This window comes from Lacinutrix sp. MedPE-SW (assembly GCF_001874145.1).
Classification (GTDB): Bacteria; Bacteroidota; Bacteroidia; order Flavobacteriales; family Flavobacteriaceae; genus Lacinutrix.
In genome coordinates this window covers 1-57,671 of record NZ_MPCX01000011.1, presented here as the reverse complement: position 1 = coordinate 57,671, position 57,671 = coordinate 1, and the positions used below count along the sequence as shown (strand labels likewise).

Annotated in this window: 53 protein-coding genes (1 of these 53 running past the window's edge); 29 read left to right on the top strand and 24 right to left on the bottom strand. The window is 30.0% G+C overall.

Going from position 1 to position 57,671, the window contains the following annotated elements; genetic code table 11:
* The 4 genes from BM549_RS10960 to BM549_RS10945 form a co-directional block, all read left to right on the top strand.
* Window positions 1-605: the 3' portion of a DUF3078 domain-containing protein gene (locus tag BM549_RS10960; RefSeq protein ID WP_290470313.1), read on the top strand. It extends 349 nt beyond the left edge of the window; the window shows 605 of its 954 coding nt (coding positions 350-954); its start codon lies off the left edge, out of view; its stop codon occupies window positions 603-605.
* Window positions 606-1,005: 400 nt separating this feature from the next.
* The gene (gene prfA / locus BM549_RS10955; RefSeq protein WP_013868918.1) at window positions 1,006-2,082 is read left to right on the top strand and encodes a peptide chain release factor 1; all 1,077 of its coding nucleotides are present in this window, start codon (window positions 1,006-1,008) and stop codon (window positions 2,080-2,082) included.
* A 45-nt stretch (window positions 2,083-2,127) separates the two neighbouring features.
* Window positions 2,128-2,943 (top strand): orotidine-5'-phosphate decarboxylase, encoded by an 816-nt coding sequence (gene pyrF / locus BM549_RS10950; protein WP_290470312.1) that lies wholly within the window; start codon window positions 2,128-2,130, stop codon window positions 2,941-2,943.
* Window positions 2,944-2,970: 27 nt separating this feature from the next.
* On the top strand, window positions 2,971-3,762 hold the full coding sequence (locus BM549_RS10945; RefSeq protein ID WP_290470311.1) for an ABC transporter substrate-binding protein: 792 nt from the start codon (window positions 2,971-2,973) through the stop codon (window positions 3,760-3,762).
* On the opposite strand, the gene BM549_RS10940 is transcribed toward BM549_RS10945, so the two are convergent.
* The 3 genes from BM549_RS10940 to purU form a co-directional block, all read right to left on the bottom strand.
* Window positions 3,745-3,942, bottom strand: coding sequence for a Lacal_2735 family protein (locus BM549_RS10940; protein WP_290470310.1), 198 nt, complete (start codon window positions 3,940-3,942; stop codon window positions 3,745-3,747). The genes BM549_RS10945 and BM549_RS10940 overlap by 18 nt on opposite strands.
* A gap of 250 nt (window positions 3,943-4,192) precedes the next feature.
* The gene (locus tag BM549_RS10935) at window positions 4,193-4,897 is read right to left on the bottom strand and encodes a DUF4197 domain-containing protein (protein ID WP_290470309.1); all 705 of its coding nucleotides are present in this window, start codon (window positions 4,895-4,897) and stop codon (window positions 4,193-4,195) included.
* 116 nt (window positions 4,898-5,013) lie between these two features.
* Window positions 5,014-5,862 carry a formyltetrahydrofolate deformylase gene (gene purU / locus BM549_RS10930; RefSeq protein ID WP_290470308.1) on the bottom strand — a complete coding sequence of 283 codons (849 nt, stop codon included), beginning with the start codon at window positions 5,860-5,862 and terminating at the stop codon, window positions 5,014-5,016.
* A 147-nt stretch (window positions 5,863-6,009) separates the two neighbouring features.
* Between purU and BM549_RS10925 the strand changes: the two genes are divergently transcribed.
* Complete coding sequence (locus BM549_RS10925) at window positions 6,010-9,423, top strand: methylmalonyl-CoA mutase family protein (protein ID WP_290470307.1); 3,414 nt, start codon at window positions 6,010-6,012, stop codon at window positions 9,421-9,423.
* Window positions 9,424-9,580: 157 nt separating this feature from the next.
* Here the strand turns inward: BM549_RS10925 and BM549_RS10920 are convergent, their stop codons facing one another.
* On the bottom strand, window positions 9,581-9,976 hold the full coding sequence (locus tag BM549_RS10920; protein ID WP_290470306.1) for a hypothetical protein: 396 nt from the start codon (window positions 9,974-9,976) through the stop codon (window positions 9,581-9,583).
* A 118-nt stretch (window positions 9,977-10,094) separates the two neighbouring features.
* Here BM549_RS10920 and BM549_RS10915 point away from each other — a divergent pair, with 118 nt between their 5' ends.
* The 4 genes from BM549_RS10915 to BM549_RS10900 all read left to right on the top strand — a co-directional run bounded on the left by BM549_RS10915 (window position 10,095) and on the right by BM549_RS10900 (window position 12,351).
* Window positions 10,095-10,535: an Lrp/AsnC family transcriptional regulator gene (locus BM549_RS10915; protein ID WP_013868910.1), complete on the top strand. Its 441-nt coding sequence runs from the start codon at window positions 10,095-10,097 to the stop codon at window positions 10,533-10,535.
* A gap of 234 nt (window positions 10,536-10,769) precedes the next feature.
* Window positions 10,770-11,309 carry a sigma-70 family RNA polymerase sigma factor gene (locus BM549_RS10910; RefSeq protein ID WP_290470305.1) on the top strand — a complete coding sequence of 180 codons (540 nt, stop codon included), beginning with the start codon at window positions 10,770-10,772 and terminating at the stop codon, window positions 11,307-11,309.
* A 65-nt stretch (window positions 11,310-11,374) separates the two neighbouring features.
* Complete coding sequence (locus BM549_RS10905) at window positions 11,375-11,878, top strand: antitoxin Xre-like helix-turn-helix domain-containing protein (RefSeq protein ID WP_290470304.1); 504 nt, start codon at window positions 11,375-11,377, stop codon at window positions 11,876-11,878.
* Window positions 11,879-11,880: 2 nt separating this feature from the next.
* Complete coding sequence (locus tag BM549_RS10900) at window positions 11,881-12,351, top strand: RES domain-containing protein (RefSeq protein WP_290470303.1); 471 nt, start codon at window positions 11,881-11,883, stop codon at window positions 12,349-12,351.
* Here BM549_RS10900 and BM549_RS10895 read toward each other — a convergent pair.
* The gene (locus tag BM549_RS10895) at window positions 12,348-13,112 is read right to left on the bottom strand and encodes a DJ-1/PfpI family protein (RefSeq protein ID WP_290470364.1); all 765 of its coding nucleotides are present in this window, start codon (window positions 13,110-13,112) and stop codon (window positions 12,348-12,350) included. The genes BM549_RS10900 and BM549_RS10895 overlap by 4 nt on opposite strands.
* 61 nt (window positions 13,113-13,173) lie before the next feature.
* Between BM549_RS10895 and BM549_RS10890 the strand changes: the two genes are divergently transcribed.
* The gene (locus BM549_RS10890) at window positions 13,174-15,108 is read left to right on the top strand and encodes a CocE/NonD family hydrolase (protein ID WP_290470302.1); all 1,935 of its coding nucleotides are present in this window, start codon (window positions 13,174-13,176) and stop codon (window positions 15,106-15,108) included.
* Here BM549_RS10890 and BM549_RS10885 read toward each other — a convergent pair.
* Both BM549_RS10885 and BM549_RS10880 read right to left on the bottom strand, forming a co-directional pair.
* Window positions 15,105-15,479, bottom strand: a complete 375-nt coding sequence (locus BM549_RS10885) for a VOC family protein (RefSeq protein WP_290470301.1) — start codon at window positions 15,477-15,479, stop codon at window positions 15,105-15,107. The two genes, BM549_RS10890 and BM549_RS10885, sit on opposite strands and share 4 nt — an antisense overlap.
* On the bottom strand, window positions 15,448-16,686 hold the full coding sequence (locus BM549_RS10880; protein ID WP_290470300.1) for an MFS transporter: 1,239 nt from the start codon (window positions 16,684-16,686) through the stop codon (window positions 15,448-15,450). Before BM549_RS10880 ends, BM549_RS10885 begins: the two co-directional genes overlap by 32 nt.
* 271 nt (window positions 16,687-16,957) lie before the next feature.
* Here BM549_RS10880 and BM549_RS10875 point away from each other — a divergent pair, with 271 nt between their 5' ends.
* Window positions 16,958-17,560, top strand: a complete 603-nt coding sequence (locus tag BM549_RS10875; RefSeq protein WP_290470299.1) for a DUF1684 domain-containing protein — start codon at window positions 16,958-16,960, stop codon at window positions 17,558-17,560.
* Here the strand turns inward: BM549_RS10875 and crcB are convergent.
* Entirely contained in the window at window positions 17,557-17,928 is a 372-nt protein-coding gene (gene crcB, locus BM549_RS10870; protein WP_290470298.1) for a fluoride efflux transporter CrcB, read from the bottom strand. The genes BM549_RS10875 and crcB overlap by 4 nt on opposite strands.
* Window positions 17,929-18,148: 220 nt before the next feature.
* Between crcB and BM549_RS10865 the strand changes: the two genes are divergently transcribed.
* Window positions 18,149-20,227, top strand: coding sequence for a hypothetical protein (locus BM549_RS10865; protein WP_290470297.1), 2,079 nt, complete (start codon window positions 18,149-18,151; stop codon window positions 20,225-20,227).
* A 69-nt stretch (window positions 20,228-20,296) separates the two neighbouring features.
* On the opposite strand, the gene BM549_RS10860 is transcribed toward BM549_RS10865, so the two are convergent.
* Entirely contained in the window at window positions 20,297-21,319 is a 1,023-nt protein-coding gene (locus BM549_RS10860; RefSeq protein WP_290470296.1) for an SRPBCC family protein, read from the bottom strand.
* 344 nt (window positions 21,320-21,663) lie between these two features.
* Here BM549_RS10860 and BM549_RS10850 point away from each other — a divergent pair, with 344 nt between their 5' ends.
* On the top strand, window positions 21,664-22,050 hold the full coding sequence (locus BM549_RS10850; RefSeq protein WP_290470294.1) for a nucleoside triphosphate pyrophosphohydrolase family protein: 387 nt from the start codon (window positions 21,664-21,666) through the stop codon (window positions 22,048-22,050).
* Window positions 22,051-22,092: 42 nt separating this feature from the next.
* On the opposite strand, the gene BM549_RS10845 is transcribed toward BM549_RS10850, so the two are convergent.
* A complete protein-coding gene (locus BM549_RS10845) occupies window positions 22,093-23,157 on the bottom strand; it encodes a branched-chain amino acid aminotransferase (RefSeq protein WP_290470293.1) in 1,065 nt (354 codons plus the stop codon).
* Window positions 23,158-23,263: 106 nt separating this feature from the next.
* Here BM549_RS10845 and BM549_RS10840 point away from each other — a divergent pair, with 106 nt between their 5' ends.
* From BM549_RS10840 to BM549_RS10830, 3 genes are all read left to right on the top strand, one after another.
* Entirely contained in the window at window positions 23,264-23,785 is a 522-nt protein-coding gene (locus BM549_RS10840; protein ID WP_290470292.1) for a DUF4920 domain-containing protein, read from the top strand.
* Window position 23,786: 1 nt separating this feature from the next.
* Entirely contained in the window at window positions 23,787-24,458 is a 672-nt protein-coding gene (mnmD, locus tag BM549_RS10835) for a tRNA (5-methylaminomethyl-2-thiouridine)(34)-methyltransferase MnmD (RefSeq protein WP_290470291.1), read from the top strand.
* Window positions 24,459-24,536: 78 nt separating this feature from the next.
* Window positions 24,537-25,439 (top strand): TIGR01777 family oxidoreductase, encoded by a 903-nt coding sequence (locus BM549_RS10830; RefSeq protein WP_290470290.1) that lies wholly within the window; start codon window positions 24,537-24,539, stop codon window positions 25,437-25,439.
* Between the two features lie 77 nt (window positions 25,440-25,516).
* Here BM549_RS10830 and BM549_RS10825 read toward each other — a convergent pair whose 3' ends face one another.
* The 4 genes from BM549_RS10825 to BM549_RS10810 all read right to left on the bottom strand — a co-directional run bounded on the left by BM549_RS10825 (window position 25,517) and on the right by BM549_RS10810 (window position 27,531).
* Entirely contained in the window at window positions 25,517-25,744 is a 228-nt protein-coding gene (locus BM549_RS10825; protein ID WP_290470289.1) for a hypothetical protein, read from the bottom strand.
* Between the two features lie 22 nt (window positions 25,745-25,766).
* Window positions 25,767-26,123 (bottom strand): RDD family protein, encoded by a 357-nt coding sequence (locus BM549_RS10820; protein WP_290470288.1) that lies wholly within the window; start codon window positions 26,121-26,123, stop codon window positions 25,767-25,769.
* Between the two features lie 26 nt (window positions 26,124-26,149).
* A complete protein-coding gene (locus tag BM549_RS10815) occupies window positions 26,150-26,785 on the bottom strand; it encodes a hypothetical protein (protein ID WP_290470287.1) in 636 nt (211 codons plus the stop codon).
* Window positions 26,786-26,895: 110 nt separating this feature from the next.
* Window positions 26,896-27,531 (bottom strand): YceI family protein, encoded by a 636-nt coding sequence (locus tag BM549_RS10810; RefSeq protein WP_290470286.1) that lies wholly within the window; start codon window positions 27,529-27,531, stop codon window positions 26,896-26,898.
* A 157-nt stretch (window positions 27,532-27,688) separates the two neighbouring features.
* Here BM549_RS10810 and BM549_RS10805 point away from each other — a divergent pair, with 157 nt between their 5' ends.
* From BM549_RS10805 to BM549_RS10775, 7 genes are all read left to right on the top strand, one after another.
* Window positions 27,689-28,228, top strand: a complete 540-nt coding sequence (locus BM549_RS10805; protein WP_290470285.1) for a nucleotide exchange factor GrpE — start codon at window positions 27,689-27,691, stop codon at window positions 28,226-28,228.
* Between the two features lie 52 nt (window positions 28,229-28,280).
* Complete coding sequence (dnaJ, locus tag BM549_RS10800) at window positions 28,281-29,399, top strand: molecular chaperone DnaJ (protein ID WP_290470284.1); 1,119 nt, start codon at window positions 28,281-28,283, stop codon at window positions 29,397-29,399.
* Between the two features lie 378 nt (window positions 29,400-29,777).
* The gene (locus BM549_RS10795; protein WP_290470283.1) at window positions 29,778-30,704 is read left to right on the top strand and encodes an ABC transporter ATP-binding protein; all 927 of its coding nucleotides are present in this window, start codon (window positions 29,778-29,780) and stop codon (window positions 30,702-30,704) included.
* A 5-nt stretch (window positions 30,705-30,709) separates the two neighbouring features.
* On the top strand, window positions 30,710-32,023 hold the full coding sequence (locus BM549_RS10790) for an ABC transporter permease (RefSeq protein ID WP_290470282.1): 1,314 nt from the start codon (window positions 30,710-30,712) through the stop codon (window positions 32,021-32,023).
* Between the two features lies 1 nt (window position 32,024).
* A complete protein-coding gene (locus BM549_RS10785; protein WP_290470281.1) occupies window positions 32,025-32,990 on the top strand; it encodes a mechanosensitive ion channel domain-containing protein in 966 nt (321 codons plus the stop codon).
* A 3-nt stretch (window positions 32,991-32,993) separates the two neighbouring features.
* Window positions 32,994-33,881, top strand: coding sequence for a DUF6268 family outer membrane beta-barrel protein (locus tag BM549_RS10780; RefSeq protein WP_290470280.1), 888 nt, complete (start codon window positions 32,994-32,996; stop codon window positions 33,879-33,881).
* On the top strand, window positions 33,881-35,044 hold the full coding sequence (locus tag BM549_RS10775) for a sigma-54 dependent transcriptional regulator (RefSeq protein ID WP_290470279.1): 1,164 nt from the start codon (window positions 33,881-33,883) through the stop codon (window positions 35,042-35,044). Before BM549_RS10780 ends, BM549_RS10775 begins: the two co-directional genes overlap by 1 nt.
* 2 nt (window positions 35,045-35,046) lie before the next feature.
* Here the strand turns inward: BM549_RS10775 and BM549_RS10770 are convergent, their stop codons facing one another.
* Window positions 35,047-36,189, bottom strand: coding sequence for a hypothetical protein (locus tag BM549_RS10770; protein WP_290470278.1), 1,143 nt, complete (start codon window positions 36,187-36,189; stop codon window positions 35,047-35,049).
* A gap of 184 nt (window positions 36,190-36,373) precedes the next feature.
* Between BM549_RS10770 and BM549_RS10765 the strand changes: the two genes are divergently transcribed.
* The 3 genes from BM549_RS10765 to BM549_RS10755 are packed head-to-tail and all read left to right on the top strand — an operon-like array spanning window position 36,374 to window position 39,079.
* The gene (locus tag BM549_RS10765) at window positions 36,374-37,252 is read left to right on the top strand and encodes a PPK2 family polyphosphate kinase (protein ID WP_290470277.1); all 879 of its coding nucleotides are present in this window, start codon (window positions 36,374-36,376) and stop codon (window positions 37,250-37,252) included.
* Window positions 37,253-37,269: 17 nt separating this feature from the next.
* Window positions 37,270-38,667: a M20/M25/M40 family metallo-hydrolase gene (locus BM549_RS10760; protein WP_290470276.1), complete on the top strand. Its 1,398-nt coding sequence runs from the start codon at window positions 37,270-37,272 to the stop codon at window positions 38,665-38,667.
* Between the two features lie 34 nt (window positions 38,668-38,701).
* Window positions 38,702-39,079 carry a VOC family protein gene (locus tag BM549_RS10755; RefSeq protein ID WP_290470275.1) on the top strand — a complete coding sequence of 126 codons (378 nt, stop codon included), beginning with the start codon at window positions 38,702-38,704 and terminating at the stop codon, window positions 39,077-39,079.
* Window positions 39,080-39,086: 7 nt separating this feature from the next.
* Here BM549_RS10755 and BM549_RS10750 read toward each other — a convergent pair whose 3' ends face one another.
* The 3 genes from BM549_RS10750 to lysA form a co-directional block, all read right to left on the bottom strand.
* Entirely contained in the window at window positions 39,087-39,494 is a 408-nt protein-coding gene (locus BM549_RS10750; protein ID WP_290470274.1) for a response regulator, read from the bottom strand.
* On the bottom strand, window positions 39,487-40,977 hold the full coding sequence (locus BM549_RS10745) for a PAS domain S-box protein (protein WP_290470273.1): 1,491 nt from the start codon (window positions 40,975-40,977) through the stop codon (window positions 39,487-39,489). Before BM549_RS10745 ends, BM549_RS10750 begins: the two co-directional genes overlap by 8 nt.
* Window positions 40,978-41,189: 212 nt before the next feature.
* Window positions 41,190-42,416 carry a diaminopimelate decarboxylase gene (lysA, locus tag BM549_RS10740; RefSeq protein ID WP_290470272.1) on the bottom strand — a complete coding sequence of 409 codons (1,227 nt, stop codon included), beginning with the start codon at window positions 42,414-42,416 and terminating at the stop codon, window positions 41,190-41,192.
* Window positions 42,417-42,528: 112 nt separating this feature from the next.
* On the opposite strand from lysA, the gene BM549_RS10735 reads away from it, so the two are divergent.
* Both BM549_RS10735 and sucC read left to right on the top strand, forming a co-directional pair.
* Entirely contained in the window at window positions 42,529-43,185 is a 657-nt protein-coding gene (locus BM549_RS10735; protein ID WP_290470271.1) for a hypothetical protein, read from the top strand.
* 192 nt (window positions 43,186-43,377) lie between these two features.
* Window positions 43,378-44,571 (top strand): ADP-forming succinate--CoA ligase subunit beta, encoded by a 1,194-nt coding sequence (gene sucC / locus BM549_RS10730; protein ID WP_290470270.1) that lies wholly within the window; start codon window positions 43,378-43,380, stop codon window positions 44,569-44,571.
* A 31-nt stretch (window positions 44,572-44,602) separates the two neighbouring features.
* Here the strand turns inward: sucC and BM549_RS10725 are convergent, their stop codons facing one another.
* Window positions 44,603-44,926, bottom strand: coding sequence for a DUF1456 family protein (locus BM549_RS10725; protein WP_290470269.1), 324 nt, complete (start codon window positions 44,924-44,926; stop codon window positions 44,603-44,605).
* A 431-nt stretch (window positions 44,927-45,357) separates the two neighbouring features.
* Here BM549_RS10725 and BM549_RS10720 point away from each other — a divergent pair, with 431 nt between their 5' ends.
* On the top strand, window positions 45,358-45,759 hold the full coding sequence (locus BM549_RS10720) for a TerB family tellurite resistance protein (RefSeq protein WP_290470268.1): 402 nt from the start codon (window positions 45,358-45,360) through the stop codon (window positions 45,757-45,759).
* Window positions 45,760-45,766: 7 nt separating this feature from the next.
* Here BM549_RS10720 and BM549_RS10715 read toward each other — a convergent pair whose 3' ends face one another.
* The 5 genes from BM549_RS10715 to BM549_RS10695 form a co-directional block, all read right to left on the bottom strand.
* A complete protein-coding gene (locus BM549_RS10715; RefSeq protein WP_290470267.1) occupies window positions 45,767-46,201 on the bottom strand; it encodes an SRPBCC domain-containing protein in 435 nt (144 codons plus the stop codon).
* 2 nt (window positions 46,202-46,203) lie between these two features.
* Entirely contained in the window at window positions 46,204-48,207 is a 2,004-nt protein-coding gene (uvrB, locus tag BM549_RS10710; RefSeq protein ID WP_290470266.1) for an excinuclease ABC subunit UvrB, read from the bottom strand.
* A 99-nt stretch (window positions 48,208-48,306) separates the two neighbouring features.
* The gene (locus BM549_RS10705) at window positions 48,307-50,646 is read right to left on the bottom strand and encodes a T9SS type B sorting domain-containing protein (protein ID WP_290470265.1); all 2,340 of its coding nucleotides are present in this window, start codon (window positions 50,644-50,646) and stop codon (window positions 48,307-48,309) included.
* 73 nt (window positions 50,647-50,719) lie between these two features.
* Window positions 50,720-55,540: a T9SS type B sorting domain-containing protein gene (locus BM549_RS10700; RefSeq protein WP_290470264.1), complete on the bottom strand. Its 4,821-nt coding sequence runs from the start codon at window positions 55,538-55,540 to the stop codon at window positions 50,720-50,722.
* A 120-nt stretch (window positions 55,541-55,660) separates the two neighbouring features.
* The gene (locus BM549_RS10695) at window positions 55,661-57,499 is read right to left on the bottom strand and encodes a gliding motility-associated C-terminal domain-containing protein (RefSeq protein WP_290470263.1); all 1,839 of its coding nucleotides are present in this window, start codon (window positions 57,497-57,499) and stop codon (window positions 55,661-55,663) included.
* Window positions 57,500-57,671: the final 172 nt, after the last annotated feature.

The window sequence follows — 57,671 nt, the reverse complement described above, 5'->3', positions numbered from 1 at the left end:
CACTTACAAATTGGTATTATTCAGGTAAATTTAATTTTAAAACACAATTTTCAAACGGTTACAATTACCCAGATAGAGCTAATCCTATTTCACGTTTTATGGCACCTGGTTATATGTTTTTAGGAGTTGGAATTGAGTACGGAAAAAATATAGAAAAATTAGCATTTTACTTTTCGCCGTTAACATATAAAGGAACTTATGTTTTAGACCAAACTTTAGCAGATGCAGGCTCTTTTGGAGTAGAACCTGCTATATATGACGAACTTGGTAATAGAATTAAAAAAGGAGAAAATGTAAGAACAGAAATGGGTGTGTTAGTTACAAACAACTATGAAACAGAACTATTCGACAATATTCATTTAAGAAATCAATTAAGTTTGTATACAGATTATTTTAATAGCTTTGGTAATGTAGATGTAGACTGGGAATTGGTATTCGATTTTAAAGTAAACGATTATGTAAAAGCGACTTTAGGATCTCATTTAAAATATGATGACGATATTAAAACTCTTGTAGAAACAGATGTTGAAGATGAGTTTGAAGAAAAAGGAGCAAAAGTGCAATGGAAACAAGCGCTTGGTGTTGGTGTAATAATGGCATTTTAAATAAAGCCCTTAATAAGCAATAAAAAACCACAAGTAATAAAACAGTCTATTAAATACAAAACAGTAAGTAGTTTAAAATTAGAGACACCAACCATTTTATAAAACCCAATTTTTTTTCTCATACTTTTATCATTAATCATCAACCAAAAAATAATAATTAAAAACAACTTAGTTAATAAAGCACTTATTATTTCAGGAGTATAAATAGTAAGTATTATGGTAACTAGAAAAGACCACATAGCAAGTGGTTTATAATAAAATAATATAGCGCGAAATTGGTTTAGCATATATTAAACAACGCAAAATATTATATAATATTTTTCAAAAAACGGAATCTGTACATTATCAGCCACTAATTGATAAATTATCGTATTTTTGTTTTTACAATTTAAAGAGATAGATGCTAGAGAAATTACAAATAGTAAAACAGCGTTTTGATGAGGTGAGTGATTTAATCATTCAACCAGATATTATAACAGATCAAAAACGCTATGTAGAATTAAATAGAGAATATAAAGATTTACGCTTGTTAATGGATAAGCGTGAGTTATATTTAGAATTTACAAATAATTTAGCTGAGGCTGAAGAGATAATTGCAGATGGTAGTGATCCAGAAATGGTAGAAATGGCTAAAATGCAATACGATGAAGCTAAAACAGCAATTCCAGAACTTGAAGAAGAAATAAAAGTATTATTAATACCAAAAGATCCTCAAGATGCTAAAAATGCAGTAGTAGAATTAAGAGCTGGTACAGGTGGAGATGAAGCTAGTATTTTTGCAGGAGATCTTTATAGAATGTATACAAAATACTGTGAGAGCAAAGGATGGAGAGTAGATACTGTAGATTATAGTGAAGGTACAAATGGTGGTTTTAAAGAAATTCAATTTGAAGTATCTGGAGACGATGTTTATGGAACTTTAAAATTTGAAGCAGGTGTTCACCGTGTACAACGTGTTCCACAAACCGAAACGCAAGGTCGTGTTCATACAAGTGCAGCAACTGTAATGGTATTTCCTGAAGCCGAAGAGTTTGATGTAGAAATAGACCCTAAAGATGTTCGTATAGATTACTTCTGTTCATCAGGACCAGGAGGACAATCTGTAAATACAACCTATTCTGCAGTACGTTTAACACACGAACCAACAGGATTAGTTGCACAATGTCAAGATCAAAAATCGCAACATAAAAATAAAGAAAAAGCATTTAAAGTATTACGTTCTCGTTTATACGATTTAGAGCTTGCCAAAAAAATGGAGGAAGATGCTGCATTACGTGGTACCATGGTAACATCTGGAGACCGAAGTGCAAAAATTAGAACCTACAACTATCCGCAAGGTCGTGTAACAGATCATAGAATAGGTTTAACACTTTACGATTTATCTAATATTGTAAATGGAGACATTCAAAAAATTATAGACGAATTAATGCTTGCCGAAAACACCGAAAAATTAAAGGCAAACAGCGATATAATGTAAAATTTAAGCCTCTTTTTTAGAGGCTTTTTTTATTATTAATTTACCATGACTACAAAACAACTTGTAACTCAAATAAATAAAAAGAACTCATTCCTTTGTATTGGGTTAGATGTAGACTTAAATAAAATACCACAACACTTATTAAATTTAGAAGACCCAATTTTTGAGTTTAATAAAGCTATAATAGACGCTACACACCATTTATGTGTTGCCTATAAACCTAATACAGCATTTTATGAAGCTTATGGATTAAAAGGCTGGAAATCTTTAGAGAAAACTATAAACTATCTAAATAAAAATTTTCCAGAAATTTTTACAATAGCAGATGCAAAACGTGGAGACATAGGAAACACAAGTACTATGTATGCTAAAGCATTTTTCGAAGATTTAGCTTTCGATAGTGTTACAGTGGCTCCATATATGGGAAAAGATTCTGTAGAACCTTTTCTTGCTTTTAAAAATAAGCATACCATTATGTTAGCTTTAACGTCTAATCAAGGCGCATTCGATTTTCAAACAAAAACGGTAGATGGCAAAGAGTTGTATAAACAAGTTTTAGAAACTTCAAAATCGTGGAAAAATTCAGAAAACCTAATGTATGTTGTTGGCGCAACAAAGGCAGAATATTTTTCAGAGATTAGAAAAATAATTCCAGACAGCTTTTTATTAGTTCCAGGAGTTGGTGCTCAAGGCGGAAATTTACAAGACGTTTGTAAGTATGGTATGACAGATACTATTGGTTTGTTAATAAACTCCTCGAGAGGTATTATTTATGCTTCAAAAGATGAAAATTTTGCTACTGTTGCCGCTATTAAAGCAGAAGAATTACAAAAGCAAATGCAAATTATTTTAAACAAATAATTTACAAACTTAAGCCCATTACAATTTGTGGAAATTAGAGATCAAATAGGAAATACTGTAACTTTAAAAAGGACACCTAAACGTATAATTTCTTTAGTGCCGTCTCAAACAGAATTACTTTATGATTTAGGTTTAGAAGACTCTATTGTTGGTATCACTAAATTTTGTGTGCATCCATTTCATGCAAAAAGTACAAAGCAAAAAGTAGGCGGAACAAAAAATATTAAAATTGAAGTTATAAAAGCTTTGAATCCAGATATTATACTTTGTAATAAAGAAGAAAACACAAAAGAAATAGTAGATGCATGTAAAACAATTTGTGCAACACATGTATCAGATATTTTTAATATATCAGATTGTTTAGAGTTAATAACTCAATATGGAGAATTATTTAATAAGCGAACAAACGCCTCTAAAATAATAGATAAAATAAATTTTAATTTAAACGATTTTAAGGCTTTTATAAAAAATAAACCAACACTTAAGGTTGCTTATTTTATTTGGAGAAAACCATGGATGGTTGCAGCTAATAACACTTTTATAAATTATTTATTAGAATTAAATAATTTTGAAAACATCTATAAAACCCGTGAACGTTATCCTGAAATAGAATTAAAAAAGATAAGATTAGAAGGAGATCTTGAAATTGTAATGTTATCTAGTGAACCTTATCCATTTAAAGACGAGCATGCGTTTGAAGTTGGCCGTGTGTCTCACCATGCAAAAACAATTTTTGTTGATGGCGAGTACTTTTCTTGGTATGGTTCAAGATTAATTAAAGCATTCGATTATTTTAAAACCTTAAGAAATAGGTTGTGAGTTATCTCGAGCTAAAAACCGTATTTGATTTAGTTTGTGCAATAATTTCATAGCTTTAAACTCAGAGTCATCACTAAGAGCATGATCTGTTTCTCTTAAATTATACGCTTGTTCAACTAATTGCTTATAGCGCTTGTTAAGTTTTTGTTGATGTGATTTTAATAGGTTTTTTCTTGTCATAGCTTTGGGAGATTTCTTTCATTAAAAATACATTAAATATTGATAATAAGCAAGTTGCAAAACGATAATTTTGTAGAAACATATAAAAAAACCAATCTTATAATATTAATAAGATTGGTTTTTTAAACTATAATAAACTAACTAACTCAAGAAATACGAGATGAATAACTTGAGATACAAATGTATATAAAAGCCTAAGTTTTAATGTTACATTAATATTATCTAACTATTACTAAATGTGCTACTTATATTAATCTTGCAAGGCAAAAACTTTACGTAATAAATCTGTAGTTCTAGATGAAACTTTTTCTCTAATTTCAAGCTCTTCAACAGCAATCATTTTATAAACACCTTTTAAAGCTTCTCCTGTAACATAGTCTGTTAAATCTGGGTTTACATTATTTGTAAACGGTATCGCGTTATATTTGTTTATTAAATTAGCCCAAATTTGGTCTGCACCAACTTTTGCAAAACTGTTTTTTATTACAGGATTAAATTTAGCATATAAAGCACTTTCTGTTCTATTACTTAAATACTGTGTTACAGCATCGTTATCACCAAGTAAAATATTTTTAGCATCGTTAAAAGTAATACCTTTTACAGCATCAATAAAAATAGGTGTTGCTTCACCAACAGCATCTTCTGCTGCACGATTTAAAACTTTTAAACCTTCGTCTGCCAAATTACTTAAGCCTATATCACGTAAAGCTTTATCTACTTTTTGTAACTCTTCTGGTAATAAAATTTTTACTAATTCATTTTTAAAAAAGCCATCTTTTTGTGTTAGTTTAGTTACTTGTTTATCTATACCTAAATCTAACGCTTGTCGTAATCCGTTACCAATATCCACTTGAGATAATCCTCCATTTACTTGTGGTAATTGGTTAACAACATCTTGTAATTCTGCACAAGCTGTAAAATTTAAAATAATAATAAAAGTCAATAATTTTTTCATGTCCTATAATTTATGGTGTAAATATACTCATTCTTAAGATGAGATTTTAACTCAAAACTTGTGCATTACGTTAACTATTCTTTAAATAAAAAATGGTATTACATATAGAATGCTTTCTATGAAAAAATAATTGTTTTATTATTAAACACCATAACTTTTCGGTTTATGTGGTGTTTTATTGCAGTGGCTAATACTATTTTTTCAAGATCACGACCTTTAGTAATTAAATCTTCTATTGCGTGTGTATGCGAAACGCTTGCTACATCTTGTGCAATAATTGGTCCTGCATCCAAGTCTGTAGTTACATAATGGCTTGTTGCTCCAATAATTTTAACACCGCGTTTATAGGCAGAATGATAAGGTTTTGCTCCTACAAATGCAGGTAAAAAAGAATGATGAATATTAATAATTTTATTTGGGTATTCATTAATTAATGTATTTGTTACAATTTGCATGTAACGTGCTAAAACAATAAAATTAATACCATGCTCTTTACAAAGTTTAAGTTGTTGTGCTTCAGCTTCAGCTTTAGTGTCTTTTGTGACAGGAATATAATAAAAAGGAATATTAAAGCTTTCAGCAATAGGTTTTAAATTATTATGATTACTAATTATAAAAGGAATATCTACAAACAATTCTCCAGAATTATATCTTCCTAATAAATCATACAAGCAATGGTCGTATTTAGAAACAAATAGTGCCATTTTTGGTTTGTCTTCAACATCATAAATTCGCCATTTCATGTTAAACCTTTCAGCTAATACATTGGTGAAATTTGATTTAAAACTTGCCATTGAAAAAGCTTTAAACTCACTTTCTAATCGCATACAGAAAATATCTTGTTCTCTATCAACATGTTGGTCTATGTATACTATGTTTCCATTATTATTGGCAATAAAATTAGTAACAGAGGCTATTATGCCAGTTTGGTCTTTGCAATGTATTTGTAGTGTAATTTTATTCATTATGTTGATTATTAATAGTATAACTAAGGTAATGCAAAAAAGTTTTAAATATAATACCGCATAGTAGTATTAGATAATTATGATTTTGGTAACGATTTTTTTGAATATTCCGTAAATTGCAAGCCTTAATCACACTTAAAATTAGTAATGGAACAAAAAGCACCTTACAATCCAAAATATAAAGTTAGAATAGTAACAGCTGCAGCATTATTTGATGGGCATGATGCATCAATAAATATAATGCGTCGTATTATCCAATCTACAGGAGTAGAAGTTATACATTTAGGCCATGATAGAAGCGTGGACGAGGTTGTAAATACTGCTATTCAAGAAGATGCTAATGCAATTTGCTTAACCTCTTATCAAGGTGGGCATAATGAGTATTTTAAATATATGTACGACCTTTTAAAAGAAAGAGGAGCAGAACATATTAAAATATTTGGCGGCGGCGGCGGCGTAATTTTGCCTTCAGAAATTGAGGAGTTAATGGATTATGGTATTGCACGAATTTATTCTCCAGATGATGGTCGCGCCATGGGATTACAAGGTATGATTAACGATTTGGTAGAACAATCAGATTTTGCCATTGGTGATACTTTAAATAATGAAATAGATGCACTTGCAACTAAAAACCCAAAAGCCATTGCCAGAGTTATATCTTCTGCCGAGAACTTTCCAGAAGTTGCAAAAGATACTTTAGATAAAATACATTTAAAAAATAAAAATTCTAAAACACCAGTTTTAGGAATTACAGGAACGGGAGGCGCAGGAAAATCTAGTTTGGTTGACGAGTTGGTTCGTCGTTTTTTAATAGATTTTCCAGAAAAAACAATTGGTTTAGTCTCTGTAGACCCATCAAAAAGAAAAACTGGAGGAGCACTTTTAGGAGATCGTATTCGTATGAATGCTATCAATTCTCCAAGAGTATATATGCGTAGTTTGGCAACACGTCAATCTAACTTAGCGCTATCTAAATATGTTAATGAAGCGGTTGAGGTTTTAAAAGCTGCCGAATATGATTTAATTATTTTAGAAACGTCTGGAATTGGACAATCGGATACTGAAATTATAGAACATTCTGATGTTTCTCTTTATGTTATGACACCAGAATTTGGTGCTGCAACACAATTAGAAAAAATTGATATGCTAGATTTTGCAGATCTAGTAGCCATTAATAAATTTGATAAACGTGGATCTTTAGATGCCTTACGTGATGTAAAAAAACAATACATGCGTAACAATAACCTTTGGGATACACCACAAGAAGAATTACCTGTTTATGGTACAATAGCTTCGCAATTTAACGATCCAGGAATGAATACGCTGTACAAAGCGATTATGGATAAGTTGGTTGAAAAGGCAGATTCAGACTTAAAATCTACGTTCCATATTTCTGATGAAATGAGTGAGAAGATTTTTGTAATTCCGCCAAGTAGAACACGTTATTTATCTGAAATAGCTGAAAATAATCGTGCTTATGATAAAACAGCTAAAACACAAGTTGAAGTTGCTCAAAAATTATACGGAATTTATAAAACTATAGAATCTGTATTAGAAGTAACTCCAGAATTAGATAAAGCTGGAATTGCTTCAAATTCTTTTGAAATAAAAGAAGACAATAAAGATTTTGTAAAATTGCTTATTGCCGAATTCGATCGTGTTAAATTAAACTTAGACCCATACAATTGGGAAGTCATTACCGGTTGGGATGAAAAGGTAAATAAATATAAAAATCCAATATATAGCTTTAAAGTAAGAGATAAAGAGATTAAAATTGAAACACACTCTGAGTCATTATCTCACTTACAAATTCCTCGTGTAGCTTTACCAAAGTACCAAGCTTGGGGAGATTTATTACGTTGGACCTTACAAGAAAATGTGCCAGGAGAATTTCCATATACTTCGGGATTATATCCATTTAAACGTACAGGTGAAGATCCAGCACGTATGTTTGCTGGTGAAGGTGGACCAGAGCGTACAAACAGACGTTTTCATTACGTAAGTGCAGGTTTACCGGCAAAACGTTTATCTACCGCTTTTGATAGTGTGACACTTTATGGTAACGACCCAGATTTACGTCCAGATATTTACGGTAAAATTGGTAATGCTGGTGTTTCTATTTGCTGTTTAGACGATGCTAAAAAATTATATTCTGGTTTCGATTTAGCAAACGTCATGACATCGGTAAGTATGACTATTAATGGTCCTGCGCCTATGTTATTAGGTTTCTTTATGAATGCTGCCATAGACCAACAATGTGAGATTTACATTAAAGAAAATGGTCTAGAAAAAGAAGTTGAAGCAAAAATCGCAAAACTTTATAAAGGCAAAGAGCGTCCTACTTATAACGGCGATTTACCAGAAGGAAATAACGGTTTAGGATTAATGCTTTTAGGTGTTACTGGAGACCAAGTCTTGCCAGCAGATGTGTATGCAGAAATTAAAAAGAATACCATTGCACAAGTAAGAGGAACAGTTCAGGCAGATATTTTAAAAGAAGATCAAGCACAAAACACTTGTATTTTTTCTACCGAATTCGCATTGCGATTAATGGGAGATGTACAAGAATATTTTATAGAGAATAATGTGCGAAATTTCTATTCGGTTTCTATTTCTGGATATCATATTGCAGAAGCTGGAGCCAACCCAATTACACAATTAGCATTGACCTTATCTAACGGTTTCACTTATGTGGAATATTATTTAAGTCGTGGTATGGATATTAATAAATTTGGACCAAACTTATCGTTCTTTTTCTCTAACGGAATTGATCCAGAATACGCAGTAATTGGTCGTGTTGCCAGAAAAATTTGGGCAAAAGCCATGAAACATAAATATGGAGCTAATGCAAGAGCACAAATGCTTAAATACCATATTCAAACTTCTGGACGAAGCTTACATGCTCAAGAAATAGATTTTAACGACATTCGTACAACGCTTCAAGCCTTATATGCTATTTACGATAATTGTAACTCATTACACACTAACGCGTATGACGAAGCCATTACCACACCAACTGAAGAATCGGTTAGACGTGCAATGGCTATTCAGTTAATTATAAATAAAGAATTAGGATTAAATAAAAATGAAAATCCAATACAAGGCTCTTTTATTATTGAAGAATTAACTGATTTAGTTGAAGAAGCAGTTTTACAAGAGTTTGATAGAATAACAGAACGTGGTGGCGTTTTAGGTGCAATGGAAACCATGTACCAACGTAGTAAAATACAAGAAGAGAGTTTATACTACGAAACATTAAAACACAACGGAAAGTTCCCAATTGTAGGTGTAAATACATTTTTAAGTTCTAAAGGTTCGCCAACGGTAATTCCTGCGGAAGTCATTAGAGCAACAGAAGAAGAGAAGCAATTCCAGATAAAAACTTTAGAGAATTTACATAAAGCAAATGATACTAAAGCGATGCTTAAAGACTTACAGCACAAAGCCATTAATAACGAAAATATTTTTGAAGCCTTAATGGATGTTTGTAAAGTATGTAGTTTAGGTGAAATAACTTCAGCGTTATTTGAAGTTGGTGGTCAGTATCGCCGAAATATGTAAGTAGAGAAACACTTTTTTGCTTTTTCCAAAAAAGTACATGAATTGCTTATACTATATTTATTTGGGACTTTAGAAAACGATTAGTTGTTATAAAAATAAAAAGCACTTAATTTATTTAAATTAAGTGCTTTTTTAATAATGGTGGTTGGTTAAATAGTTACAATGTTAAAGCCCAATGGCTTTGAAGCTTTTTAAAAATTTTTAATTCTTTTCTTAATATGGGAAGATAGTCTTTTCCGTTACTATTGCATTTTTCTAGTTTAATACAATTTCGGTACAACCTGTTTGTTAATCTTCTTAAACTATAAAGTTGTTTGTGTTTTTTTTCTTTACAATGTTCTAACTCCACTTTTATAATTTCAGAACCTAAAGAAACAGATTGCTGTACAATGTCACCAGAAACATAAATGTTTTCGTCTTCTTCTCCATTATTTTTTAAGTAAGATAAATCGTCTCTTAAATAAATAGAAATATTTTGCGATAAGGCAAATATATCCAGAGCCTTTTGATATATAGGCGATTTAGGTACATGTGGTGGAAGATTGTAATACATTTTTCTTTTTCAATTTTTATCAAATTTAATAACAAGTTTAAAAAGTTGGATTTAGATATTAATGTAAAAATAACTATTTGCTTTAATTTTTAAATATATTTGCTTAAAAAGTTTAAACATGACTATTGATAATTTAAATTGGAAAATTTTAAATTGTTTGCAAAAGCAAGCGAGACAATCTAATGCCGAAATTGGTAGACAAGTAGGCATATCCTCTCCAGCAGTTTCAGAGCGTATAAAAAAAATGGAAGATGCCGGAGTTATACAAAGCTATAATACAATGGTTTCTTCTATAGCTGTTGGTTATCAATTTAAAGCTATTATTAACTTAAGAGCATTTATGGGCATGTTAAAGCCCTTTTTAGAAAAAGTAAAAACTTATGATGAGGTTACAAATTGTTATAGAATTACTGGTAACGAAAATATTGTAATGGAAGTTGTATTAAAACATCAAAAACATTTAGAATCATTTATAGATCAATTAATTGTTTATGGAGAGGTTAAAACTCAAATTGTTTTATCTCATGTAGTAAAAAATAATCCTGTTAAAAGAGTTTAACTAAAATTTGTAAAGTTTTTTTGCATCTTTTTACATAATTTTTAGTCTATTATATAAACACTAAATAATAATAATTATGAAAAATATAGAATGTAACTGTAACTGTGAATCTTGTAAAAAAGGCAATTGTAAATCTTGTACATGCGAGAATTGTACTTGCGTAAATTGTAAGTGTTAATTAAAAGTTGGTTTTATGTAATTTACTCTATGTAAAACCGACTTAATATTTTGGTTATGACAACAAAACAAATTTGGCAAACATACGCTAAGGATTTAAAACGTTTTATTTTTAGTAAAGTAAAAAATGATGCGGTAGCAGATGATATATTGCAGGATGTGTTTATAAAAATTCATACTAAGTTAAATACTCTGCAAGACGTTTCTAAACTAAAATCTTGGTTATTTTCTATTGCAAGATATTCAGTACTAGATTATTTTAAAACAAATAATAAAACGTTTGAGATTGCAAATTTTGAAACTCAAACGCAAATAAAACAATCTACTCACACAGAAAAAGAATGCTTACATGGCATTTTAAAAAGCTTACCTAAAAAGTATAGAGAACCATTGTTTCTTTCAGATATTAAAGGATTAAAGCAAGCAGATATTGCGAAACAATTACAACTTACTCTGCCAACCGTAAAATCTCAAATACAACGCGCCCGAAAAATGGTTGCACAAGGTTTTATGGATTGTTGTGGTTTTGTTGAGAATGATAATGGTGTATTGGTTGGAGAAATACAAGAAAAAGAAGATTGTAAAATTTGTAATTAAAAAACTTAGTGTAAAACTTTAAAATCACGACAAAATTAATTATATTTGTGTCAAATGTCGTAATCATGAAACCTTACAAACAAGAATCTAGTATTCAAAACTTAGCAAATGAGCCAGAAACTTTTTATGGCTTAGATAACAAATACGATAGAATTATAAGTGTTTTGGGAGGTAGTGCAAATATCTCTCAAGATATAAACAGCGATTTTGATCTTATTCAAATTACTAGAAAAGGATTGCCAAAATCTACGGTTTTAACGCTTAGTAAATTATTAGGTATTTCTATGGAGCACATGAGTGATTTAATACATGTTTCGCACCGTACAATTCAACGTAAAAGTGATAGTGATTTATTAAATGTTTACAGTACAGAGCAAATACTAGAAATTGCTCAAGTTGTTTCACGCGGTATAGAAGTTTTAGGAACACTAGATAACTTCACATCTTGGTTGCACAGTGATATTCGTGTTTTAAACTATAATAAACCTATTAGTTTGCTAGATACCAGTTTTGGTACTGCATTAATTTTAGATGTTTTAGGCCGTATAGAATTTGGTGTTTACTCTTAATTATGCGAGGTTTTAGAATAGCTAAAAAGCAATATTTAGAAGATTTATCTGGTGAAGGTTCTAGGTTATATGGTGGCCGTTGGAATAAAAAAGGTATGGCTATGTTATATTTCTCAGACAGTTTATCTACAAGTCTTTTAGAGGTTTTAGTGCACCTTGATTTTAAATATTTATCTAACGATTTTGGTTATATGGAAGTGGAAATTCCAGAGACCTTGGTTAATAAAAGTCTAAAAATAAAAGATTTAAATAGCGATTGGAGAGATAACCCACCAAAAAGCAGTACTATAAATCTTGGAAATAACTTTTTAAAAGAAAATAAAAAATTAGCATTAAAAGTACCTTGTGCTATACTGCCAATAGCAAATAATATTTTAGTAAACCCAAAGCATAAAGACATAGGTAAATTAAAGATTATTAAAATTTCAGATTTAGATATCGATAGTCGTTTGTTGGATTCTACAAAACTTTAAAGATTTTTTTCAATAATTAAATGTGGTACATTATTAAGATTCCAGTCTATTACTAAACCACCAGCGAGGGATTGTGCAATTTCTTTTCCGTAAAGATATTCGCATAAATATAGTGCAGCTTCAAAACTTTTTGCACCACCAGCAGAGGTAATGTATTTACCATCATGAACAAATAACACCTCTTTTTTAATATCTAGTTTAGGAAACATTTCTCGCATTTTATCAATATCACTAGGGAAAGTTGTTGAAGTAACATTATTTAATAGTCCCGCTTTTGCCAATACAAAAGCTCCATCACAATGCGATGTTATAAAAGTAGCTTCTTTATCAATTTTTTTAACAAAATCAATCATTACTTTATCTTCTAGGTCTGTATCTAAATGATGTTCAGCACTAGGTACAACCAATATATCTATTTTAGGTAAGCTATCTTGTACATAGTTAAAATCTGGAGTAATACGCATGCCTTCAAAAGTAGTAATAGGTTTATCTGTATTTGCAACAGTAAAAACATTCATGGCCTTAATATTTTCTCTAAATATGGTATGTTGAAAAATATCGAAAGGCGCAGTTAGTTCTGTATTAAAAGTACCATCCATTATTAAAAATGCAACATTATAACGGTTAGGCTCTAATTTAGGGAATTGTTTTTCTTCAATTTGTTTTTCACTGGTAATACTAGGAGGTGCGACAGTGCTTTTTTTATTAGAATTACATCCAAATAGTGTTAAAATTAAAAAAAGGAAGCCTATATTTTTCATATTAATCATAGAGAGAAATTGTTTTTGTAAATTTAGTCAATCTAAACAATCAATTACTTTAATGAAACACATTTTTAAAATCACTTTTGCGCTTTTAATTCTTTTTACGTCCTGTAAAAAAGATTTAAAAACAACAACAACAACTGTTACTCAAGAAACAGATACGTATGTACAAGATAATTATACCAAAAAAGAAGTGGATATCGCCATGCGAGATGGTATAAAGTTGCACACAACCATTTATTCTCCAAAAGACACAAGTAAGGAATACCCAATAATAATGATGCGTACGCCATATAGTAGTAAACCATATGGAGAAAATAAATTTAAAGAAAAAATAGGTCCAAATGTACATTTAATGAAAGAAGGAAACATTATTGTTTATCAAGATGTTCGTGGCCGTTGGATGAGTGAAGGTGTTTACGATAATATGCGAGCTTACATTCCTAATAAAAAAGATAATAATGATGTAGACGAATCATCAGATACTTACGATACTATAGATTGGCTTGTAAACAATGTAGAAAATAATAATGGCCGCGTTGGTACTTGGGGAATTAGCTATCCAGGTTTTTATGCAACATATTCAACTATAGATGCGCATCCAGCATTAAAAGCAGCATCGCCACAAGCGTGTATTGGTGATTTCTTTTTCGACGATTTTCATCATAATGGCGCATTTTTATTAAGCTATTTTAGAGCCGTTTCTCTTTTTGGAACTACAAAAAATAAACCTACAGATTCTGCATGGTATAAATTACCAAATTTACCAACACAAGATCAGTATCAGTTTTTTTTAGATGCTGGACCACTTAGTAATTTAAATAGCTATTTTCAATATGAAACTCCCGATGATAAATCTGTTTCTAAAACAGATAGAATTGATGATGTGTTTTGGAAAGAAATTATAGAGCATCCAAATTACGATAGTATTTGGAAACCAAAAGGACTTATTCAAAATTTAAAACATTCTAAACCTACTGTAGCGACTATGATAGTTGGTGGTTTTTTTGATGCAGAAGATTTGTATGGACCATTAGAAACCTATAAAGCTATTGAAAAAAATAATCCTGAAGCTTACAATACTATTGTGTTTGGACCTTGGGATCATGGACGTTGGGCTAGAAGTGATGAAAAAAATTATGTGGGTAATTATTTCTTTGGAGATTCAATATCTCTTAACTACCAAAAACAAGTAGAAACAAAGTTTTTTAATCACTTTTTAAAAGGAAGTGGCGATAAAAATACAGGATTACCAGAAGCTTATGTTTTTGATTCTGGAAAAAAAGATTGGAGTAGTTTTAACGCTTGGCCACCAGAAAACGTTACTAAACAGAAAATGTATTTAAATGCTAATCAGGAATTAGCAACAACAAAAAAGGGAAATACTAAAGAGGTTTTTATTAGTGATTTAAAACGTCCTGTACCATATTCTGAAGATATAAAAACGGTATTTACACCAAGAAAGTATATGACAGACGATCAACGTTTTGCTGCTAGACGACCAGATGTATTAGTTTTTGAAACTGAAGCATTAGAGAAAGATTTAACTTTAGCAGGAGATATTTTAGCAAATTTAAAAGTAGCAACAACAGGAACAGATGCAGATTGGATTGTTAAAGTTATAGATGTACATCCTGGAGACATTGAAGAGCAAGAAGAAGGTATGCAAGATCACTTAAAACTTAGTAATTACCATATGATGGTTAGAAGTGAAGTTATGCGTGGTCGTTTTAGAAATAGCTTTGAAAAACCAGAACCTTTTGTGCCAAATAAAACTACAGATGTAACTATTAAATTACAAGATGTTTTTCATACAATAAAAGCAGGACATAAATTGCAAATACAAGTTCAAAGTACTTGGTTTCCACTTATTGATTTAAATCCGCAAACATTTGTACCAAATATTTATAAAGCCAAAGAAAGCGATTTTAAAAACCAAACACATACAGTATTTAATGCTTCTAATATTGAATTTTCAATTTTAGCTAATTAAATACGCCATGGTGGATTTTTACGATTTTCACCAGCTTTAAAAAGAATAATATTATTACCATCTGGGTCTTGGAGTTTGGCTTCGCGCCATAACCAAGACTCATTTTTTGGTAATTGGTTAAATGTAATGCCTTTATTTTGAAGCGTTTTAACGACAGTATCAAGCTCTTGGTTTTCAAAATAAAGCGTGGTGTTGTTCCTTAATAAAATATCATCTGTAAAGCTTATAGATAAAGTAGCCTCACCATCTGGACATTCCAGCCTAGCATAGCGAGGCAAAGCATCTACAATTAATTTTAAACCTAATTTTTTATAAAAAGATACTAGTTGTCTTGTGTTTTCAGTGGCTATTGTAACTTGGTTTAAGTTCATTACTATTAATTTTTTTCTTCATATATAATTTTAATACAAATAAAAGTAAAATGCAAATTCCTGCAAGCGCTGTCATTACTAACCACGTGCTATTAAAACCAATACCAGATACTATTTGCAATCCTGCATTAAAACCAAATACACTTGCAATAGAGAAAGACATAATATACATAGCCATATACTCACCTTGGTTTCCTTTTTTTGCAAGATCCATAACATAAGAGTTTGAAAAAGGAAAAGCAATCATTTCACCAACGGTCATTAAAAACATACCAATTATTAATATTCCAGACCATGCTGTAATATTTAAAACAATAAAGCTTAAGCCTGTTAAAAAGGCTCCAAATAATACTAGACTTACTTTGTTGTATTTCGTTTTTTCTAGCCAGCTAATTAAAGGCATTTCAAATAAAAATATAAAAAAACCATTAGCACCTAAAAGTAAACCTATTTCTACAGTATTTAATAAATGTACATCTTTGTAATATAAAGGCATTGCCGAAAAATATTGAAAGAATATAACAGCAAAAACAAGCATTGCAAAAAAGAAAATAATAAAGCCTTTGTTCTTGTAGGCAGATTCTGGATTCTCTATTTTTATTTCATCTTGTACAATTGCCTTTTTCGGGTTTAATACTTTAATTAGTAGTAGTGTAGCTGCTATACAAGTTAAGCCATCTACCCAAAAAAGTCCCGAATAGCCTATTCCCGAAATTATTAAGCCACCAACTGCAGGTCCGGCAGAGAAGCCTAAATTTATAGCAAGCCTAATTAAGGTTACACTTCTAGTTTTATTTTTTGGTTTACTATAAGTACTCATAGCAACAAACATGGCTGGTCTAAATGTATCTGCAACAACCATTAGTAGAAATATACCCAAACAAAAAGACTCAAAAGTTTTTAAAAATTGTACGGCAATAAATAAAATACCAGTAGAAAAAAGGCTTACAACCATAACTTTGTAAAAGCCTATAGTATCTGTTAATTTGCCTCCCAACCAAGTACCAATTACAGAGCCTAAACCAAAACAGGTCATTACCCAAGCAACCTTTTCTAACGAGAGATTTAGATCTTCGGTTAAATAAATAGAAAGAAAAGGAATAACCATTGTACCGGCACGATTAATTAATGTAATTAATGCAAGCCACCATACTTCTTTGGAGAGGCCTTTAAAAGTGTTTAAGTAATTATTGAATAGCATTTTCATTGGATTGGTTGGTTTTAGATATTGTTTTTAAATCATTTATTGGATATTTTATATGTAAAATAAAAAAGTCCAACTATAGAGTTGGACTTTTAATATTGTATTATTTGATATTTACATCATTATATAATATAACAAGTCCTCCTTATAGGTCTATAAGTGGTGATTTGTTTATAATTTTTAATGACGCAACGCATGTATTTCTATGTTTTAATTACCCAAAGCTAAACAAAATATTTTAAAGTTGTATTTTTGAATTAAATAAAAAATGAAAATGAAGAAGTTTTTTTGGTTACTATTATGTGTAATTTCAACAGTAAGTTGTGCTCAAAAAACACCGTTAAAAGGTGAAACAGCATACCAGCGTAAGTTAAATGCAGATTTTAAAGATGCTACTAAATCTCCACTATCGCAAAAAGACAGAAAAACTTTTGAAGGTCTTGAATTTTTTAAATTTGATTCAACTTATATTGTTACTGCAAATTTTAAACGTACTCCAAATGAGAAAACTTTTAAAATGAAAACAACAACTAATAGAACACCACTATATGTTAAATATGGCGAATTAACCTTTTCCTTAAAAGGTTTAGATCATAAATTAAATTTATATCAAAATATAGAATTAAAAGAAGATACAGAGAAAGATGAAAGTATGTTTTTATCCTTTCTAGACGATACAAATGGAGATGGAAGCTATGGTGGTGGTCGTTATATTAATTTAAAAACACCAACAGGTAACACTGTGGTTATAGATTTTAATAAAGCTTATAATCCATATTGTGCTTATAACGAAAAATTTTCATGTCCTGTTGTACCAAGAGAAAATTATATAAATGTTAGAGTAGAAGCAGGTGTTAAAGATTATAATAAACACTAAAATATTTTAGCTAAAAACATACCTCCAAAAACAGCTAAAAATCCTATAACAAAACTTGCAATAGTATAAATAGCAAAACTTACAAAATCACCAGATTTTAAAAACATATGGTTTTCGTAAGCAAAAGTAGAGAAAGTTGTAAAACCACCGCAAAATCCTGTTGCTAATAACAAAGTATGGTTTTGTGTTAAGGAATTGTTTTTAAGTGCTAAACCTAAAATAATTCCTATTAGCAAACTACCTAAAATATTAGCTGTAAAAGTACCATAAGGCACACCATTTTCTGTACTGTTAAGGTACTTACCAATAATGTATCTTAAAACACTTCCTAAACCACCACCAACAAATACTAGAACTAAGTTTTTCATTTTTAAAATAATGTAATGCAATATTATCTATTTTTTTCTAATCTCTTTATAGAATATAAAATTTTTTAAGATTTAAATTTTAACACATACCGTGTTAACTATTTTACTATAAATGTATTAAGTAGTGTACTCTAATGGTAAACTTATTTTAAGCTATTAGATGTTTGGCGGAAACTGAAAAGCCAAAATAGAGTAAGTGCGCTATTTAATTTTATTTATTATGAAAACATTAAACGAAAAGCAACTATTAGTTGCTAGACAAGAGTTTAAACCATTTTTGTCTTTAGGAGGAAAACATCTTTCTAAACTTAAATTAAAAACATCTTTAGATTTTTTTACTCAAAAAATGAATACCACATTCGAGTCGTTAGGTTGTATTGGCTATAATTCGGAAAAGCAACAGTTAACAGCAACTATAAATATTAAGAAATCTAGTGGTTATTCTGGTTCGCTTTGTGAAAATGGATCTTATGAATATGTTAGGTTTTATATAGATTATCAAGATGGTGATGGTTGGGAAGATATGGGAGTTGTTGGTGTTAATGTACATGATATTCCTACAGAAAAAGACTGTAATAATCAAGACGAAAAACCAATTACTTATGTCGCAAGATTAGATATAGAATCTAAAAGAAAATTTTGTTCTGTACCAAACTTGCCATTAGTAAGAGCTGTTTTATCTTGGAATTCTGTTCCAGAACCTAATGATCCAGATTTAGAAAGTGGAACTTACATATGGAGTGATACCAAAGATGTTCAAATTCAAATAGAACCGTATAAATTCTTTTTTCCAGATTTTCCAATTTTAGAAGTTGATGATATTTTAAATTCGGTTATTTTAAATCCAGATTTATCTTTAAATCAATTAACATTAAATAAGCCCGAAAAACTTTTGGCAATTAAAAAGGCTAAGGCAGCAGCTAAACCAAAGGCGCTTAATTTTTCAGATCTTTCTGCTTTATACAATAATAAAAAAATTAAACCACACCGTTTTGGAATTAAGGAGCTACAAACTGTTATAAAAGCTCCAAATAAACTAGAGCTAAATAATATCTCAAATATTTTTGAGGTAAATAATTGGAATCTTTCAGACAGTTTAGTAGAGCTAAACACTATAAACTGCGATACAGAATATGAAGAATTAGTGTGCGTTGGAGCAGATTATAACAGGCAAGCATTAATAGGTACGTTTAAACTTAACAAGTCTTCTGGGTATAATGGCGGCTTATGTACAGACGGAAGTAAAGAATATGTTTCTTTTTGGATACAAACAGAAGATAATTGTGAATGGATACATGCAGGAACAACATATGTAAATGTATATGATATTCCAGAAGTGCCAGAAAAGGGACTTTTTTACTCTGCAGTACTACCTTATAAATTCGATGGTTTAAAGCAAGAATGCGAAAACCCACAAGTATTAAAAGTAAAAGCTATTTTATCTTGGAATGTTGAGCCACAAGGGATGGAGTGTTCTCGTTGGGGAAACATATTAGAATCTTATGTGCAAATACAACCAGAAGCACCTTCTGTAGGAAATGGCCCAGAAATAGTTGCTATTGGAGGAGTAGATGTAAACTGGATAAATGCTAACGGATTAACAATGCCAAATGCGCATTTTAGATTTACAGGTTTAGAGGTTACTAATAGAAGTGCTTTTGGTGGTTTAATTATAGTAGAAGCAAAAACTAATAAATTTAATGGTCAACGTTATAAAATACGAGTAGATAATTTAAATACAGGTAATAGTTATTATGTTGATAATTCTTTTGTCATGGACAATATTTTTAATGTTTCTCATGCTAACCCAATAACTAAAGAATATACTTATTATGGAGATGCTTCAAATAATTCTTTAAATGCAGTAGCTAAGTTTTATCCAAAAACTAACGATTTATTAAGGGTTACTATTGAGCATGCAGATGGGACATCGTCAAGTAAGGTTATTCAAATGGACAATAGTAGTCCAGATTTAGAATTAAATATTACTAATTACGGAGATTGCTCCCACTTTATAAAAGGATTGCCAATAAGTGGTAATTTTTCAGTTTCTGAAAGTCATATAGAATATTATCGTTTAAGTACATCTATAAACGAGACTGGTGTTAGTATTTTAGAACACGTAATTCCAGCAGATCCTACTGAAACAGAGTTTTCAGGTACATTTAATTTCACAGCATCTACAACAAAAAACTGTGGTGTTATTACTATTTTTGCAAAACCAAGAACCGTAATTCATAGTAGAGAAATGCACGACGGTAGGCACTTGCCAAAAACAATATGCTTAAAAGAAAATTAATTTTAAAAAAAAATAAAAAGCAGTTCTAAATTTAGAACTGCTTTTTTTTATTAAAAATGTGTACTGTTGTTATTTTACAGCAATATATATTTCCGTTTTTAAATTTGCTGGATTTGGTGTATTCATTGGTGAGTTTAAATAGGCTTCTACAGCAGGACCATTTTCATCCTTTTTTAAACCACTATTAGTTATAGCTTGATTAGCCTTTAGCCAAGCTTCCTCTAAATTATCGTAACTGCCATTTAATGTGGTTTTTACAGCTTTAAATGGCTCTAATTGGCCTGTTAAAATAGTGTCACTGGTAGTAATTACTCTTGAAGTTGTTGGAACACAACAAGAAAATATTACCGCATTATTCTCTTTATCCCATTTGTGATATAAAACATATGGCGCACCAGCCATAGTTATATTATTTTTATTAGCATATTCTATTACTTGAGGAAACATTGTCGCCATTTTAGACTGGAAATCTTCAAATGTTGTTGCAGTAGTATTGTAAATATAAAAACCACCACTGTGTTGTGTAGTTTGCTTATCTACTACAATACTATATTTTTTCATATCTAATAATACAAGGCTGTCTAGTTTTTCAAGGCTTCTCTCGTATTCTGGACCAATTTGCTTTTCCATACCGCCCATAATTGCTGCAAAAGCTTTAAAACTAAATGGTAAGTCTTTTCCGGCAATATTCCAAGTTACGTTAGTTGAGCCATCGTTATTAGGTTTAAACTCCCAATCTACTTGAGATGGTGGGAAATCTTCAAATTGCATAACTTGATCTATAGATTTATTTGGGTTTGTTTCTATAGTTTTCATTGTGCCAATTCCATCACTATCTTCCCAAGTGTATTTAGCACCAACACCAGATGTTTTATTTGATAGGGTGATTTTCATATCTGGATTTTTTTCAACCCATGAAGACCAAGATTTCCAAGTTTTAAAATCATTTACTTTTTCAAAAAGAACTTTGGCAGGAGCATTTATAGTTCTTGTTCTAGATACAGAAAAATCGTTAGGCTGTACTGCAATATATATGGCAAAGCCAATAATTAAAATAAGTAGTAAAAAGAAAATGTATTTTAGTGCTTTCATAAATCTATTAGTTAGTTGGTTAGTCAAAGTTAGTAAATTTTATGTGCATTTGAGTAATGCAAAAAAAATAACTACAATGTCTTTAAAATAGAAGTTTGACTAAAATAATTTTATAATAGAAATTTTATAGCAGCTATTAATCCAATAAATCCTACAAAGGCTAAAAGCACCCAAAAGACACCTCTGTAATGTTGTTTGTGGATATTAATATCTTTTCTATAAGTATAAATTATAAAAGAGATAAAAACCATAGCAAAACAAATGGCAAAGATTAATTGTCCTGTACTAAACATATTATTATTTTTATACAAAAATAACTAATACTACCTGTAAAACCGAATTACATGAAAAATAAAATAGAAGCTGTAAAAGCATTTCATACTGCATTTAAAATAGGACATTTAGAGTCTCCAAAAGCTAACTTAGGAAGAGCTAAAAATTCTTTACGATTTAATTTAATGAAAGAGGAGAATGAAGAATATTTAGAAGCAGCAAATAATGATGACTTAGTAGAAGTAGCAGATGCTTTAGGAGATATGCTTTATATTTTATGTGGTACAATTATAGAGCATGGTATGCAGCATAAAATTGAAGAAGTTTTTAACGAAATACAACGTAGTAATATGAGTAAATTAGGTGATAATGGAGAACCAATTTACAGAGAAGATGGTAAGGTTTTAAAAGGTCCAAATTACTTTAAACCAAATATTAAAGCCATCTTAGAAGGCTAAGTAAAATTAAAAAGCCTTTAACAATTGTTAAAGGCTTTTTAGTTATATTTTATATCTCCAACCGTGTTTGTCTTCGGTTTTGTTATATTGAATTGCCATTAAATTATGCTTAAATAATAAGGCGTAAGAGTCTGTTGCTGGAACAATTTCATGTTTCATTTCACCATGTTTAAATCCTAAAATGGGAGTAATTACAGCAGCTGTTCCTGCTCCAAAAATTTCTTTTAGGCTTCCATTTGTTGCAGCTTCTTTAATTTCTTTAACGGTTATTGGTCGTTCTTCAACGGCAATATTATTGTCTTTAGCTAATTGTATTATACTCTTTCTAGTGATGCCATCTAAAATTCTATCACTAATAGGAGCTGTTAATAAGGTATCATTAACTCTAAAGAAAATATTCATTGTGCCAGCTTCCTCTAAGTATTCATGAGAATTAGCATCTGTCCAGATTATTTGTTGGTAACCTTCTTTATGTGCTAAGCTTGTTGGATAAAATTGTGCAGCATAATTTCCTGCAGCTTTAGCAAAACCAACACCACCATTTGCAGCACGACTGTATTGTTCTGCAAAAAGTACTCTAACTTCTCCAGCGTAATAAGACTGTGCAGGAGATAAAATAATCATGAACTTATATTGGCTTGCTGGTGAAGCAGATATTGCAGGTTCTGTAGCAATAATAAAAGGTCTAATATACATAGAGCTGCCTTCGGTATTTTTTATCCACTGTTTATCTAAGTTTAACAATGTTGTTAATCCTTCAAAAAACAAATGCTTAGGAAACTCTGGCATAGCTAACCTAGCAGACGATTTATTTATTCTATTTAAATTGTCTTCTGGCCTAAATAACCAAACATCATTATTAGCATCTTTAAAGGCTTTCATACCTTCAAAAACAGCTTGCCCGTAATGAAAAACTCTTGCACTAGGATCTATTTGCAAAGGCCCATAAGGTTCAATGGTTGGATTAGTCCATTCACCATCTACATAATCACATGAATACATGTAATCTGTAAAGGTTTTACCAAAAGTTAAATTATTAAAATCAACAGTTTCAATTTTAGAATTTTCGACTTTTTTAATGGTTAAAGTATGGTTGGTTTTTGTCATTTTTAGATATTTAGCTTTTTTGCAAAAATACAGAAATAAGACTTAAAAAATGTGAAATATAGCTTAAAATAGTATATTTGTTAGATAATTAATAAAACTTTAAAACATGAAAAAAATAATCCTAATCTTTTCTTTAATCGTGGTGTTTTCAGCCTGTAAAAATGAAGAGAAAACAACTAAAGAGGAAACGGCAAAAGAGGAAACAACAAAAGAAATAGTGGATGCTTCGTACAAAACTTTTGGTAAAGAAATTGTAGCAAACGATGCTTTAAATACAGCTTCAATGGCAGAGCATTATGAAGCTATGAAAGTTGGTGATAGTATAGATGCTAAGATGACTGCTAAAGTAAACGAGGTTTGTAAATCTAAAGGATGCTGGATGAAACTTGATCTTGCAAATGGAGAAGAAGTCATGGTAAAATTTAAAGATTATGGTTTTTTTATGCCTAAAGATATTGAAGGTAAAGAAGTTATTATTAACGGAAAAGCTTATGTAAAAGAAGTTTCTGTAGATGAGCAAAGACATTATGCTGAAGATGGAGGAGAAAGTGCAGAAGCAATTGCAGCTATAACAGAACCTAAACGTACTTACTCATTTGAAGCAGATGGCGTACTTTTAAAAGAGTAATTTGAGACGCGAAATTATCACCACGAAAGACGGTTCTAAAACCATTCATATACCAGAATGGAATGAGCAATACCATTCTACTCATGGTGCAATACAAGAAGCTAAACACGTGTATATAAAACACGGTTTAGCTTTTTTTATGGAACAAATTAATAATTTAAAAAAAACAATTTCTGTATTAGAAATTGGATTTGGTACTGGTTTAAATGCTTATTTAACAGCATTAGAGGTAGACAATAATAATACTAAAATAGAATATACTGGTGTAGAGGCTTATCCTGTTTTAGAAGCAGAAATAAAACAACTTAACTACACGAAAACAGAACGCGAAAAATTAATTTTTAACGCCATTCACAATTCTAAATGGGAGTCTTTTAAAACTTGCACAAATTCATTTAAATTAAATAAACAAAAAAAAACGTTCGATAGCATTAATGATATTGGTGTTTTTGATGTGATTTATTTTGATGCTTTTGGGCCGCGTGTACAACCAGAGTTATGGACACAGCCAATATTTAATGCTATGTATAAAGCTTTAAATACTAAAGGTGTATTAGTGACTTATTGTGCTCAAGGTCATGCAAGACGCGCTATGATTACTGCAGGCTTTAAAGTAACAAAAGAAGAAGGACCACCAGGTAAAAGGCATATGCTTAGAGCAATAAAAAGTTAGAAGGTTTAATGTGTTAAATCAAACTTAAACGCTATGTAAATAAAGGCTTTAAGTTGTATTTTTATAAATAAAAAAGAAATGCGAATATTAATTACAGGCGCTACAGGTTTAATAGGTACAGAAATAGTAGCGCAGTGTCACAAAGCAGGTATTGCCGTTAATTATCTTACTACTAGTAAATCTAAAATTGAAAATAAAAAAAATTATCAAGGTTACTACTGGAATCCTAGTAATGCTATTATAGATGTAAAATGCTTAGAAAATGTAGATGTAATTATCCATTTAGTAGGAGCTAGTATTTCTAAACGATGGACTAAAGCACATAAACAAGCTATATTAAATAGTAGGTTAAAAACCACAGCGCTTTTACACGATACTGTAAAAAACAACCCAAATACAATAAAACAAATTGTATCTGCCAGTGCAATTGGTTATTACCCAGATTCGCTAACTAATTATTATACAGAAGACGAAAAAAATGTAAATACCTCTTTTTTGGGTCAAGTAGTTGAGGTTTGGGAGCAAGCAGTAGATACTTTTAAAACCTTAAATATCACCGTTTCTAAAATTAGAATAGGTGTTGTTTTTTCAAAAGAAGGTGGTGCATTTCCGCAATTAGCTAAACCTATAAAATATGGTGCTGGAGCAGTAATGGGTAATGGTAAACAATGGATGTCATGGATTCATTTACATGATCTTGCCGCGATTTTTTTACATGTTGCCAAAAATAAATTAGAAGGTATTTATAATGGTGTTTCTCCTAATCCAGAAACTAATAAATCAATAACAAAATCTATTGCTAGACATCTAAAAAAGCCTTTAATACTACCAAATATTCCAAAAATAATTATGAAGATTGTATTAGGAGAAATGCATATTATTTTATTTGAAAGTCAAAGAGTAAGTTCTAAAAAAATTGAAAATACAGGTTTTAATTTTGAGTTCCCTAATTTAAAAAGTGCTTTAAATAAATTACTTTAATATAATAATGTGTGCCTTACATATATTATAAGTCACACATTGTTATGTTAAATACAATAGTTTAAAATTTTAGTGCACTATTTATTTGGTTTGTAAATTGCACCAGTTGCAAAATCTACAATTAATCCAGGCCAGAATAATATAATATCTGCTATTAAGGCTACAACACGTACTTGTCTTTGCTCTTCTCCTGGTAAAGGTTTTCTTTTTTGGGCAGCAGTTACTTTTCCTCCAAATACGGTAGCGCAACTTGACATAATTATTGCCATTAATCCAATAGCAATTACATTTTTAATTTTTTTCATGATAATAGTTTTTAGTTAGTGATTATATGTTTTTTAAAGTGGTTTTAGATAGTCTGTCATGTAAACCATTAACAGAAAATAAATAGGATATTATTTCGAAAGGTATTAGTCTACATAATGTTCTAAGTAAAATGGTAGAAAAACTTGGTTTTAAATCATTATCGATATTTACAACTTTTGTTTTAGTAATAATTTTTCCAATAGTTTGTCCGGTTGTATATTCAAAAATTAAATAATAAAGATAGTACAATGCTATCATAAAGTAATTTAAATTTTCTCTTGCGATGTAATTTTTTAAAAGCATTGAAAATATAATAACGATAATAAAAAATATTACAGAATCAATTAAAAAGTTAAACAACCTTACTCGTTTTTTCATATTAAATAATAATAAGTTTATCTTTTTTATTTACAGTTATTATAATCATCTACAACATCTTTAATGTCGCTTTTAATGTAAATGCGTTCTTTTAAATTAGAAACTAATTCTGCGCAATCACTAAAATATTCTAATGCTCTTTTTTTAAAAGATCTTGATAATCTTGCAGTAATTAATGGACTTGCAATTTTTTCATTCTCTCTAAGAACATAAAACTCGTTAAAATCACTAAAAGAGTAATGCCAATGATTCCAAGTTGTGCCTTGTGGTCCACCCATATGCATAGGAGTAGAAGAAGTCATACTAACACTTCTAGCATACAAGGTTACTTCACCAGAACTAATAATTTTAAATAATCCTTTTTTCTTTTTTGAAGTTTGTATGTATTCAAAATATGCAACTTCTGTGTCTGAGTTTTTAAAAATTACTTTTTCAACTTGAGTTTCATCGTATTTTACTTTCTTACTTTTTCTATTCTTTCTGTATTTTACTTTTTCTTTACCATTAAAAGCTATTAAATTTTTAGAAATCATAGGAAGTTTAATTTGCCCTATTAAAATTTCACCATTTTTTAAAACCAATTCGCCTTTAGTCCATGCGTACTGGCCGTAAGATAAAGTTATAGCGAAAAAACAAAGTAGGATAGTAAGTTTAATTTTCATTCTTAGTTTTCAATTTATTTAACGAATTTAAGTTTTTAATTTTAAACTTTAAGTAAATAAAAAAGCCACATCTTTCGATGTGGCTTTTTTTAAGTAAAAATAAATCTAAATTATGCTTTATTAGCTTTAACTGAGATTTTTAACTTTACGTTATCTTTAATCATTTTATCACCTAAGTTTTCTGCAAACTTACCAGAGTTGTATTTAATGTCCCATTCTGTTCTATCAATTGTAAACTCATCACTTGTAATGGTCATGCTATCACCGTTAATATTTACATTTACAGGTACAGTTACATTTTTCTTAATGCCTTTCATCATTAAGTTTCCGCTTACGTTGTTTCCTTCAACACTTGTAATTTCAAAAGCAGCATTTGGAAATTTTTCAGCATCAAAAAAGTCTGCACTTTTTAAGTGTCCTTCAATACTAGCTCTACTTTCTTCTTTTTCAATATCTGTATTTTTTAAAGTAGAAATATCAAAAATAAAGTTACCACCAACTAGTTGATTACCTTTTACTTTAGCAACACCGTTACTTAAGTTTATAGTTCCAGTATGTCCACCAACAATTTTGTTAGCTTCCCAAGTTACCATAGATTCTGCTGGTATAGCTTTAAAAGTTTCTTCTGCCATAACAGTTTCTACTTCTTTAGCTTCAGTTGTTTCAGTTTTTTTATCACTTTTACATCCTACAACTGACGCTCCAATAGCAATAATTGCAAAAATATTTAAAACTTGTTTTTTCATCTTTTATTTTTATTAATGGTTAGCCACAAATATAAAAAAGTTTCCATGGAATATACTTAAATTTTTCTTAAAAAAAAGTAATGACATTATGGCATTTTTATAATATTGGCAGTACTTTTGCCAACCTTTTAACTGTGTTTAAAATAAGAAATACAAAATGAGCAAAAAGAAAGATAAACAAGAAGAGATTGAAGACCAACAAAACGGTGACATTCAAACAGAAACTGTAGAAACTCCTGAGTTAACGGTAGAAGAGAAGTTACAAGAAGAGTTAGGTCAAGAAAAAGATAAATTTCTGCGCTTATTTGCAGAATTTGAAAATTATAAAAAAAGAACCTCTAAAGAGCGTATAGAATTATTTAAAACAGCAAGTAAAGATGTCATGGTGTCTATGTTACCTGTTTTAGACGATTTCGAGCGAGCTTTAATGCATATTGAAGACGATAAAGAAGCTGAAGAATTAAGAAAAGGAGTCGTATTAATATACCAAAAACTATTAAATACATTAGGTCAAAAAGGTTTAGCAGCAATGGAAGTTAAGCAAGGAGACACATTTGATTCTGAAATTCACCAAGCAATTACTCAAGTGCCTGCGCCAAGTGACGATTTAAAAGGGAAAATTATAGACGTAGTAGAAAAAGGCTATACTTTAGGTGATACAGTTATACGTTTTCCAAAAGTAGTTATCGGACAATAATTTTAAAAATTATAGCTAATAACAAAAGTTATTTAGCTAATAGTAAAACAAGATGGCAAAAAAAGATTATTACGAAATATTAGGATTAAGTAAAAACGCAACAGCTAGTGAGATAAAAAAAGCTTACCGTAAAAAAGCTATTGAGTTTCACCCAGATAAAAATCCAGACGACGCTACAGCCGAGGCTAAATTTAAAGAAGCTGCCGAGGCTTATGAAGTTTTAAGCGACGAGAACAAAAAAGCACGTTATGACCAATTTGGTCACCAAGCCTTTGAAGGCGGCGGCGGTTTTGGCGGCGGCGGTATGAATATGGACGACATATTTAGCCAGTTTGGAGACATTTTTGGCGGTGGTGGTTTTTCTGGTTTTGGCGGCGGTTTTGGTGGAGGCCAACAACAACGTCGAGTAAAAGGAAGTAACTTACGTATTCGCGTTAAACTTACACTAGAAGAAATTGCTAATGGTGTAGAGAAAAAAATAAAAGTAAAGCGTAAAGTACAAGCTCAAGGCACAACATATAAAACCTGTTCTACTTGTAATGGTTCTGGGCAAGTTACTCGTGTTACTAATACTATTTTAGGACGCATGCAAACAGCTTCACCTTGTACAACATGTGGTGGTTCTGGGCAAATTATAGACAAAAAACCAGCCAATGCAGATGCTCAAGGCTTAATAACAAAAGAAGAAACAATATCGGTTAAAATTCCAGCAGGTGTTGTAGATGGTATGCAACTTAAAGTTTCTGGAAAAGGAAACGATGCACCAGGAAATGGTATAGCTGGAGATCTTTTAGTAGCTATAGAAGAATTAGATCACGAAACATTACAGCGAGAAGGAGATAATTTACATTATGATTTATATGTAAGTATTAGTGATGCTGTTTTAGGAACATCTAAAGAAATAGATACAGTTTCTGGTAAAGTGAGAATAAAAATTGAAGCAGGTTTACAATCTGGTAAAATTTTACGCTTACGCGGAAAAGGAATTCCAAGTATAAACGGTTACGGTAAAGGAGATTTATTAGTACACGTAAATGTTTGGACACCTAAAACATTAAGTAAACAACAAAAAGAATTTTTTGAAAGCATGAAAAATGATGATCATTTTTCACCAAAACCAGAAAAATCTGATAAATCATTTTTTGAAAAAGTAAAAGATATGTTTTCTTAAGCTTAACAAAAGATTACTATAATAAAATCCGCGAAAAAATCGCGGATTTTTTTTGTTAAAATATCAACTAATTTATGCATTTAAGTTAAAGTTAGTTAAAAAATGTTATATTTGGTTTATCACTAGTGAAAGCTAGTGGTAATTTTTCTTTTTCATAGCAATTTTTTCCCATCCTTAGTTTACTAAGGGTGGGTTTTGTTTTTATAGGGTTTTGTTATATACATTACTATAAGAAATCTTACAAATTCAATTTCTTTAAAACTTATTTGTGTAATAGCTTTTAGCTATTATGTTTATCAGCGTTAAATTATTTCTAAACAATAAAGTTTCTCGTGTTACATTTTCTATATTTACGCTACTAACAGCCAAAACATACGTATGGATAATTTATTAGAAGCACACTCGGTTTCTAAAAGTTTCGGAAACTTTAAAGCATTAAATAATGTTTCTATTGCAGTACCAAAAGGTAGCATATTTGGTTTGCTTGGGCCAAATGGTGCAGGAAAAACAACTTTAATTAGAATTATTAACCAAATAACAATACCAGATACTGGTCATGTTTTATTAGATGGCGAACCTTTAAAAAGACATCATATTCAAAATATTGGGTATTTGCCAGAAGAGCGCGGTTTATATAAGTCTATGAAAGTAGGAGAACAAGCCTTGTACTTAGCGCAACTTAAGGGTATGGATAAAGCTGTTGCTAAAAAAAGATTGTTAGATTGGTTTGAAAGACTAGAAATTGGAGATTGGTGGAATAAAAAAATTCAAGAACTCTCTAAAGGTATGGCACAAAAAATACAGTTTGTTGTTACTGTACTACACGAACCTAAATTATTAATTTTCGATGAACCGTTTTCAGGTTTCGATCCTATTAATGCTAACATAATTAAAGATCAAATATTAAGATTGCGAGATGAAGGCGCTACGGTAATTTTTTCAACTCACCGTATGGAATCTGTAGAAGAATTATGTGACCATATTGCTTTAATACACAAGTCTAATAAGGTGTTAGATGGTAATTTAAATGCCATTAAACGCGAGTATAAAACCAATACATTTGAAATTGGTATAAATGCCAAAAATCCTACGGAATTACAAAAAACACTTTCAGAAAAGTTTATTGTTTCACCTGCAGAATTTAAATCGCTAAATAACGAGCTAAAACTTAATATTAAGCTTTCAGAAAAAGAAACGGCAAATCAATTATTAAGTTATTTAACTACACAAGGTGAGTTGTCTCATTTTGTAGAAGTAATACCAAGTGCAAACGATATATTTATTCAAACTGTAAAGAATAATTAGTAGCTATGAATCATTTATCACTAATAATAAAACGCGAGTATTTAACTAAGGTTAGAAACAAATCATTTTTAGTAATGACTATTTTAAGTCCGCTAATTATGATTGCATTAATAACCGTTGTAGCTTATTTATCGCAATTAAATAATAGTAAAGAAAGAACTATAGCAATTCTAGATGACTCTGGAAAAGTACAGCAGGTTTTTGAAAATACAGACAATACAAAATATATTAAATTAGAAAATTTAACATTAGATAATGCAAAAACAATTGCAGCAGAACAGGATTATTACGGGTTGTTGCACATTTCAAAATTTGAAAACATAGAAAGAGCAGAAAACGGTATAGAATTTTACTCAGACGATTCACCATCACTTTCTGTAATCACAGAGATTGAGAATAAAATAGAAAAACGCTTAACCGATTTAAATTTAGAGCAAAAAGGAGCAAATGTTGCTTTAATTGAAGCCTCGAGAATACGCATAGATATTAATCAAGAAAATTATACAGGTGAGAAAACCTCTAAAATAGATAGTTTTTTAAAACTTGGTTTTGGTGGCGTAGCTGGTTATTTACTATTCATGTTTATAATTATTTATGGTAATATGATAATGCGCTCTGTAATAGAAGAAAAAACAAGTAGAATAATAGAAGTTATAATATCTTCAGTAAAACCTATACAACTTATGCTTGGCAAAATTATAGGAACTTCGCTTGCAGGTATTACTCAGTTTGTGATTTGGATTATTCTTGGAGGCGTTATGCTTACTGTTGTATCTGCAATATTTGGTATAGATGTGGCTGCAGTAAAAACACCACAGCAAGAAATGTTACAACAAGCTATTGAGAACCCAGATATTAACATGAAGGTGCAAAGCGTTATGCAATCGTTTTACAACTTGCCTATAGCAAACCTAATTATAGCCTTTATATTATTTTTTATTTGTGGGTATTTATTATATAGCTCACTTTACGCGGCAATTGGAGCAGCAGTAGACAATGAAACAGATACACAACAGTTTATGTTGCCAATATTAATGCCATTAATTTTAGCAGTATATGTTGGTATGTTTACGGTAATTGAAGATCCTCACGGAACCGTATCTACTGTTTTTTCGTTTATACCTTTTACATCACCAGTAGTTATGCTTATGCGTATACCGTTTGGTGTTCCAATATGGCAACAAATATTATCGTTAGCATTATTAATTGGTACATTTATGTTTACCGTATGGTTTGCAGCCAAAATTTATCGAGTAGGTATTTTAATGTATGGTAAAAAGCCAAGTTATAAAGAACTTTTAAAATGGATTAAGTATTAAAATGCAGGAAAAAGTAACAGATAAGCTAGAAAAAGAAGTAGAGAAAGTTGGAGACGTTATTGTAGACAGTTCTCTATGGGAAAAATTTATAGAGTTTTTAAATTTTAAACTTTACACATTTACAGGTGAAAATGGCGCTGAAACAGGTTTTTTAAAGGTAAAGTATATTTTATTAGTTATACTAATACTCATGTTAACTACTTACCTTTTACGATGGGTAAAAAAGCTTTTAACACGTAAAATGCCAGAAGATGATAAGTCTAAGTTTAATACAGTATTTTCTTTTGCAAGATGGCTAGTATATGCAATAGTTTTTTTAATAGCTATAGACTCAATTGGTATAGATGTTACAGCCGTTTTTGCAGCTTCGGCAGCACTTTTAATAGGTATTGGTTTAGCACTTCAAACATTATTTCAAGATATTATTTCTGGTGTTTTTATATTGGTAGATCAATCGGTTCATGTTGGAGATATAATTGAGATTGAAGGTAAAGTTGGCCGTGTAGAAGAAATTAAATTAAGAACTACAAGAGCTGTAACGATAGATAATAAGGTGTTAATTATACCAAACCATTTATATTTAACTAATAGTTTGTATAATTGGACACAAAATGGCTCGTCTACTCGTGAAACTGTAGATGTTGGTGTTGCCTATGGTAGTGATGTAGAATTAGTAAGAAAATTATTAATAGAAGCAGCAAAATCATCAAAATTAGTATTTAAAAATCCGCCACCAAGTGTTGTTTTTGCAAATTTTGGAGAAAGTTCTTTAGATTTTAGAGTAGCATTTACAATTGAAGATAGTTTTAATGCTAGAATACCAAAAAGTGAAATACGATTTGCAATAGATAAGCTTTTTAGAGAAAACAATATAAGTATTCCGTTTCCACAGCGAGATATTCATATTATTCAAAAGGAAGATGATAATTTAAATTTAAAAATGAAAACCCCAAATTCTAATAGATAATTTATGTTAAAACTAAAATTTAAGAATTATATTCTAATTATATTAATTATAACTTCAATTCAAACGGTATCTGCTCAGCTTACAGACCTAGCGAGAATTGAATATTCATATATACCTAAAAAAAATTCTGAAGATAGTTTTAAAAGATTTAGAACACTTATTAATTATCCTATAGAACTAAAAGAAGATACATATTTAATAGTTGGAGGAGAATACAGTAATATCGATTTCGATATAGAAGACCATTATCCATTTAGTACAGAGAATTTAAGCAGGCTTCATGTAATAGACTTTAATTTAGGCTATACTTTTAAGGTAAGCGAAAAATGGAGGTTAGGCGCAAAAATATCTCCAAGAATAGCTTCTACTTTAAGAGAAAAAATTAGTGGAGATGATATTTTTATTAATGGTGGTGTTTATGCGATTAACGACCGTACTAAAGACGAGTCTGTTAAAAAACCATACCGTTTAATTGTTGGTTTAACATATAATAGTACCGCAGGAATACCATTACCATTGCCTTTTGTAAGCTATTTTAGGCGAGTAAATAAAAACTGGTCTTTTAACTTAGGCGTACCTAAAACCAATGTAAAATATTTTTTTGATGAAAAAAACATTGTACAACTGTATACAAGTATCGATGGTTATTTTGCTAACATTCAAAACCCTATATTTATAGACAATAAAGAAGCAGATAGTATTTCCTTATCTGTAGTAATATCTGGTTTAGGTTACGAACATTATTTTACAAAACATTTAGTTTGGTATGCCTACACAGGATATACTTTAAGTATGAATAATAGATTAAGAGATAGTGATAGAGAAGAAGTATTTAAACTAGATAATGTAAATACTTTCTATTTTAGAAGTGGAATAAAATTTAAGATATAATGCCAAAAATATTAGTAATAGAAGACGAAGCAGCAATTAGAAGGGTTTTAGTTAAAATTCTTTCTGAAGAAAACGATAAATATGCAGTTGAAGAAGCAGAAGATGGTTTAATTGGCATAGAAAAAATAAAAAAAGATGATTACGATCTAGTATTATGCGATATTAAAATGCCAAAAATGGATGGCGTAGAAGTGCTTGAAGCAGTAAGAAAAATAAAACCAGAAATACCAATGGTAATGATTTCTGGCCATGGCGATTTAGATACTGCAGTAAATACAATGCGACTTGGTGCCTTTGATTACATATCAAAACCACCAGATTTAAACAGGTTGTTAAACACCGTACGCAATGCTTTAGACAGAAAAGAACTTGTTGTAGAAAACAAAATTCTTAAAAAGAAGGTTAGTAAAAAGTATGAGATGGTTGGAGATAGTGATGCTATTTCTCAAATAAAACAAATAATAGATAAAGTTGCACCAACAGATGCTCGTGTACTAATTACTGGGCCAAATGGAACAGGAAAAGAATTAGTAGCACATTGGTTACACCAAAAAAGTGAGCGAGCAAAAGGACCAATGATAGAGGTTAATTGTGCAGCGATACCAAGTGAGCTTATAGAAAGTGAACTTTTTGGACATGTTAAAGGAGCATTTACAAGTGCTGCAAAAGATAGAGCTGGAAAATTTGAAGCAGCAAATGGCGGTACTATTTTTTTAGATGAAATAGGAGACATGAGTTTATCTGCCCAAGCAAAAGTGTTACGTGCTTTGCAAGAAAGCCGTATACAGCGCGTTGGTAGTGATAAAGACATAAAAGTAGATGTACGTGTTGTTGCTGCAACAAACAAAAATTTAAAAAAGGAAATTGAAAATGGTAAGTTTAGAGAAGATTTATACCATAGACTAGCTGTGATTTTAGTTAAAGTTCCTGCTTTAAATGACAGACGAGAAGATATACCACTTTTAATAAATCATTTTGCAAAAAAGATTTCTGCAGAGCAAGGTACGGCAGAAAAAAACTTTTCTGCAAAAGCAATAAAATTATTGCAAGAATACGATTGGACAGGAAATATACGAGAATTAAGAAACGTAGTAGAGCGATTAATTATACTAGGCGGTTTAGAAGTTAGTGAGCAAGATGTTAAGTTGTTTGCAAGTAAATAAACTTATAAACCAAATTTAATACCAACACCAGTTTGTATATCTGGATTATTGTTTACTGTAAAATCCTGTTGTAAATAAAAAGAAGTTGCAATTTTTCTGGTAAACGTGTACATAAAAGTCCAATAGTTATTATTCTGGTACAAGTGTTTACTAGCATGCTGCCAAGAATTATAAGCACTTTCATCTCTTACTAATATGGCGTAATTAAACTCGTCTTTGTTATTAAGACTTGTTTGTAAATAAAAAGCCAATCCAAATGCGTGATTGGTTTTTCCTTTTGAGGTAAAATTATATTCAATATCTGTTTCTAAACTTGCAATAAAATTATTTGTACCAAACTCTATATTGTTTTTTTTAAACTCTACACTATTTTTATGTATTGTATTTAAGCCTATTCCAAATAAAAATTGATTAGTTGAATTTAAGGTTAGTTTTTTTACAGCAGCTGCAGATAGCCCTAAATCTATAGACGAATTGTATTGAGATAGGTTAGTACCTAGATGTGCACCAAAATTTATAAATACATTTCTATTATTTAATAATTTTGGGTAATAAAAGTAATGTGCTTCAATACCACCAAAAACAAAACTTCCTTTATTAAGTTTTAAATTATTACCATTTCTATCTGTATAGTTAACTTCAGCTCTATTGTAACCAAAAACTTTTCTATCAAACGGGTCGTTTCCGCCAGCAATATTATTGTGAAAAAACTCAATAAAAGCATCATTTGTAAAGATTGATAATGGAAATTTACCTTCAGTTAAAATAAAAGACCTAAACCCTAAAACTAATTCTTGTTGGTTATGTATTGGCAGTGTTATATTTGCTCTTAAACCTTTAATAGTTCCATCGGTTTTAATGCTGTAATTTTTGCCTTTTAATGTGTCTTCATCAAATAAAAATTGTCGAGAATACCAATTTACAGTTCTTAATTTGTTTCTAATGGTTTCACTGTCTGGCAAATAGGTTTTAACATTTGCTCCCCAAACATTTCCGCTTTCTAAAACAATATCAATTTCTGTTTTTTTAGAAGGTTTTAATTTAAAATTATGATTTAATCTTGAAAAAAAGATACCAAATGTGTTTGTAGAAAGTATACTTGGTTTAGAAATTCCATTTTTTAAAGAGTAATTTGTGCTATCCACATTTACTTGAGTATAACTAGCTAGAGAAATAGTTATAAAAAAAATGCTTAAAAATAATTTTATATTGCTAAAATTGTCTTCCACGATTTCAAAAATAACAAATAGCAACTATACAGGCACTAAAATAAATATAAGATTTAGTAAGTAAAATTACATTCGTATATTTAAGCTTTACAATCATTTTATGAAAGATATTAATATAAAAGACCACATAATAACATCAAAAATATCACTGTCTAATCTCCCATCTTTACTAGACCTAAACGAAAGTGATGATGAAGTAAAAGATGAACTAAGAAAAGTTAGAAGAAAATTAGGGAAACTACAAGATACACTTTACGCTCACGGTAAGTATTCTGTATTAGTATGTTTGCAAGGTATGGATACCTCTGGTAAAGATAGCTTAATACGTGAGGTTTTTAAAGATTTTAATGCACGCGGTGTTGAGGTTATGAGCTTTAAAGTACCAACAGCTTTAGAATTAAAGCATGATTATTTATGGCGACATTATATCGCATTACCTGCTCGCGGTAAATTTGGTGTTCATAATCGTACACACTACGAAAATGTATTAGTAACACGTGTTCATCCAAATTATATATTAGGAGAAAATTTACCTAACGTAACATCTATTGATGATGTAGATGAAGCCTTTTGGGATAAACGTTTTGAGCAAATAAACAATTTCGAAAAACATTTAGTAGAAAACGGAACCATTATATTTAAATTCTTTATGAATTTATCTAAAGAAGAACAAAAAAACAGACTATTACGACGTTTAGATTTAAAAGAAAAAAATTGGAAATTTTCTGCAGGCGATTTAAAAGAACGTAAATTATGGGACGATTATATGTTTTGTTATGAAGATGCTATAAATAGAACCTCTAAAGCTCATGCACCATGGTTTAACATCCCGGCAGATAACAAACCTTCTGCCAGACTTGCAGTAGCTACTATTTTATACGAAACGTTAAAAAAATATAAAGATATTGACGAGCCAGAATTAGATGCAAAAACCAAAGCAAATTTAGACTTGTACCGCCAAGAATTAAACAACGAATAACCTAAACTAAGTTTAAAATGAAAAGAAATATACTTATACTTTTAATGCTTACCTCTTTATTAAGTTTCGCTCAAAATGATAAAGATGTTTTAAAAACAATATATAAACAGTCATTAACAAATGGTAAAGCATATGCATGGTTAGATTATTTATCAAATAATATAGGAGGTAGACTTTCTGGTTCTGTAAATGCAGAAAGAGCGGTGCAATACACAAAAACCGAATTAGAAAAATTAGGGTTAGATAAAGTATGGCTTCAAGAAGTTATGGTACCAAAATGGGATCGAGGTGAAAAAGAAGTAGGTTATTTTACAACTTTAGGAAAACAAAAAAATGTTAATATTTGTGCTTTAGGTGGTTCTATTGCAACACCAAAAACAGGTTTAAAAGCTAAAGTAGTAGAAGTAAAAAGCTTTGAAGAACTTGCAGAACTTGGTACAAAAGTAAAAGGAAAAATAGTTTTTTTTAATGGCGCAATGAATCCTGAATTAATCCACACCTTTGAGGCATATGGAGGTTGTTCTAAACAACGTTATGCAGGTGCTTACGAAGCAGGAAAACTTGGCGCTGTTGGTGTAATAGTTCGCTCGTTAAATTTACGTCAAGACGATTTACCACACACAGGAAGTATGGGTTATCTAGATTTACCAAATAACCAACGTATACCAAGTGCAGCAATAAGTACAAACGATGCAAATATTTTATCTGAAGCATTAAAAAATGATAAAAACCTAGAATTTTATTTTAAACAAAATTGTAAACAGTTTGAAGATGTATTGTCTTATAATGTAATTGGAGAAATTACAGGAAGCGAATTTCCAAACGAGTATATGGTTGTTGGTGGTCACTTAGATTCTTGGGATTTAGGCGACGGTTCTCATGATGATGGTGCTGGAGTTGTACAATCTATGGATGTTTTACGTTTGTTAAAAGAAAGCGGTATTAAACCAAAACGTACCATTAGAGTTGTTTTGTTTATGAATGAAGAAAATGGATTGCGAGGTGGTAAAAAATATGCCGAAGAAGCAAAACGTAAAAACGAAAATCATGTGTTTGCTTTAGAGAGTGATTCTGGTGGTTTTACACCAAGAGGTTTTAGTTTTGATTGTAGCGAAGCTAACTTAAATAAAGTATTAAGCTGGGAGCCATTATTTAAACCTTATTTAATTCATTATTTTGAAAAAGGATATAGTGGCGCAGATATTGGTCCATTAAAAAATGATAATATTGTTTTAGCAGGATTACGTCCAGATTCACAACGTTATTTTGATCATCATCATGCAAGTAACGATACTTTTGATGCTGTAAATAAAAGAGAGTTAGAGTTAGGTGCAGCAACCATGACAAGCTTAATTTATCTTTTTGATAAATATGGAACATCAAACATTAATGATGTAAAAGAGCTAAAAGATTAGTTGTATTTTTTATTTTAAAACTTAATTTTTCAAAATGCCAAAACCAATACTACATCAAATACATCCCATTTTACCTGTTAAAAATGTAGTAGAAGCATTAACTTTTTATGTGAAAAAATTAGGCTTTAAAATAGCTTTTGCAGATGATTCTAAAAACCCAAAATATGCAGGCATAACTCGTGATGCAATAGAAATACATTTACAATGGCATGATGAAAAAGAATGGGAGTTAGGTTTTAATACACCAATGTTGCGTATTGTTACAGAACATATAGAAAATCTTTACGAAGAATATAAGTTTAGAGGTGTTATTAGTGATAAAACAATTTTAAGAAAAACAGATTGGGAAACTGTAGAGTTTGCATTTTATGATTTAGATAATAACGGGCTCACATTTTATAGTAATTTATAGAGCTAAATTATAAATCTACTTTTTTAAAATCCTCAATTAAAAAATCTAGATTTTCTTTATTAATGGGTTTGTTTACATAATTTCTAACAAAATTATCACCTTGGGCTTTTTCGACATCGCTTTTTTTAATAGAAGAGCTTGTTACATAAATAGGTATTTTTTTTTCAATTTTTAGTTTTTTATAATCTTCTAAAAATTGCCATCCATCCATAACTGGCATATTAATATCTAATAATATAATGTCTGGAAGTTGCTCGCCATTTTTTAAACGCTCTTTAATCCCTTTAAAAGCTTCATTACCATTATTGTAAATTATAAAATTACTTGTAAAGTTTTTTCTCTTAAATAATCTTTTAATTGCAAATATGTAAATTGGGTCATCGTCAATTACGCAGGCTAATTTAATTCTATGCATAGTTAGTTTTTTTAAAAAATAGTCTAAAAGTAGTGCCTTTTCCCACTTTACTTTTAACTTCTATTTTTCCACCAATAGCTTCAATTTGATTTTTTGTAATAAATAAACCTAATCCTCGAGAGTCTTTATTATGGTGGAAAACATTATACATGCCAAATAATTTTTCGCCATGTTTTTTTAAATCTATTCCTATACCATTATCTATAACTTCTAAAATTATATTTTTATCATCTTTACTAGCTATTAATTTTATTTTAGGGTCTTCATCTGGGTTTTTATATTTAATAGCATTGGTTAATAAATTAATTATAATACTATCTAAATAAGCTGGTATTCCTTTAACTTTTATTGTTTTATTAATATCAATTTTAATTTTAGCTTTTTTTACAACGTGTAATGCTTTAATATTACTTATAGCATTATTAACATATTCTAGTAAATTTAGTGGTTCTAAATTTTCAACTTCTACAATATTATGTATGGCAACGTCATTTAAATTTGCTATAGTTTCATTTAAATTTTTTACAGCTTTCTCAATATGTGGGAAGTATTCATTATCTACAGCGTCTGGGTAATCTTCTTTTTTTAAACCAATTAGCATGTCTAGATTTCCAGCGTGAGATCTTAAATTATGAGATACAATATGTGCAAAATTTAATAATCTTTCATTTTGCTTAGACGATATAGCTAATAGGTTTTTAATTTTTTGTTTTGCTAATTTAGATTTCGTAATATCATTAATATTTGCAACAAAATGAACAGGTTCATTATCGAGATCTCTTACTATTGTAGTAGAAAGTTGACAATGAATAATGTTTCCGTTTTTATTTATATATCTTTTATCAACCTGAAAGTTATCTAACTTTCCTTCAATCATTAATTTTATTTCCTCTAAACCAATGTGTTTATCATCATTATGAGTTAACTCTATAAAGTTTAAATCTAAAAGTTCAGCTTCAGAATACCCAAAAATTTTGCAAATACTGTTATTTACTTTTAGCCATTTACCCTCTAAACTTACAATAGCCATTCCTGTTATTGAGTTTTCAAAAATGGATCTAAACAAACTTTCTTTATAAGAAATTTCAATATTTTTTTGTGTTTTTTCGGTAATATCTTGAAACACACCTTTAACTAAAACGCAAGTATCATTTTCAAATACAGGATAACCAATAGAGCGTACCCATTTCTCTTTACCTTTTGCTGTAATAATTATAAATTCGTCATCAAAACTTGTATTAGTTAAAATAGCATTACTAAAAATGGAAGTAATTCGTTCTCTGTGTAAACCTTCTTTGTAAAAGTTAAGTCCTGTTTCTACATCTGGTTTATAATCATCTGGAACTTCATGAATTTTCTTAGTAACAGTACTCCATTTTAAGGTATTTGTTTTTAAATTAAATTCCCAAGAGCCAATGGCTAAAGAGTTTTCTATAGCATTAATAAACTCGAAATCATGTATTTCATTCGATATAATATTCAATTTGTTGAGGTCTTGCATTTTTAATTTTAATTATTATATAAATGAAAACATAAAGATAGATAGCAAGTTAATAAAAAATTAGATAAAAAGCACATTAAGTCGATTATTGTATGTATCGTGAATGTTTTTGCATGTTGTGTTTTTACTAATGTTTTCTTTTTTAGTTGTTTAACAAAAAAAAGCCTCTTAAAATTAAGAGGCTTTTTTGTAAATTAAATTTTTACTTTTTTAGGTTTTAAATCTATTTCAACTTGGTTACGTAAAATATCATCAAAGGTTTCACGTTTTCTAATTAAGTGTGCTTCACCATTGTGCCATAAAACTTCAGCTGGACGATAACGTGAATTATAATTACTAGCCATAGAGTAGCAATAAGCTCCAGCATTTTTAAAAGCTAAAATGTCGTTTTCTCTTATTTCGGCAATACGCCTGTTATTTGCAAAAGTATCTGTCTCGCATATGTAACCCACAACACTATAAAAGCGTTCTCTACCTTTAGGGTTAGAAATATTTTCTATTTCATGTTGAGAGCCATAAAGCATTGGTCTAATTAAATGATTAAAACCAGAATCTACTTGAGCAAAAACTGTCGAGGTAGTTTGTTTTACTACATTTACTTTAGCTAAAAACTGTCCGGCTTCACTAACTAAAAACTTACCAGGTTCAAAGGCTAAGGTTAACTCTTTACCGTAATTTTTACAAAAGGTATTAAATCTTGCAGAAAGTTTGTCTCCAAACTCTTCAATATTAGTTTCAATATCTCCTGTTTTATAAGGCACTTTAAAGCCAGAACCGAAATCTATAAAATCTAAATTTTTAAAATTCTTAGCCGTTTCAAAAAGTATTTCACTAGCATATAAAAATACATCTATATCTAAAATATCACTTCCTGTATGCATGTGAATACCATTAATAGTCATGTTTGTATTTTCTACAATACGAAGTATATGTGGTATTTGGTGAATAGAAATACCAAATTTACTATCAATATGTCCTACAGAAATATTAGTATTTCCGCCAGCCATAACATGAGGATTAATACGAATACAAACGGGAATTTTTGGGTGTTTAGTGCCAAACTGTTCTAATATAGAAAGATTATCAATATTAATTTGGCAACCTAATTTAGCAACAGTTTCAATTTCTAATAGCGAAACGCCGTTAGGTGTAAAAATTATATCTTCAGCTTTAAAGCCAGCAGCTAAGCCTAAATGAACCTCTTGAATAGATACAGTATCTAAACCAGCACCAAGCGAGCGCATTAACTTTAAAATTGAAATATTAGATAATGCTTTTACTGCATAATTTAATTTAACCTGTTTAACCTTATTAAATGCAGAAGTTAAGCGGTTGTATTGATTTGTTATGGTTTGAGAGTCGTAAACATATACAGGACTTCCAAAATCTTTAGCAATTTGTAATAAGGTGTTTTGTTTCATTTTCTTTAATATCAAATCTAATTGTAAAGCAAAACTAAATGTAAAAACCTTTAAAAACTTAAAAATGAAAAATTTTATCTATTTTTGCACATAATGTTAAATATTTAACAAAATGAAAACTATCGCATCTTGTGTAGAAGAAATAATTATTTCTAGTCCTTTTTTAGAAGAAGCACTTTCTCGTAATATTATTAATTATTCTGCATTAGCAGAAGACTTAAACGATACCATTTCAAAAATGCTACGTAAGCCTATTAAAAATGGTGCGATAATGATGGCGTTAAGGCGTTACAATCAACCAATTAATGTAGATAACTCTATACAGTTAAAAAAGGTATTTAAAAACTTAGGAGATATAACTGTACGTTCAAATCTTAGTGATTTTACATTTCAAAACTCAAAAACATTAATAAATAGTCACTCAAAAATATTAGAAAAAATAAATACAAATAACCATATATTTTATGGTTTTACTCGTGGTATTTTAGAAAGTAATATCATTATTTCTAGTGTAGAGAAAGATGCGATTTTAAAAATTTTTAAAAACGAAACACTAATTGGGTTACAAGATAAACTATCTGCCATAAGTATAAATTTACCAAGAGGAAACTCTAAAATAGCAGGTTTGTATTACCAAATGTTTAAACGTTTAGCATGGGAAAATGTAACTTTATACGAAGTAATTTCTACAACTAACGAGTTTACAATATTAGTAGAAGACCATTTAGTAGATAAAGCCTTTTCTGTAATAAAAAGCTTGAAAGATTAAATAAAACTACATAATTATAATACCAACATAATTATAAAAGCAAATCAATTAAAATCATTAATAAAAAATATTGGTAAAACGCCTAAGGTTATTTACTTTTGTTGCATAATAGTTCTTCGGAATTTATTACAATCAAAAATTTAATTTTATAGATTTCCGTCTTCGCGGAAATAACAAATAATCTATTTAAAGATGAATTTACACGAATATCAAGGAAAAGAATTATTAAGCAGCTTTGGCGTACGTATCCAACGCGGTATAGTTGCACAAAACGCTGATGAAGCTGTAACTGCAGCTAAAAAGCTAACAGAAGATACCGGAACAGGATGGCACGTAATTAAAGCTCAAGTTCACGCCGGTGGTCGTGGAAAAGGTGGTGGCGTTAAGCTTGCTAAAAACTTAGACGAAGTAAAATCTATCGCTAATGATATTATTGGTATGGATTTAGTGACACCTCAAACTTCTGCAGAAGGTAAGCGTGTACACCAAGTTTTAGTAGCAGAAGATGTTTACTATCCAGGAGATTCTGAGCCAGAAGAATATTACATGTCTGTACTTTTAAATAGAGGAACTGGACGTAATATGATTATGTATTCTACAGAAGGTGGAATGGATATTGAAACTGTAGCAGAAGAAACACCACATTTAATTTTTACTGAAGAAATAGATCCTGCAACTGGAATTTTACCATTTCAAGCACGTAAAGTTGCTTTTAACTTAGGTTTATCTGGAGCAGCTTTTAAAGACATGACAAAATTTGTAACGTCTTTATATACAGCTTATGTAAAATCTGATTCTTCTTTATTTGAAATTAATCCTGTTTTAAAAACAAGTGACGATAAAATAATGGCGGTAGATGCTAAAGTAACTTTAGATGCTAACGCATTATACAGACATAAAGATTTAGCAGAGTTACGTGACAAACGTGAAGAAAGCCCAATTGAAGTTGAAGCTGGTGAATTAGGACTTAACTATGTAGATCTTGACGGTAACGTTGGATGTATGGTAAATGGTGCTGGTTTAGCAATGGCAACTATGGATTTAATTAAGCAAGCTGGTGGAGAACCTGCTAACTTTTTAGATGTTGGTGGTACTGCAGATGCTAAACGTGTTGAAGCAGCTTTTAGAATTATATTAAAAGATCCAGCTGTAAAAGCAATTTTAATAAACATCTTTGGTGGTATTGTACGTTGTGATCGTGTTGCTCAAGGTGTTGTAGATGCATACAAGAATATGGGTGACGCTATAAACGTTCCAATTATTGTACGTTTACAAGGTACTAATGCAGATATCGCAAAAGAACTTATTGATAGCTCTGGATTAGATGTAATGAGTGCTACAGAATTTCAAGAAGCAGCAGATAAAGTACAAGCTGTTTTAGCATAAGCTAAAATATTTATATAAAAAAAAGAGCAACTTAATCGTTGCTCTTTTTTTTATCTCTAGGTTTATTAAAATTCTTTTTATTATCAAACCTTTTCTTCTTAACAGTTTTTACTGCTTTGGGTTTGTCTTCTTTTTTAGGCATTGGACCACGTAAATGAATAATTAAACCATTTAAGAAGTTTCTTAAAATTTGGTCTCCACATTCTACATAATTTGGATGATCTTCTCTTCTAAAAAAAGCACTAAGCTCACTTTTAGTAACTCTAAAGTCAACCAGCATTAAAATTTTAATAATATCATCGTCACGAAGCTTGTGAGCAACTCTTAATTTTTTAAATATATCGTTGTTTGTCATAATCAATTTTTTAGTATTTAAATAATTCAAATACTAATGAGAGGTAAAATATTTTCTGGCATCAAAAATAAATTAAAATAGCCTAAAACATTAATTATTATTCAACTAAATGTAAACATTAGCGTTTTAGTAAATTTCTAAATGTTAATTTAAAAATTAAATTATTGTTATTTTTTGAAGCCAAAACATATAGTTTTTTTTAAACGCAACAATCTATATAGTAGTAAGTTGTGTTGTTTTTTAAGATTTTAAATCAATTTTTTTATAAAATGATATTTAACTTTTTTTTAAATGTAAATATAGAAATCGGTTTAAAGCTAAATAATATTCGATATAAAACGGTTTGTTTTTCGATAAGCTACGTGCTTTCAACGATTATAAATTATTGATTTTTATTAACTTTATGAAGTATAATTTAATTCCCTCGCATTATGCCAAATAGAGTACAAAAGTTAAGTTTATTATCAGAAATGATTGCTTTTGCAAAATCTGATACGCAACTAAAAAAAATTGAATATAATTTTCTTTTAGGCGTAGCAAAACAACTTGATATTTCAAGAGAAGATTTTGATTATCTTATTGATCACCCAATAAATTATATACATTTAAAATCGCATAGTGAACGCATTGTACAATTTCACCGTTTAGTTTTATTAATGCATATAGATCAAGAAAGAACGCGAGAAGAGGTTGCTAAACTTTATAATTACGGGCTTAGAATGGGATTAAATCATGAATCTATTACACGAGTATTATATTTAATGGAAGGTTTTCCAGATATGATGGTTCCTGCGGAAGTGCTTATAGATATCTTTAAAGTACAATACAATTAATTAAAATTTACTTGTTTAAGAAAGCAACTAAGCTTTCTTTAATTAAGTAATTCCATCCTGCAACACCGCTTTCTCTTTTAAATTCGGGAATATTTTCTGGAAATTTTTCAATAATACTTGCGGTAAGTGTTAACTTGGTTTTGTCTTTTAATGGTGATATCTCAAACGTAGAAATAGATTTTCCTTCATAGCCATTAAAACACCAAGAATAACTTAACTTCTTTAAATTAATAACCTCTGTAACTTCCCAAATATGTGGAAAAACTCTAGTTTCAGATTTTACAATAAACTCTGTTTTAAAACCAACTTCGGTTTTAAAGTCTGGAATGTTATTAAAATACCATTGGCGCATTAAATCTGGATTTGTAATTGCTTCCCAAACTTTTTCTGCTGTAGTATTAAATTCTTGCTTAACAATAATTGGTGTGTTTTTTAATTCCATATTTAAACTTTTAAATCTTCTAGTTTTCCTTGGTATGCTTTTATTTCGTCACGTAATTGTGCAGCAATTATAAAATCTAAAGCTTTTGCCGCTTTTTCCATTAGTTTTCTTTTTTCTCTAATTTTCTTTTCTAATTCTGCTTTAGTTAAATATTCGCTTTCAGGTTCTGCAGCTTTAGCAGCTTCTAATTCGTAACTATAGGTACTTACAGAGTTTTTAGATAAAACATTATCTAAACTTTTATTAAGCGCTTTAGGAGTAATGTTATTATCTGTATTATACTTTATTTGTTTAGCACGCCTATATTCGGTTTCATCAATAGTAGATTGCATACTTTTAGTAATTTTGTCTGCATACATAATAGCTTTACCATTTAAATGTCTTGCAGCACGACCAACAGTTTGCGTTAGCGAGCGGTTAGAGCGTAAAAAACCTTCTTTATCTGCATCTAAAATTGCAACTAAAGACACTTCTGGTAAATCTAAACCTTCACGTAAAAGGTTTACACCAACTAATACATCAAAAATACCTTTACGTAAATCTTGCATGATTTCAACACGCTCTAAAGTGTCAACATCACTATGTATATAACGTACACGAATATCTATTCTGCTTAAATATTTTGTTAACTCTTCAGCCATTCTTTTAGTTAATGTAGTAACTAAAGTACGTTCATCTTTTTCTACACGCACTTGTATTTCTTCAATTAAATCATCTATTTGGTTTAAACTAGGTCTTACTTCAATAATAGGATCTAGCAATCCTGTTGGTCTAATAACCTGTTCAACATAAACACCATCTGTTTTTTGAAGCTCGTAATCTGCTGGAGTAGCACTAACATAAAGTACTTGATTTTGTAAAGCTTCAAATTCTTCAAACTTTAAAGGTCTATTATCCATTGCAGCAGGTAACCTAAAACCGTAATCAACTAAGTTTTCTTTTCGGCTTCTATCGCCACCATACATCGCATGCACTTGAGAAATTGTAACGTGACTTTCATCTACTACCATTAAATAATCGTCTGGAAAATAATCAAGTAAACAGAACGGTCTAGTACCAGGTAATCTACCATCTAAATATCTAGAATAGTTTTCTATACCAGAGCAATAGCCAAGTTCTCGTATCATTTCTAAATCAAATTCGGTACGTTCTTTTAACCTTTTAGCTTCAAGATGTTTGCCTATGTCTTTAAAATAATCGTGTTGTTTAACTAAATCATCTTGAATTTCTTTAATAGCACCTTGTAAGACGTCTGGAGAGGTTACAAACATGTTAGCAGGATAAATGTTAAGTCTATCGTACTCTTCAATTACTTCATTGGTTTGAATATTAAACTGTTCTATCATTTCAATTTCATCACCAAAAAAGTGTATTCTAAAGGCATCGTCTGCATAACTTGGAAATATATCGACTGTATCTCCTTTTATTCTGAAGTTACCGTGTTTAAAATCAGCTTCGGTACGAGAATATAAACTTTGAACTAATTGATGTAACAATTTTGTTCTAGAAATTTCTTGATCACGTTTTATTGTAATTACATTTTTTTGAAATTCTATAGGGTTACCAATACCATATAAGCATGAAACTGAAGCGACAACTAAAACATCTCGACGTCCAGAGAGTAGAGAAGATGTAGTGCTTAAACGCATTTTCTCTATTTCTTCGTTAATAGATAGATCTTTTTCTATATATACACCAGATGTTGGAATATAGGCTTCTGGTTGATAATAATCATAATAAGAAACAAAATACTCAACAGCATTCTCTGGAAAAAATTGTTTAAACTCGCTATATAATTGGGCTGCAAGTGTTTTATTATGTGCTAAAACTAATGTGGGTTTTTGTACACTTTCTACAACATTTGCTACGGTAAATGTTTTTCCAGAACCTGTAACCCCAAGTAAGGTTTGGTATTTTTCGTTTGTATTAATACCATTAACCAACTGTTTAATTGCAGATGGCTGATCTCCAGTTGGGCTAAACTCTGATTCTATTTTAAACTTCATACTACAAAATTACAGAATATTGTGCAGTTATTTGTTTAAAGGAAGGTTAAAGCGATTTATCCTTTTAGTTGAAAGTTTTAATATAAAACGTGTAAATATTTATCTAACTAACGCAAAATGACCTTTATATTGGTTTCCGTTTGGATGGTTTATTACGTACCAATAATCATCACTTGGTAAATTAAAGCCGTTAAAAGTACCATCCCACCCAATAACAGGATTTACATTAGCTAATAATTTACCATAGCGGTTGTAGATTAAAATATTTAAGTTGGTATTAAACTCATTGTTTACACCTACTGGTTTCCAGGTTTCGTTTACGGTATCGCCATTTGGAGTAAAGTATTGCGGAAATCCTAAAATTGAAAAACTTATTGAAGCGTCGCCACAGTTTGTTAAATCACGAACATAAATGGTATGAAAACCTGGTTCAAGATTTGAGAATGTATTGCTACTTTGATAAAATCCAAATTCATCATCAATAGCATATTCGTAGTCGGCAGTGCCAGAAACAATAACTGTTGCAGTGTTATTTGTTGTTAATTCTGTAAATATTACATCTTCTATAATAGGCTCGCTTGTAGGTAAAACTGTAATTTCTCTTGAATTAGAACAGCCATTTGGGTCTGTTACAATTACGGTATAAACGCCAACTTCATTAATCTCTATAAAGCTAGTATCTACTCCTGTGTCTGTACCATTAAATAGCCATTGATAATAATGATTATTTGGTAAGTCGTTAGTTATGCCACCGTTGAGCGTAATAGTTTCCGGGAAACTATTTAAACAATAAAAAACAGATTCGTTTGGTAAAAGTTGTGGTGTAAAAAGAACATTTAAAGTTACGCTAGAAACAGCATAACATTGGTTAGTATCTGTAACAACTTTTACAAAAATATCTTGAGTGTTTTGAGTTGTATTATTAAAGTCTCCATTAATACTATTAGTCTCAGCAAAAGCATCTTCAATTGTTGTGTAAAAAGTTATGGTAGCATTTGTAGGAACGCTAGGTTGTATTTGAAGTCTTAAATCGTTAAGATTAAAACTTGTAAATCCATCTACAGTATCATCATCACAAGCATCAAAAGGTTGTAATGTTAAGGTGTTTGTTGAAATATCTAAAAGTATTTCAGCTATAGCTGTACAATTAGTACTTTGGTTTGTAACCGAAGCATAAACGGTTTGCATTACACTTGTATTATTAAAATTATTAGGATTTGAAATGGCATTAATTTGCATTTCGGCATCTGTGTAAGTTAAATAGAAATCTGTTACACCAACATTTGGCGCTTCCATTGTAACGGTATCTGCAGCATCATATAAATTATAGGTAGTAAAACCATCTTGATTTATGTCACATTCAAATAGAGTAGTGTTTTCAACATTTGGTGTTTGTGCATATTCAGCTGTAATTTCGCCGTAAGAAATACAGGTGTTATTTACACTAACTTCTACACTATATGTACCAGGATTTGTAACGGTGTAAATTGCATTAATTTCACCTGGTAATATTACATTATCTTTATACCATTGGTAACTAGTAGCATTCGCTTGAGTTGCATTTAGCTCTAAAGTTTCTGTTCCGCAAAGTGGATTATTGGTTGATAATAATCTATCTATTCCCAAATTTGTACTAAGTTCAAAACTACCAGCTTCTAAAAACACTGCAGAATCATAACGGTAATTTTGCTCATCTGCAATTACTAATTTTACATGGTAACTTTGGTTAGGTACTGTTTGTGCTGTAGCAGTAAGTACAGCTGTTTGACCGTTAAAATTTATTGGTGCAATATTATCATTAAAGGTGTCAAAATAGATTTCGTTAATAGCATCACAACTACCAGGAATTTCTGGATGTACTGTAGTAACCTTAACAGGCGTTTGGGTGTTAGGTACTAAGGCAATGTTTTCAAAATCTGAATCTGGTGCACTTGCTGGTTTAATTAAAAAACCAAATAAGTCTGAATATTGGCAGGTACTAGAATTCCCTTCTTGATATTCTTCTGAAGCAAATATATAACGAAAGCTAATTTGGTTTGCTACCGATGTAAAATCGAATTCTATTATTGTAGCATTTAATGTGTTCGACTCTTGTAATGCAACTTCAAGATCTTGATCGCCTTGCCAGTTTGGAGCATCATCATCGCTTAAAGAATTGTTTGGACCAGGAACATTTTCAAGTCTACCTGTACTTAAAACTATTCCAGATTGAAAAGGAAACGTTGTTCCTGTAGCATGAAAATAACCGTAACTTTGATCGGTATTATTAAAATCTCCACCAATTGCATTTGTAATTTGAACATTAGAAATACAATCACTATCGATTAAAATATCTTCAACAAGTTGTTGTGGTGTATAAGTTTGGCTATCTACAGTAATGTTTTGCGAAGTCGCAAGAACACTAAACAATAGTAAAACTGTTAAAAAAGCATTTTTCATTTCTAGCAAATATTTTGCAAATATAAGTAAGAATAAAAAAGGGATTACAAAAAGTTGTGTTAAAGCATATAGTCTAGCGTTTTAAGGCAAAATGGCCTTTAACTTGAAATTCTATATTTCCTTTTTTAACATCTGCAACAAACCAATAGTCTGTAGCAGGCATTGGGTTGCCGTTATAGTTACCATCCCAACCATTAGAAAAATGGTTTAATGTACCTAATAATTTACCGTATCTATTGTATACATTTACAATTGTACCTTCTAATAATTCGACTCCAGTAATATGCCAAGTTTCATTAATGCCATCTCCATTTGGTGTAAAGTACTGCGGAGCATCAATTATTACAATTTCTTTTGTTGTGCTATTACACCCATTAACATCTATAACTGTTATTGTATGTGGGCCAATTGGAACATTACCAAAGAAATTAGATTCTTGAGGTTCTCCATCATCAAATTGATATAGGTATTCACCAATTCCAGAAACCGTTATTGTTAAGTTGTTTGGGTTTCCAAAGTCTATGGTTTCTGTAAATTCTATGATAGCTGCTTCAGATTCTGAGACCTCGAAATTAGAGGTTGTTGAACAACCGTATTGTGTTGTTACGGTAACACTGTAATTTCCTATTGAATCTATATCTATAATAGAAGTGGTTTCTCCTGTAGACCATAAATATGTATCTGTATCTACAAATGTTTCTGCAGTAACGGTAAGTGGTAAATTGTCTAAACAAATAACTTGATTAGTAATTTCTACATTTGGTTTGCGCCTAACAATGGTTAAAAAACTAGTAGTACTATAACAACTAGTGGTATTGTTTTCTATTCTTGCAAAAAATTGTTCACCATTTTCAGCTTCATAATTTAAATTTTGAATAGGGTTACTAGCAGAATTTGCATCTGCTAAAGTATTGTAATATGTTACTGTAAAATCGTTTTGATTTTGATTACCTAATATTGTGGCTGTTTGTTGAGAAAGATCGAAAAATAAAAAACTATCATAATCATCATCACAAGCTTCTAAATCTTGTGGTGAATTTGCTATTGGTAAAGCATTAACAACTAGCGTAAATGGCATAATATTATAACATCCATTGTTTGAAAATTCTGCTCTAGCATAAATAGTTTCGTTGTTAGATGTGTATGTATAATCTGTATTTAAGGCATTTTGATTTGTTTCTGCATCTGCTTGAGAACTAAAAAAGTTAACAATTGCATTTTGGTTGTTTATTAAAGTGTCTATAGTTTCATTTAAATTGAAAGTGTTATTTTCATTATCGCATGTATTGTAAGAACCAATATTGTTAATTACAGGTGGAAGATTTACAATTAATTCTATTGGTACAGAAACCTCACAGTTTGATACGGTATTTGTAATTTCTATATAAACTGTTTGCGGATTAGAAGTATTTGTATAATTTTCTGGGTTTGCTATTGGGTTATTATTTGTTTCTAAATCATTTATATTTTCATAATAAGCAATAGAAATATTATCTTGTCTTACGGCTAGCACTTCAATCTCTGCAATAGTTAAATCGAATGCAGCAAAACCATCTGTATTAGTATCACAAACCTCTAAATTTGATGCCGGATTAATTTGTGGAACTTGTATTACATTAAACTCAAAACTATTAAAGCCTTTACAATACGTACCATTATCTACAACAACAAATATGGCTTGAGGATTTTCGGTAGTTGTAAAACTTTGAGGCAATGCATTTATTTCGTTATCTGCATCGTTTTGCGATAAGTAATATGAAACCGTTAAAGTATCTGGACTACCTTGCGTTATAGTATTTGTTATCTCGTTTAAATTAAAAGTTTCAAAACCATCATTAGAAATATCATCACAAACAAAAACATCTTGTGGTTCTGTGTAAATAGGATCTGAACCTACTTCTATATTAAAATTAGAGACACCAAAACAAGAACTATCTGTTATATTTTCTACTCTAACAAACATTGTTTGAGTTTGAGATGTATTGTTATATACAGCATTTTTATCTATAATATTTGTTCTATTTGTAGCGTCAACTTGTGTTTCAAAATACAATACTTGTTTTCCAGTTTGACCATTTAAAACATTATCATCATGTAACGAGAAAATAAAATCTGCTGTTTGATTTCCATCTGTTTCACATAATCTAAAATCTGGAATACTTGTAAATACAGGTAATGTATTAATAATAATATCTACTGGAACTAGAGCATAACAACCTGTGTCATTGTTTGAAACTTTGGCAAAAACAGTATTTGTTTGTGCAGCATAGTTTGTATCGTTTATAATTTGATTTGTAGATGAATTGGCATCATTTTCAGTTTCAAAGTAAGAAATTGAAACATTGTTGTTGTTTGTTATTTCTGTGTTTTTTGATGTTAAATCAATATTATAAATGCCATCTTGATCATCATCACAAATTAAAAATCCTGAAGGAATCACTGTGTCTGGTGCTGGTAATACTTCTATTTGCAATGGTTTAATGTCGTGACAGCCACCTTCACCAATCACTCTAACATATACCGTAACAGGATTTACTGTGTTATTGTAAAATTCTGGAAGTTGATTTTCATAATTATCTGCATCTGTTTGTGTTTCGTAATAAGTTACAGCAGCATTTGGGATGCCTTCGCTCATTAAACTATTAAAGCTTGAAAGTTGAATAGAGGTAAAGCCATCTGGATCTGTATCACAATAGGTAACTGGTGCATCATTTAAAATAGTTACAGATGGTAAAATATTTAATACAATTTCTGAAGTATTAGAACAATCTGCATCTTCTATTAAAATATAAAGTGTTTGTGTGTTATTCACGCTATATAAGGTTGAGGCATCAATTGCATTTGTATTATTTGTTAAATCTTCTTCAGTTTCATAGTATGTTATTTCTACATCTGGTAGTCCATTGGCTATAGTAGTTGTTATATTTTCTAAATTAAATTCTCCAATATTATCATCTGGTGCGTTATCACATACCGAAAAATCTCGAATATTGGTTCCTGTTTCTAGGATATTTGTGTGTAATTCTATTGCAACAATTTCAAAACAAGAATTGTTATTATTTTCAATTCTTATATAAACTATTTGAAAGTCTGGTTCTGTATTTTGAAAATTTGTGGTGTTATTTATAGCGTTAATATCGCTTTGAGCATCTTCAATAGAAGTATGGAAGGTTGTAGTGACATTTGTAACACCTTGTAGTACGTTTGGTAAAACACTTTCTAAATCAAAAGTTTCAAAACCATCATCGTCTTGTTCACAGGCATTTATTTGCTGTGTTGTAGTGTCTACATCTGGCGCATCATATGTGTTTATAGTTATGTCTGTAAATGCTAAGCAACCAGTATTTATGTTAATTACTCTTATAAATAATTGCTCTGTAGTATTTGTTGGAGTGTAAGGAGAAGCTATTGGGTTTGCACCACTATCTGCATCTGTTTGAGAGAAATGGTAAGTAACACTATAATTAGAATTATTGTTTGTAATTTCATTATTAAAATTTGTTAACGCAATACTGCCATCGCTATTACTACAAATTTCGGCATCTTCTGGATCTGTTATTTCTGGAGTTGGATTAACTATTAAACTTACTTGAGAAATATAAACGCAACCACTAGAAGTATCTTCTGCTCTTATATAAACAGTTTGTGGATTTGTAACATTATTAATATTTGTAAAAGCGTTTGTATTATTTGAAGCACTTTGGCTTGAGGCATGGTAACTAATACTATAGTTTGAGTTTGGTAATAATGAAAGCATTTCATTATTTCTAGTTGTTAGGTCAAAATTCTCAGTTTGGTCGTTACTTATGTCATCGCATAATTCAAAATCATTTAGAGGAGATATGTTTTGAATAGAGTTTAATGTAACATCTATACTATCTTCAAAGGTGCAAGAGGTATTATTTAAAGGCACAGTAATTTCTACTGTATATGTGGCTGAAGTATTTACATTTAAACTACTTGAATTTTCTCCATTAATTATTGTATTGTTTTGATACCAAACATATGTAGCTTGAGGATTATTTGTATTGGCATTTAGTACAGTTGAAGCATCACATGTTGAAAAATCTGGACCTAAATCTACACTGTCTGTAAAACTATTTCCTTCTATAAAAACAGCAGAATCAAAGTTTCTATCTGTTTGGTCTGCAATAATTAATTTAATATCATATTGTGTATTTGGAGTTATATTAGCAGAGGCAGACATAACAGTTGTACGACCATTAAAATTAGTGTCTCCAATGTTATAACCTTCAAAATAACTTTCATTTTCTGCAGGACAAAATCCTACTATTTCATCATGTATTGTACTTGTATTTACTGGAGTTGAGGTACCTGGTACTATCGCAATATTTTGATATGGGTTACCACTTCCAGTTTCTCTTATTAAAAAAGCAAATCCATCAGAGTAGTTACATGGGTAGTCTGCAAAGTATTCTTCAGAAGCTAAAATGTAATTAAATTGAATTGAACTCGAGCCAGAAATAAAACTAAATTGTATTGTTGTTGCATTTAGTGTATTATTTATTCCTAATGCGTTTTCTAAATCTGGATCTGTTTGCCAATTTGTATTTCCTTCGTTTAATGCATTTGTATTTTGAGAGTTTCCAACAGAGTTTATATTACCAGATGATAGTACTATACCGTTTTCAAAAGGAAAATTTGAATTTGCTCTTTCAAAATAACCAAAACTTGAAAATCCATTTATACTACCATTAATTGGTGATGAAATATTAGAAACTTGCACACAGCCTTGAACTAAATTATTTTCTATTAAATTTTGAGGTGTTTGGGTGCCGTCAACATTAATTTGTTGCGCGTTTAGTTTAAAAAAACTTACTATCAGGACTATACATACTATATAGTTAACTGGATTTTTTGAGGACTTATTCAATGGACTAGTGCAAATAATTAAAAATTATAAATATCGAAAACTTCAATTGTGTCGTTAAAGTGCACAAAACTAACGTTTTAAAGTTAAAACGCAAAATTAATCGATGAAATACGGTATTTTTTAACGATTTAAGTAAATCCAGCCTGTTTTTTGTAAGAAATTTTTGTGATTAAATTTTAGTACATAAAAATATGTGCCTGTTGGTACTAATTTTCCTTTATTAATGCCATGATTAGCAACACCATACCATTTAGAATTATCGTCGCCAATAAAAATTAAATTACCGTAACGACTATATATTAATAGTTCATGATCTTGAAAAATGGTGTAAAGTCCTTGAATATTAAAATAATCGTTATAGCCATCATTATTTGGTGAAAAACCTTGAGGAATAAATGGCGGACAATTTTCTGTTATTAAATTGAATTTAAAAATATCAAAACAAGTGCTTGTTTCTGCTTTAATATATAGTGTTTGTGGTGTTTGTTGTGATTGATAATTATTAATATTTACAATTTGGTTTGTATTATTCTCAAGATCTTCAATAGTTTCATAAAATGAAAAATTAAAATAGCTGTTAGAATTTATTTCAGTTAAAATTAATTCTAAGTTATAGGTTGAGGTGTTATAACCTTCATTGCAATTGTTTAATGGTGGTAATTGTATTGTTTCTGGTAACGGAATTAATGATACAGTTATGTTTGTGTTATTGTTGTTTTCTAAAATTTCTACCACAGTACTGTTTCCTAAGCCATCATCATCAACATACACATCTAAAATAAAATTGTTAGGAATATTGTCTGGAATACTTATTTCTATTGTGTCTGTTTCATTTTCGTTTATTCCTATAATATTGCTTGTTGTTGTTTGTGCAATTAGTTGGTTGTTTACATAAAAGGCTATTGGTGTTTCGGCTGGTAAGGGATCTGTACTGTTTGTATTGTTTACAATGTAATTTAAAGTTATATTTCTATCTCCGCAATTAGTTGCATTTCCTATAATGTCTATTGTCGCATCTGGTAATTGGCTATTAAGTACGGTTATAATGTTATTAATTAAAATTAAATCTGCTTGAAAAGTTCCAAATTCATTAAAATCTCCTGTAGTTAATTTTATTTCAACTTGTGTGTCTCCAATGTTTATATTATTTTCTATACTGTAAACGTCTAAATCTCCATTATAAAAATTTGTAGCATTAGTGAAAGTATTAGTCCCGTTAAAGGCATTATCTGCTAAATTTAATGGTGGATTAGAAATTATATTTCCATTTATAGATAAGGTTTCTCCAAAATTTAAAGCATTGTCGCCTTCCCATGCCAGAAAACCTATTTTAGCATTTTCATTATCGAGTACATTTACATTATCAAGAAAAATTGTTTTTTCAGTTTCATTACGATTTATAATTTCTAATCCTTGAAATAAGTTGACTTGATTAAGAGGAAGTGCACTGTTTTCATAAATTACATAAATACTCCAACCTGCAAAATTTGTTCTTATTTCACAATGTCCAGGATTGTTATTTAATGTTTCAGAAATATCAAGATTTGTTAGCTCGTAAATAGTATTACCTTCATTTAAAATTAGATTTGTTATGTCTGCATAACATGAGAAATAATTTAAATCTCCAAAAAAACTATCTGTATAAGTTGTATTATATGTGTTTTCAGCAATTATAGAAGTTCCATTTAAAGAAACCTCAGTATCTCCAAGTCCAGAACCAGCCCAGTATAAATATGCAGCAATTATTGTTGAAGAGCTATCTACATTAAGTGTTGCTTGAGATGAAGGTAATATTTCACAAAACGTTTGAACTAAATTATTTTCGGCTGGATTTAGTGTGTTTCCTATTGCTAGATAATCATACCTTCCATTAAATTGTTGAAATATTGAAATATCTTGACACCAAGCTAATATTGGAGATACTAATATTATTAATAAAACTGAAAGTGATTTTTTCATTATTTAAACTTAACGAGTTTTAAAAATACAAATAATAAATGAGGAAGAATTAAATAAAAAAACCTGAACTAAACGTTCAGGTTTTTTTATGGATACTATTTAATATTTCTTAGTCTTTAGGTTAACGCTTTAATGTAAAGTGTGCTCTAAAGTGCTTTTTACTATTGGTTGC

Excerpts from the sequence above, each read along its gene's own strand:
- prfA (WP_013868918.1), top strand. The coding sequence starts at position 1,006 with ATGCTAGAGAAATTACAAATAGTAAAACAGCGTTTTGATGAGGTGAGT.
- pyrF (WP_290470312.1), top strand. The coding sequence starts at position 2,128 with ATGACTACAAAACAACTTGTAACTCAAATAAATAAAAAGAACTCATTC.
- BM549_RS10940 (WP_290470310.1), bottom strand. The coding sequence starts at position 3,942 with ATGACAAGAAAAAACCTATTAAAATCACATCAACAAAAACTTAACAAG.
- BM549_RS10935 (WP_290470309.1), bottom strand. The coding sequence starts at position 4,897 with ATGAAAAAATTATTGACTTTTATTATTATTTTAAATTTTACAGCTTGT.
- purU (WP_290470308.1), bottom strand. The coding sequence starts at position 5,862 with ATGAATAAAATTACACTACAAATACATTGCAAAGACCAAACTGGCATA.
- BM549_RS10925 (WP_290470307.1), top strand. The coding sequence starts at position 6,010 with ATGGAACAAAAAGCACCTTACAATCCAAAATATAAAGTTAGAATAGTA.
- BM549_RS10920 (WP_290470306.1), bottom strand. The coding sequence starts at position 9,976 with ATGTATTACAATCTTCCACCACATGTACCTAAATCGCCTATATATCAA.
- BM549_RS10915 (WP_013868910.1), top strand. The coding sequence starts at position 10,095 with ATGACTATTGATAATTTAAATTGGAAAATTTTAAATTGTTTGCAAAAG.
- BM549_RS10910 (WP_290470305.1), top strand. The coding sequence starts at position 10,770 with ATGACAACAAAACAAATTTGGCAAACATACGCTAAGGATTTAAAACGT.
- BM549_RS10905 (WP_290470304.1), top strand. The coding sequence starts at position 11,375 with ATGAAACCTTACAAACAAGAATCTAGTATTCAAAACTTAGCAAATGAG.
- BM549_RS10900 (WP_290470303.1), top strand. The coding sequence starts at position 11,881 with ATGCGAGGTTTTAGAATAGCTAAAAAGCAATATTTAGAAGATTTATCT.
- BM549_RS10895 (WP_290470364.1), bottom strand. The coding sequence starts at position 13,112 with ATGAAAAATATAGGCTTCCTTTTTTTAATTTTAACACTATTTGGATGT.
- BM549_RS10890 (WP_290470302.1), top strand. The coding sequence starts at position 13,174 with ATGAAACACATTTTTAAAATCACTTTTGCGCTTTTAATTCTTTTTACG.
- BM549_RS10885 (WP_290470301.1), bottom strand. The coding sequence starts at position 15,479 with ATGAACTTAAACCAAGTTACAATAGCCACTGAAAACACAAGACAACTA.
- BM549_RS10880 (WP_290470300.1), bottom strand. The coding sequence starts at position 16,686 with ATGAAAATGCTATTCAATAATTACTTAAACACTTTTAAAGGCCTCTCC.
- BM549_RS10875 (WP_290470299.1), top strand. The coding sequence starts at position 16,958 with ATGAAGAAGTTTTTTTGGTTACTATTATGTGTAATTTCAACAGTAAGT.
- crcB (WP_290470298.1), bottom strand. The coding sequence starts at position 17,928 with ATGAAAAACTTAGTTCTAGTATTTGTTGGTGGTGGTTTAGGAAGTGTT.
- BM549_RS10865 (WP_290470297.1), top strand. The coding sequence starts at position 18,149 with ATGAAAACATTAAACGAAAAGCAACTATTAGTTGCTAGACAAGAGTTT.
- BM549_RS10860 (WP_290470296.1), bottom strand. The coding sequence starts at position 21,319 with ATGAAAGCACTAAAATACATTTTCTTTTTACTACTTATTTTAATTATT.
- BM549_RS10850 (WP_290470294.1), top strand. The coding sequence starts at position 21,664 with ATGAAAAATAAAATAGAAGCTGTAAAAGCATTTCATACTGCATTTAAA.
- BM549_RS10845 (WP_290470293.1), bottom strand. The coding sequence starts at position 23,157 with ATGACAAAAACCAACCATACTTTAACCATTAAAAAAGTCGAAAATTCT.
- BM549_RS10840 (WP_290470292.1), top strand. The coding sequence starts at position 23,264 with ATGAAAAAAATAATCCTAATCTTTTCTTTAATCGTGGTGTTTTCAGCC.
- BM549_RS10830 (WP_290470290.1), top strand. The coding sequence starts at position 24,537 with ATGCGAATATTAATTACAGGCGCTACAGGTTTAATAGGTACAGAAATA.
- BM549_RS10825 (WP_290470289.1), bottom strand. The coding sequence starts at position 25,744 with ATGAAAAAAATTAAAAATGTAATTGCTATTGGATTAATGGCAATAATT.
- BM549_RS10820 (WP_290470288.1), bottom strand. The coding sequence starts at position 26,123 with ATGAAAAAACGAGTAAGGTTGTTTAACTTTTTAATTGATTCTGTAATA.
- BM549_RS10815 (WP_290470287.1), bottom strand. The coding sequence starts at position 26,785 with ATGAAAATTAAACTTACTATCCTACTTTGTTTTTTCGCTATAACTTTA.
- BM549_RS10810 (WP_290470286.1), bottom strand. The coding sequence starts at position 27,531 with ATGAAAAAACAAGTTTTAAATATTTTTGCAATTATTGCTATTGGAGCG.
- BM549_RS10805 (WP_290470285.1), top strand. The coding sequence starts at position 27,689 with ATGAGCAAAAAGAAAGATAAACAAGAAGAGATTGAAGACCAACAAAAC.
- dnaJ (WP_290470284.1), top strand. The coding sequence starts at position 28,281 with ATGGCAAAAAAAGATTATTACGAAATATTAGGATTAAGTAAAAACGCA.
- BM549_RS10795 (WP_290470283.1), top strand. The coding sequence starts at position 29,778 with ATGGATAATTTATTAGAAGCACACTCGGTTTCTAAAAGTTTCGGAAAC.
- BM549_RS10790 (WP_290470282.1), top strand. The coding sequence starts at position 30,710 with ATGAATCATTTATCACTAATAATAAAACGCGAGTATTTAACTAAGGTT.
- BM549_RS10785 (WP_290470281.1), top strand. The coding sequence starts at position 32,025 with ATGCAGGAAAAAGTAACAGATAAGCTAGAAAAAGAAGTAGAGAAAGTT.
- BM549_RS10780 (WP_290470280.1), top strand. The coding sequence starts at position 32,994 with ATGTTAAAACTAAAATTTAAGAATTATATTCTAATTATATTAATTATA.
- BM549_RS10775 (WP_290470279.1), top strand. The coding sequence starts at position 33,881 with ATGCCAAAAATATTAGTAATAGAAGACGAAGCAGCAATTAGAAGGGTT.
- BM549_RS10765 (WP_290470277.1), top strand. The coding sequence starts at position 36,374 with ATGAAAGATATTAATATAAAAGACCACATAATAACATCAAAAATATCA.
- BM549_RS10760 (WP_290470276.1), top strand. The coding sequence starts at position 37,270 with ATGAAAAGAAATATACTTATACTTTTAATGCTTACCTCTTTATTAAGT.
- BM549_RS10755 (WP_290470275.1), top strand. The coding sequence starts at position 38,702 with ATGCCAAAACCAATACTACATCAAATACATCCCATTTTACCTGTTAAA.
- BM549_RS10750 (WP_290470274.1), bottom strand. The coding sequence starts at position 39,494 with ATGCATAGAATTAAATTAGCCTGCGTAATTGACGATGACCCAATTTAC.
- lysA (WP_290470272.1), bottom strand. The coding sequence starts at position 42,416 with ATGAAACAAAACACCTTATTACAAATTGCTAAAGATTTTGGAAGTCCT.
- BM549_RS10735 (WP_290470271.1), top strand. The coding sequence starts at position 42,529 with ATGAAAACTATCGCATCTTGTGTAGAAGAAATAATTATTTCTAGTCCT.
- sucC (WP_290470270.1), top strand. The coding sequence starts at position 43,378 with ATGAATTTACACGAATATCAAGGAAAAGAATTATTAAGCAGCTTTGGC.
- BM549_RS10725 (WP_290470269.1), bottom strand. The coding sequence starts at position 44,926 with ATGACAAACAACGATATATTTAAAAAATTAAGAGTTGCTCACAAGCTT.
- BM549_RS10720 (WP_290470268.1), top strand. The coding sequence starts at position 45,358 with ATGCCAAATAGAGTACAAAAGTTAAGTTTATTATCAGAAATGATTGCT.
- BM549_RS10715 (WP_290470267.1), bottom strand. The coding sequence starts at position 46,201 with ATGGAATTAAAAAACACACCAATTATTGTTAAGCAAGAATTTAATACT.
- uvrB (WP_290470266.1), bottom strand. The coding sequence starts at position 48,207 with ATGAAGTTTAAAATAGAATCAGAGTTTAGCCCAACTGGAGATCAGCCA.
- BM549_RS10705 (WP_290470265.1), bottom strand. The coding sequence starts at position 50,646 with ATGAAAAATGCTTTTTTAACAGTTTTACTATTGTTTAGTGTTCTTGCG.
- BM549_RS10695 (WP_290470263.1), bottom strand. The coding sequence starts at position 57,499 with ATGAAAAAATCACTTTCAGTTTTATTAATAATATTAGTATCTCCAATA.